The 57,135-nt window shown below is 70.3% G+C and carries 49 protein-coding genes and 2 pseudogenes (1 of these 51 running past the window's edge); 17 read left to right on the top strand and 34 right to left on the bottom strand.

Translation table 11 applies throughout. The features are described from left to right. The 10 genes from LGI35_RS31070 to LGI35_RS31025 form a co-directional block, all read right to left on the bottom strand. A protein-coding gene (locus LGI35_RS31070; protein WP_227297542.1) for a GNAT family N-acetyltransferase crosses the window boundary here: on the bottom strand, positions 1-238 show its start. The gene continues 611 nt to the left of window position 1, outside the view; 238 of the gene's 849 nt are visible here — the first part of the coding sequence; it begins with the start codon at positions 236-238; its stop codon lies off the left edge, out of view. A gap of 320 nt (positions 239-558) precedes the next feature. Next, positions 559-1,716: a flavodoxin-dependent (E)-4-hydroxy-3-methylbut-2-enyl-diphosphate synthase gene (gene ispG / locus LGI35_RS31065; protein WP_116509269.1), complete on the bottom strand. Its 1,158-nt coding sequence runs from the start codon at positions 1,714-1,716 to the stop codon at positions 559-561. 245 nt (positions 1,717-1,961) lie between these two features. Next, positions 1,962-3,254, bottom strand: coding sequence for a M50 family metallopeptidase (locus tag LGI35_RS31060; protein WP_227300602.1), 1,293 nt, complete (start codon positions 3,252-3,254; stop codon positions 1,962-1,964). An 8-nt stretch (positions 3,255-3,262) separates the two neighbouring features. Next, positions 3,263-4,537 carry a 1-deoxy-D-xylulose-5-phosphate reductoisomerase gene (dxr, locus tag LGI35_RS31055; protein ID WP_227297540.1) on the bottom strand — a complete coding sequence of 425 codons (1,275 nt, stop codon included), beginning with the start codon at positions 4,535-4,537 and terminating at the stop codon, positions 3,263-3,265. A gap of 58 nt (positions 4,538-4,595) precedes the next feature. Beyond that, a complete protein-coding gene (secA, locus tag LGI35_RS31050; protein WP_227300601.1) occupies positions 4,596-7,301 on the bottom strand; it encodes a preprotein translocase subunit SecA in 2,706 nt (901 codons plus the stop codon). 104 nt (positions 7,302-7,405) lie between these two features. Next, complete coding sequence (locus LGI35_RS31045; RefSeq protein ID WP_227297538.1) at positions 7,406-7,792, bottom strand: hypothetical protein; 387 nt, start codon at positions 7,790-7,792, stop codon at positions 7,406-7,408. 66 nt (positions 7,793-7,858) lie between these two features. Continuing rightward, positions 7,859-9,799: an acyl-CoA dehydrogenase family protein gene (locus LGI35_RS31040; protein ID WP_227297536.1), complete on the bottom strand. Its 1,941-nt coding sequence runs from the start codon at positions 9,797-9,799 to the stop codon at positions 7,859-7,861. Between the two features lie 265 nt (positions 9,800-10,064). Further along, positions 10,065-11,510 carry an aldehyde dehydrogenase family protein gene (locus LGI35_RS31035; protein WP_100595112.1) on the bottom strand — a complete coding sequence of 482 codons (1,446 nt, stop codon included), beginning with the start codon at positions 11,508-11,510 and terminating at the stop codon, positions 10,065-10,067. A 169-nt stretch (positions 11,511-11,679) separates the two neighbouring features. Then, entirely contained in the window at positions 11,680-13,377 is a 1,698-nt protein-coding gene (locus tag LGI35_RS31030) for a PucR family transcriptional regulator (RefSeq protein ID WP_227297534.1), read from the bottom strand. Between the two features lie 140 nt (positions 13,378-13,517). Further along, positions 13,518-15,734: a type IV secretory system conjugative DNA transfer family protein gene (locus tag LGI35_RS31025; RefSeq protein WP_227297532.1), complete on the bottom strand. Its 2,217-nt coding sequence runs from the start codon at positions 15,732-15,734 to the stop codon at positions 13,518-13,520. A gap of 229 nt (positions 15,735-15,963) precedes the next feature. On the opposite strand from LGI35_RS31025, the gene gabT reads away from it, so the two are divergent. Then, positions 15,964-17,298: a 4-aminobutyrate--2-oxoglutarate transaminase gene (gene gabT / locus LGI35_RS31020; protein ID WP_227297530.1), complete on the top strand. Its 1,335-nt coding sequence runs from the start codon at positions 15,964-15,966 to the stop codon at positions 17,296-17,298. Between the two features lie 271 nt (positions 17,299-17,569). Beyond that, entirely contained in the window at positions 17,570-18,250 is a 681-nt protein-coding gene (locus LGI35_RS31015) for a phosphatase PAP2 family protein (RefSeq protein WP_323182949.1), read from the top strand. Between the two features lie 17 nt (positions 18,251-18,267). Here the strand turns inward: LGI35_RS31015 and LGI35_RS31010 are convergent, their stop codons facing one another. The 7 genes from LGI35_RS31010 to LGI35_RS30980 all read right to left on the bottom strand — a co-directional run bounded on the left by LGI35_RS31010 (position 18,268) and on the right by LGI35_RS30980 (position 26,061). Further along, positions 18,268-18,735 (bottom strand): hypothetical protein, encoded by a 468-nt coding sequence (locus LGI35_RS31010; protein ID WP_227297526.1) that lies wholly within the window; start codon positions 18,733-18,735, stop codon positions 18,268-18,270. Between the two features lie 116 nt (positions 18,736-18,851). Beyond that, positions 18,852-20,279 (bottom strand): NAD(P)/FAD-dependent oxidoreductase, encoded by a 1,428-nt coding sequence (locus LGI35_RS31005; protein ID WP_227297524.1) that lies wholly within the window; start codon positions 20,277-20,279, stop codon positions 18,852-18,854. A 13-nt stretch (positions 20,280-20,292) separates the two neighbouring features. After that, positions 20,293-21,090, bottom strand: a complete 798-nt coding sequence (locus LGI35_RS31000) for an ABC transporter permease (protein ID WP_227297516.1) — start codon at positions 21,088-21,090, stop codon at positions 20,293-20,295. Then, positions 21,090-22,013: an ABC transporter permease gene (locus LGI35_RS30995; RefSeq protein WP_227297514.1), complete on the bottom strand. Its 924-nt coding sequence runs from the start codon at positions 22,011-22,013 to the stop codon at positions 21,090-21,092. The genes LGI35_RS31000 and LGI35_RS30995 overlap by 1 nt, the downstream gene beginning before the upstream one ends. Beyond that, positions 22,010-23,164, bottom strand: a complete 1,155-nt coding sequence (locus tag LGI35_RS30990) for an ABC transporter ATP-binding protein (protein WP_227297512.1) — start codon at positions 23,162-23,164, stop codon at positions 22,010-22,012. Before LGI35_RS30990 ends, LGI35_RS30995 begins: the two co-directional genes overlap by 4 nt. A 48-nt stretch (positions 23,165-23,212) precedes the next feature. Next, entirely contained in the window at positions 23,213-24,460 is a 1,248-nt protein-coding gene (locus tag LGI35_RS30985) for an ABC transporter substrate-binding protein (RefSeq protein WP_227297511.1), read from the bottom strand. A gap of 71 nt (positions 24,461-24,531) precedes the next feature. Next, the gene (locus LGI35_RS30980) at positions 24,532-26,061 is read right to left on the bottom strand and encodes a gamma-aminobutyraldehyde dehydrogenase (RefSeq protein ID WP_227297509.1); all 1,530 of its coding nucleotides are present in this window, start codon (positions 26,059-26,061) and stop codon (positions 24,532-24,534) included. Between the two features lie 206 nt (positions 26,062-26,267). Between LGI35_RS30980 and LGI35_RS30975 the strand changes: the two genes are divergently transcribed. Continuing rightward, a complete protein-coding gene (locus tag LGI35_RS30975) occupies positions 26,268-26,855 on the top strand; it encodes an NADAR family protein (protein WP_227297507.1) in 588 nt (195 codons plus the stop codon). A gap of 67 nt (positions 26,856-26,922) precedes the next feature. Here the strand turns inward: LGI35_RS30975 and LGI35_RS30970 are convergent, their stop codons facing one another. Beyond that, on the bottom strand, positions 26,923-27,660 hold the full coding sequence (locus tag LGI35_RS30970) for a DUF4190 domain-containing protein (RefSeq protein WP_227297506.1): 738 nt from the start codon (positions 27,658-27,660) through the stop codon (positions 26,923-26,925). 317 nt (positions 27,661-27,977) lie between these two features. Here LGI35_RS30970 and LGI35_RS30965 point away from each other — a divergent pair. The 3 genes and pseudogenes from LGI35_RS30965 to LGI35_RS30955 all read left to right on the top strand — a co-directional run. Further along, positions 27,978-29,086, top strand: a pseudogene (locus tag LGI35_RS30965) (adenosine deaminase); the annotation flags it as partial. Positions 29,087-29,107: 21 nt separating this feature from the next. After that, positions 29,108-29,788, top strand: coding sequence for a glycerophosphodiester phosphodiesterase (locus LGI35_RS30960; protein WP_227297503.1), 681 nt, complete (start codon positions 29,108-29,110; stop codon positions 29,786-29,788). A 246-nt stretch (positions 29,789-30,034) separates the two neighbouring features. After that, on the top strand, positions 30,035-30,424 hold the full coding sequence (locus tag LGI35_RS30955) for a hypothetical protein (protein ID WP_376219066.1): 390 nt from the start codon (positions 30,035-30,037) through the stop codon (positions 30,422-30,424). 42 nt (positions 30,425-30,466) lie between these two features. Here LGI35_RS30955 and LGI35_RS30950 read toward each other — a convergent pair whose 3' ends face one another. Both LGI35_RS30950 and LGI35_RS30945 read right to left on the bottom strand, forming a co-directional pair. Then, on the bottom strand, positions 30,467-31,660 hold the full coding sequence (locus tag LGI35_RS30950) for a polyamine ABC transporter substrate-binding protein (protein WP_227300600.1): 1,194 nt from the start codon (positions 31,658-31,660) through the stop codon (positions 30,467-30,469). 197 nt (positions 31,661-31,857) lie between these two features. Then, complete coding sequence (locus tag LGI35_RS30945) at positions 31,858-33,297, bottom strand: gamma-aminobutyraldehyde dehydrogenase (protein ID WP_227297499.1); 1,440 nt, start codon at positions 33,295-33,297, stop codon at positions 31,858-31,860. Between the two features lie 181 nt (positions 33,298-33,478). On the opposite strand from LGI35_RS30945, the gene LGI35_RS30940 reads away from it, so the two are divergent. The 6 genes from LGI35_RS30940 (at position 33,479) to LGI35_RS30915 (ending at position 39,161) form a co-directional block, all read left to right on the top strand. After that, positions 33,479-33,976, top strand: coding sequence for an Lrp/AsnC family transcriptional regulator (locus tag LGI35_RS30940; RefSeq protein WP_206302065.1), 498 nt, complete (start codon positions 33,479-33,481; stop codon positions 33,974-33,976). After that, on the top strand, positions 33,961-35,340 hold the full coding sequence (locus LGI35_RS30935) for an aspartate aminotransferase family protein (protein ID WP_116509314.1): 1,380 nt from the start codon (positions 33,961-33,963) through the stop codon (positions 35,338-35,340). The genes LGI35_RS30940 and LGI35_RS30935 overlap by 16 nt, the downstream gene beginning before the upstream one ends. 194 nt (positions 35,341-35,534) lie before the next feature. Further along, positions 35,535-36,281: an ABC transporter ATP-binding protein gene (locus tag LGI35_RS30930; RefSeq protein WP_227297498.1), complete on the top strand. Its 747-nt coding sequence runs from the start codon at positions 35,535-35,537 to the stop codon at positions 36,279-36,281. Then, positions 36,263-37,429, top strand: coding sequence for a hypothetical protein (locus LGI35_RS30925; protein ID WP_227297495.1), 1,167 nt, complete (start codon positions 36,263-36,265; stop codon positions 37,427-37,429). The genes LGI35_RS30930 and LGI35_RS30925 overlap by 19 nt, the downstream gene beginning before the upstream one ends. A 152-nt stretch (positions 37,430-37,581) precedes the next feature. Beyond that, positions 37,582-37,989, top strand: a complete 408-nt coding sequence (locus LGI35_RS30920; protein WP_227297494.1) for a VOC family protein — start codon at positions 37,582-37,584, stop codon at positions 37,987-37,989. A 32-nt stretch (positions 37,990-38,021) separates the two neighbouring features. Further along, complete coding sequence (locus LGI35_RS30915; protein WP_227297492.1) at positions 38,022-39,161, top strand: LOG family protein; 1,140 nt, start codon at positions 38,022-38,024, stop codon at positions 39,159-39,161. Between the two features lie 3 nt (positions 39,162-39,164). Here LGI35_RS30915 and LGI35_RS30910 read toward each other — a convergent pair whose 3' ends face one another. The 5 genes from LGI35_RS30910 to rlmN all read right to left on the bottom strand — a co-directional run bounded on the left by LGI35_RS30910 (position 39,165) and on the right by rlmN (position 45,198). Beyond that, on the bottom strand, positions 39,165-39,977 hold the full coding sequence (locus LGI35_RS30910; RefSeq protein WP_227297490.1) for a maleylpyruvate isomerase family mycothiol-dependent enzyme: 813 nt from the start codon (positions 39,975-39,977) through the stop codon (positions 39,165-39,167). A 10-nt stretch (positions 39,978-39,987) separates the two neighbouring features. Next, the gene (locus LGI35_RS30905) at positions 39,988-41,043 is read right to left on the bottom strand and encodes an ABC transporter ATP-binding protein (RefSeq protein WP_227297489.1); all 1,056 of its coding nucleotides are present in this window, start codon (positions 41,041-41,043) and stop codon (positions 39,988-39,990) included. Further along, positions 41,043-42,689 carry an ABC transporter permease gene (locus tag LGI35_RS30900; protein WP_227297488.1) on the bottom strand — a complete coding sequence of 549 codons (1,647 nt, stop codon included), beginning with the start codon at positions 42,687-42,689 and terminating at the stop codon, positions 41,043-41,045. The genes LGI35_RS30905 and LGI35_RS30900 overlap by 1 nt, the downstream gene beginning before the upstream one ends. 107 nt (positions 42,690-42,796) lie before the next feature. Continuing rightward, a complete protein-coding gene (locus tag LGI35_RS30895; RefSeq protein WP_376219055.1) occupies positions 42,797-43,882 on the bottom strand; it encodes a thiamine ABC transporter substrate-binding protein in 1,086 nt (361 codons plus the stop codon). Between the two features lie 209 nt (positions 43,883-44,091). Continuing rightward, positions 44,092-45,198: a dual-specificity RNA methyltransferase RlmN gene (rlmN, locus tag LGI35_RS30890; protein ID WP_116509329.1), complete on the bottom strand. Its 1,107-nt coding sequence runs from the start codon at positions 45,196-45,198 to the stop codon at positions 44,092-44,094. 275 nt (positions 45,199-45,473) lie between these two features. Here rlmN and LGI35_RS30885 point away from each other — a divergent pair, with 275 nt between their 5' ends. The 4 genes from LGI35_RS30885 to LGI35_RS30870 all read left to right on the top strand — a co-directional run bounded on the left by LGI35_RS30885 (position 45,474) and on the right by LGI35_RS30870 (position 47,446). Then, positions 45,474-45,674, top strand: coding sequence for a hypothetical protein (locus tag LGI35_RS30885; protein WP_227297487.1), 201 nt, complete (start codon positions 45,474-45,476; stop codon positions 45,672-45,674). Then, the gene (locus LGI35_RS30880; protein WP_227297486.1) at positions 45,671-45,901 is read left to right on the top strand and encodes a LexA family protein; all 231 of its coding nucleotides are present in this window, start codon (positions 45,671-45,673) and stop codon (positions 45,899-45,901) included. The genes LGI35_RS30885 and LGI35_RS30880 overlap by 4 nt, the downstream gene beginning before the upstream one ends. 672 nt (positions 45,902-46,573) lie before the next feature. Continuing rightward, positions 46,574-46,927 (top strand): hypothetical protein, encoded by a 354-nt coding sequence (locus tag LGI35_RS30875; RefSeq protein ID WP_159032387.1) that lies wholly within the window; start codon positions 46,574-46,576, stop codon positions 46,925-46,927. Positions 46,928-47,212: 285 nt separating this feature from the next. Further along, positions 47,213-47,446 (top strand): hypothetical protein, encoded by a 234-nt coding sequence (locus LGI35_RS30870; RefSeq protein ID WP_227297485.1) that lies wholly within the window; start codon positions 47,213-47,215, stop codon positions 47,444-47,446. 827 nt (positions 47,447-48,273) lie between these two features. Here LGI35_RS30870 and LGI35_RS30865 read toward each other — a convergent pair. The 7 genes from LGI35_RS30865 to rpsB all read right to left on the bottom strand — a co-directional run bounded on the left by LGI35_RS30865 (position 48,274) and on the right by rpsB (position 54,371). Further along, positions 48,274-48,420 (bottom strand): hypothetical protein, encoded by a 147-nt coding sequence (locus LGI35_RS30865; RefSeq protein WP_227297484.1) that lies wholly within the window; start codon positions 48,418-48,420, stop codon positions 48,274-48,276. Between the two features lie 358 nt (positions 48,421-48,778). After that, positions 48,779-49,105, bottom strand: coding sequence for a GNAT family N-acetyltransferase (locus tag LGI35_RS46400; protein WP_341483463.1), 327 nt, complete (start codon positions 49,103-49,105; stop codon positions 48,779-48,781). Positions 49,106-49,529: 424 nt separating this feature from the next. Beyond that, the gene (locus LGI35_RS30860) at positions 49,530-50,729 is read right to left on the bottom strand and encodes a phosphatidate cytidylyltransferase (RefSeq protein ID WP_227297483.1); all 1,200 of its coding nucleotides are present in this window, start codon (positions 50,727-50,729) and stop codon (positions 49,530-49,532) included. A 136-nt stretch (positions 50,730-50,865) separates the two neighbouring features. Beyond that, positions 50,866-51,423 (bottom strand): ribosome recycling factor, encoded by a 558-nt coding sequence (gene frr, locus LGI35_RS30855; protein ID WP_093780078.1) that lies wholly within the window; start codon positions 51,421-51,423, stop codon positions 50,866-50,868. A 124-nt stretch (positions 51,424-51,547) separates the two neighbouring features. Beyond that, entirely contained in the window at positions 51,548-52,318 is a 771-nt protein-coding gene (gene pyrH / locus LGI35_RS30850) for a UMP kinase (RefSeq protein ID WP_100595086.1), read from the bottom strand. 208 nt (positions 52,319-52,526) lie between these two features. After that, on the bottom strand, positions 52,527-53,363 hold the full coding sequence (gene tsf, locus LGI35_RS30845) for a translation elongation factor Ts (protein ID WP_100595085.1): 837 nt from the start codon (positions 53,361-53,363) through the stop codon (positions 52,527-52,529). Between the two features lie 93 nt (positions 53,364-53,456). Continuing rightward, positions 53,457-54,371 carry a 30S ribosomal protein S2 gene (gene rpsB, locus LGI35_RS30840; RefSeq protein WP_227297482.1) on the bottom strand — a complete coding sequence of 305 codons (915 nt, stop codon included), beginning with the start codon at positions 54,369-54,371 and terminating at the stop codon, positions 53,457-53,459. Between the two features lie 275 nt (positions 54,372-54,646). Between rpsB and LGI35_RS30835 the strand changes: the two are divergent. Beyond that, positions 54,647-55,144: pseudogene (locus LGI35_RS30835) on the top strand (M23 family metallopeptidase); the annotation flags it as partial. Between the two features lie 202 nt (positions 55,145-55,346). On the opposite strand, the gene LGI35_RS30830 reads toward LGI35_RS30835, so the two are convergent. Beyond that, on the bottom strand, positions 55,347-55,904 hold the full coding sequence (locus LGI35_RS30830; protein ID WP_227297480.1) for a TetR/AcrR family transcriptional regulator: 558 nt from the start codon (positions 55,902-55,904) through the stop codon (positions 55,347-55,349). A 104-nt stretch (positions 55,905-56,008) separates the two neighbouring features. Then, positions 56,009-56,845: an RNA polymerase sigma factor WhiG gene (gene whiG / locus LGI35_RS30825; protein WP_227297478.1), complete on the bottom strand. Its 837-nt coding sequence runs from the start codon at positions 56,843-56,845 to the stop codon at positions 56,009-56,011. Between the last annotated feature and the right edge of the window lie 290 nt (positions 56,846-57,135).

Genomic DNA, 57,135 nt, shown 5'->3' with positions numbered 1-57,135 from the left:
GCACGGCCCTCGGGGTGGCGCAGATCGGGACCAGGTTCGCGCCCGCGTAGCAGAGGGACTCGAGCATCCCGTCCTCGTACCAGCCCCACATCTCGCCGCCCAGACGCCACGGGTCGAGGCCCGCCACCTGGACGCGGGACGCCACGAAGGCATTGGCAACCGGCTCGCGGTCCAACACGGCGAGCGCGGCGTCGAGGTCACTCGGTTCGAGGACCCGGGTGGTGGTCTGAGTCAACACGTGCGGGGGCCTCACCAAAGGGTCTGCTGATCTCCGCACTGTACCTGCCGGAATTGTGCGGCGCCTCTGCCTCTGCGACGGCGGCTGTTTCGGGGGCCTGCCTGCGGCGGCCCCACGCCTTCTCGGCCGGCGGGGTGCTGTTGTCGTGCGTGTGCCGGTGCCGTCGTGGAGCCGGTCGCGCAGTGCCCCGCGCCCGCCCCTTCGGCATGCGGCTGCGCCGCTGCCTCATCGATGAGCAACCACACACCGCACGCACCCGCAGGCCACGACAGAGGCCCGTCGTCCCCGAGGGGGCGACGGGCCTCAGGTCAGGACACGGGTCAGCCGGCGACGGCCACCGTGGGCTCGCCGGAGGCGACGCCGTCCTTCTCCATCTGCTCGGCGATCTTCAGCGCCTCTTCGATGAGGGTCTCGACGATCTTCGACTCGGGGACGGTCTTGATGACCTCGCCCTTCACGAAGATCTGGCCCTTGCCGTTGCCGGAGGCGACGCCGAGGTCGGCCTCGCGGGCCTCGCCCGGTCCGTTCACGACGCAGCCCATGACGGCGACGCGCAGCGGGACCTCCATGCCGTCGAGGCCCGCGGTGACCTCTTCGGCGAGCTTGTAGACGTCGACCTGGGCGCGTCCGCAGGACGGGCAGGAGACGATCTCCAGACGGCGCGGCTTGAGGTTAAGCGACTCCAGGATCTGGTTGCCCACCTTGATCTCCTCGACCGGCGGGGCCGACAGGGAGACGCGGATGGTGTCGCCGATGCCCTCGGAGAGCAGCGCGCCGAACGCGACGGCGGACTTGATGGTGCCCTGGAAGGCCGGGCCCGCCTCGGTGACGCCGAGGTGCAGGGGGTAGTCGCACTGGGCGGCGAGCTGGCGGTAGGCGTTCACCATCACGACCGGGTCGTTGTGCTTGACCGAGATCTTGATGTCGCGGAAGCCGTGCTCCTCGAAGAGGGACGCCTCCCACAGGGCGGACTCGACGAGCGCCTCGGGGGTGGCCTTGCCGTACTTCTTCAGGAGCCGGGCGTCGAGCGAGCCCGCGTTCACGCCGATGCGGATCGGGGTGCCGTGGTCCTTGGCCGCCTGCGCGATCTCCTTGACCTTGTCGTCGAACTGCTTGATGTTGCCCGGGTTCACCCGGACCGCGGCGCAGCCCGCCTCGATGGCGGCGAAGACGTACTTCGGCTGGAAGTGGATGTCCGCGATCACGGGGATCTGCGACTTCTTCGCGATGACGGGCAGTGCGTCGGCGTCGTCCTGTGTGGGACAGGCCACACGGACGATCTGGCAGCCGGACGCGGTGAGCTCGGCGATCTGCTGGAGCGTGGCGCCGATGTCGGACGTACGGGTCGTCGTCATGGACTGCACCGACACCGGTGCGTCTCCGCCGACCGCCACGGTGCCGACCTGGATCTGCCGGCTCCTGCGGCGCTCGGCGAGCTTGGTCGGAACGGACGGCATGCCGAGAGAAATCGCAGTCATCTGCTGTGCAACCCCAAGGTGTGGAATCGAGACCCGAGAAGAAGACACGGATCGGGGTCCCGTGGTGAGCGGGCTCCAGGCTTCGAGATTACGGCACCGGCCTGGCAGCGAGCACATCACGTCCGGAAGTCCACCCAAAGGTAGGCGGCCGGGCACAAAGCATGCCCGGCCGCCCTCCCGTCTCCCGCCGCCGCCCTGCTCGACGCGTTGCGCGCGGCCCCTTTTTGTCTCTGAACAGGTGGTGACTACGTGATTTTGACCGGGTTGACGACGTCCGCGATCAGCACCAGGACGGTGAAGCAGACGAAGATCCCGGCCACGACGTAGGCGACGGGCATCAGCTTCGCCACGTCGAACGGGCCGGGGTCGGGCCGCTTGAAGACCTTCGCCACGTTCCGTCGCAGGGACTCCCACAGGGCGCCGGCGATGTGCCCGCCGTCCAGGGGGAGCAGCGGCAGCATGTTGAAGAGGAACAGCGACAGGTTGAAGCCCGCGACGAGCATCAGGGCCATGCCGAGCTGCTGGGTCGCCGGGATGTCCAGGTTGAAGATCTCCCCGCCGACGCGGGCGGCGCCGACCACGCCCATCGGCGAGTCCGGCTCACGCGGGCCGTCGCCGAAGGCCGCGTCCCACAGGGCCGGGATCTTGCCGGGCAGCGCGGCGAGCGAGTGGACGGCGTCGCCGACCCGGTCGCCCATCCACGTCACGGAGTCGCCGAAGTCCTGGCGCACGACACCCGTCGAGGCACTGAAGCCGAGGAATCCGGCGTTGATGTACTCGCCCTGGACGATCTGGCCGCTGCTGTCCTTCTTCGCCACCTGGTTGGTGGCGATCTTGGCGTGCAGGACCTTCTCCTGGCCGTCGCGCTGGACGACGATGTCGACGGTCCGGCCGGGGTTGGCGCGGATCTCGTCGGACAGGGTGTTCCACTGGTCGGTCTTCACACCGTTGAACGAGACGATCTTGTCCTTGGCCCGCAGTCCGGCCGCGGCGGCCGGGGACGCGGGGTCGGACTTCTTGCACGTGTCGCGGTTCTCGCTCTGCTTGACCACGCACTGCTGGACCGAGCTGACCGTGGTGGTCTGCTGCGTGATGCCGAAGCCCATCAGGACGGTGAAGAAGAGGCCGACCGCGAGGATCAGGTTCATGAAGGGGCCCGCGAACATCACGATGACCCTCTTCCACGGCTTGCGCGTGTAGAAGAGCCGCGTCTCGTCGCCCGGCTGGAGCTCCTCGAAGGCCGCCGCCCGCGCGTCCTCGACCATGCTGCGGAACGGCGAGGTGGAGCGGGACTGGATCTTCCCGTCCGGGCCGGGCGGGAACATGCCGATCATGCGGATGTAGCCGCCCAGCGGGATCGCCTTGACGCCGTACTCCGTGTCGCCCTTCGTGCGTGACCAGATGGTCGGGCCGAAACCGACCATGTACTGCGGCACGCGGATCTTGAAGAGCTTCGCGGTCGACAGATGCCCCAGCTCGTGCCAGGCGATCGAGACGAGGAGTCCGATCGCGAAGACGACTATGCCGAGGATCATCATCAGGGTCGTCATGCACGAGCCTCCGCGGTCGATGTCGCCTGTGCCGTCAGTTCGCGGGCCCGGGCGCGTGCCCAGGTCTCCGCTTCGAGGACGTCCGCGACGGTCAGGGAAGTTCCCGACGTCGTGGTCGAAGGTACGCCGTGTTCCTCGACGACCTTCGTGACGGTGTCCATGATGCCGTTGAACGGCAGCGCGCCGTTCAGGAACGCGTCGACGCACTCCTCGTTTGCGGCATTGAACACTGCCGGGGCCGTGCCCGCGAGCTCCCCGACGTGCCGGGCGAGCCCGACCGAGGGGAAGGCCTCGGTGTCGAGGGGGAAGAACTCCCAGCTCGACGCCTTCGTCCAGTCGAACGCGGGCGCCGCGTCGGGGATCCGCTCGGGCCAGCCGAGGCCGATGGCGATGGGTCCGCGCATGTCGGGCGGCGTGGCCTGGGCGAGGGTGGAGCCGTCCGTGAACTCGACCATGGAGTGCACGTACGACTGCGGGTGCACGACCACCTCGATCCGCTCGAACGGGATGTCGTAGAGGAGGTGCGCCTCGATCACCTCCAGACCCTTGTTGACGAGAGTCGCCGAGTTGACGGTGATGACCGGGCCCATCGCCCAGGTCGGGTGCGCGAGCGCGTCCTCGGGCGTGACGTGCGCGAGGTCCGCCTTGGTCCGTCCCCGGAAGGGGCCGCCGGACGCGGTGACGACGAGCTTGCGGACGTCCGAGCGCTTGCCGGCCGCGAGGGCCTGGAAGAGCGCGGCGTGCTCGGAGTCGACCGGGATGATCTGGCCCGGCTTCGCGAGCGCCTTGACCAGGGGGCCGCCCACGATGAGCGACTCCTTGTTGGCGAGGGCCAGCGTGCGTCCGGCCTCCAGGGCGGCGAGTGTCGGGGCGAGGCCGATCGATCCGGTGATGCCGTTGAGCACCGTGTGGCAGGAAGAGGCGGCGAGCTGGGTGGCCGCGTCGGGGCCCGCCAGGATCTCGGGGAGCGGCTCGCCGTCGGCGTACTGCGCCCGCAGGGCCTCGCGCAGGGCGGGCACGACGTCCTCGCGGGCGACCGCGACGGTGCGTACGCGCAGCTGCCTGGCCTGTTCGGCGAGCAGACCGACCCGGCCGCCCGCGGCGGACAGCGCCGTGACCGTGAACCGGTCGGGGTTGCGCAGCACCAGGTCGATGGCCTGCGTGCCGATCGAGCCCGTGGAGCCGAGGATGACGACGTCCCGCGGGCCGTCCGAGCCGGCGGGGTCGAAGACGAGGTGCGGGTCCGCGAGGGGGGATGCGCTGTCGCTCATACCCCCCATTGTGGCGTGGCCTCCGGTCCTCCTGCACAGCGCGTCCCCCGGCGGTTCGTCATGGCTCGCGCCGGCGGGGGTCCGTCGGCCCGGCGGGCGGCTGCGGGGCGTCCGCGGGCCGCTCCGCCTCGGGGTTGAAGTCGCCTTCCTGCAGGCCCCCGGCGGTGTCCATGGTGGGCGCGCTGAAGTGGAGACGGTCGGGGCGACGGGCCGCGTCGAGGGCGTCGGAGGGCGGTGTGTCGTCGGTGGTGTCGAGGTTGAAGACGTAGCCGACGGACTCCTCCTTGATGGCGTCCATCATGGCCGTGAACAGGTCGAACCCCTCGCGTTCGTACTCGAAGATCGGCTCGCGGCCCAGTGTGTAGCGCAGGCCGATTCCGTCGCGGAGGTAGTCCATCTCGTAGAGGTGTTCGCGCCATTTGCGGTCCAGGACGGCGAGGACCACGACGCGTTCCAGATCGCGCAGGGCCTCGGCGCCGAGCTCCCTCTCGCGTTCCTCGAAGCGCGCGTGGATGTCGTCGGTGACGGCTTCGACGAGAAGGGCGGCGGTCAGGTCGGCCCGCCCGCCCGCCTCGTCGTCGAGCTCCTCGGGGGTGATGCCGCACGGGTAGAGCTCGTGGAAGGCGGCCCAGAGCGCGTCGAGGTCCCACTCCTCCGGGTAGCCCTCAGCGGTCTCGGTGGTGATGTACGCCTTGATGGTCTCGTCCATGAAGAGGAGGATCTGGGCGCGCAGGTCCTCGCCCTCCAGGACGCGGCGCCGCTCGCGGTAGATGAGGGTGCGCTGCCGGTTGAGGACCTCGTCGAACTTGAGGACGTCCTTACGGGACTCGAAGTGCTGCTGCTCGACCTGGGACTGGGCGGAGGCGATGGCGCGGGTGACCATCTTGTTCTCGATGGGCACGGATACGGGGACGTCGGCCATCGCCATGACCCGCTCGACGAGCTGGGCGCGGAACAGGCGCATCAGCTCGTCCTCCAGGGACAGGTAGAAGCGGGACGCCCCGGGGTCGCCCTGGCGTCCCGAGCGGCCGCGCAGCTGGTTGTCGATGCGCCGGGACTCGTGCCGTTCGGTGCCGAGGACGTAGAGCCCGCCGAGCTCCTTCACCTCGTCGTGCTCGGCGGCGGCGGACGCCGCGACGCTCTCCTCGACGGCCCGGCGCCGGTCGGGGTCGTCGTCCTCGGCGGGGCCGCGTTCGTCGAGTGCGGCGGCGGTCATCGCCTCCGGGTTGCCACCGAGCATGATGTCGGTGCCGCGGCCCGCCATGTTCGTGGCGACGGTGACGGCGCCCTTGCGGCCGGCCTGCGCGACGATCTGGGCCTCGCCGCGGTGGTTCTTGGCGTTGAGGACCTCGTGCCGGATGCCGTGCCTGCTGAGCTGTTCGGACAGGAGCTCGGACTTCTCGACGGAGGTGGTGCCGACGAGGACGGGCTGGCCGGCGGCGTGCCTCCCGGCGATGTCCTCCACGATCGCGTCGAGCTTGGCGCGCTCGGTGCGGTAGATCAGGTCGCGCTCGTCGCGGCGGATCATCGGCCGGTTGGTGGGGATGGGCACCACGTGCAGCTTGTAGATCTGGTGGAACTCGGCGGCCTCGGTCATGGCGGTGCCGGTCATGCCGCCGAGTTTGGAGTAGAGGCGGAAGAAGTTCTGCAGGGTGATCGTGGCGAGCGTCTGGTTCTCCGCCATGATGTCCACCCCTTCCTTGGCCTCGATGGCCTGGTGCAGGCCCTCGTTGTAGCGGCGGCCCGGGAGGAGACGGCCGGTGTGCTCGTCGACGATGAGGACCTCGCCGTCGAGGACGACGTAGTCCTTGTCGTTCTTGAAGTGCTCCTTGGCCTTGAGCGCGTTGTTCAGGTGCCCGATGAGCGGGGTGTTGGCCGCCTCGTAGAAGTTCTCGACGCCGAGCTGGTCCTCCAGGAAGGCGACCCCGCGGTCCAGGATCGCCACGGTCCGCTTCTTCGGGTCGTACTCGTAGTCGTGCGTGGCCCGCAGCCCGGCGAGCCGGTCCTTGTCGGCCTGGCTGGTGAAGTGCTCGTCCTGGACCTGGACGCCGCTCATGTGCTGGACCAGTTCCGCGAAGACGCCGTACCAGCGGGTGGGCTGGTCGGCCGGGCCGGAGATGATCAGCGGCGTGCGGGCCTCGTCGATGAGGATCGAGTCCGCCTCGTCGACGATCGCGAAGTGGTGGCCGCGCTGCACCAGTTCGTCCTTCGACCAGGCCATGTTGTCGCGCAGGTAGTCGAAGCCGAACTCGGTGTTGGTGCCGTACGTGATGTCGCAGGCGTACGCGGCGCGCCGGTCGGCCGGGTCCATGTCGCTCCTGACGACACCGACGGTGAGGCCCAAGAACCCGTAGGCCCGGCCCATCCAGGCGGCGTCGCGCTCGGCGAGGTAGTCGTTGACGGTGACGAGGTGGACGCCCTTCCCGGCCAGCGCGTTGAGGTAGACGGGCAGGGTCGCGGCCAGGGTCTTGCCCTCGCCGGTCTGCATCTCGGCGATGTTGCCGAGGTGCAGCGCGGCGCCGCCCATGAGCTGTACGTCGAAGTGGCGCATGCCGAGCGTGCGGCGCGCGGCCTCGCGGATGGCGGCGAAGGCCTCGGGCATGAGGTCGTCCAGGCTCTCGCCGTCGGTGTGGCGCTGCCTGAACTCGTCGGTGAGGGCCTGGAGCTCGGCGTCGGTGAGCGCGCGGAACTCCTCCTCGACCGAGTTGACCTGGTCGACGACGCGCTGGAGCTTGCGCAGGATCCTGCCCTCGCCCGCGCGCATGATCTTGGTGGTGATGCGGTTGAATCCGGTACCCGCCACAGGAGCCTCCCCCCTGTACCCAATGTCCGCCTCGTGGGGCTTTGAGGCAAGGAGGCGGGACCGACTCACCTCCCGGTCATGGACCGAACGTAGTGACTGAGGTTGGCGCTGAGGACACCGCGCACGTAGAGGATCGCGCCGGCCATCCCGATGGGGAGGGAGAGCGCGAGGACGGCGAAGATCATCGGCCAGGGCTCGAGGACGCAGACGTCGGCGATGCTGTCGTCGTATCCGCTGCGGATCTCCTCGAAGAGGAGCGGGTCGTCGCAGCCGGCGCCGTGTTCACCGCCGGACGCGAGGAGGACGCCCGGCGTCAGCAGGAGCCGGGCCAGGACGTACAGCCACAGCAGCGCGGCGACGACGAGGAGCCAGAAGCCGCGGGTGCGTGTCTTCAGCGCTTGGTCGAGGAACCGTCGTTCCAGGTCGTTGCGGTACGTGCGCTCGTCTCGCATCGCCATCTCCCCCGGGGCCCATGGGCCTCGCGGTGAGCAAGATACCCGCGGGCCCCGGGGCGCGGTTCAGCGGATGGGGCGGTGGACGTTCTCCCGCTTCGAGGGGCCGGGGGTCGCGTCCGCGATCCACGCGCCCTCGCCGCTCGGGTCGATGACACCCTCCTCCAGCCAGGTGTAGGACCCACCGAGGACGCCCTTGGTGACCTTGCGGTCCAGTTCGTCGGTGTTGTGCCACAGGCGCCCGAAGAGTTCGTCGACGCGGACGCGGGACTGGCGGCAGAACACGTCGGCGAGCTGGTAGGCCTCGCGGCCGTGTTCGCCGGTGCCGCGCAGGTGCTCGGCCCGTACGCAGGCCGCGCTCATCGCGAAGAGTTCGGCGCCGATGTCGACGATCCGGCCGAGGAAGCCCTGCTTGGTCTCCATCTTTCCCTGCCAGCGGGACATGGCGTAGAAGGTGGAGCGGGCCAGCTTGCGCGCCGAGCGCTCCACGTAGCGCAGATGGCCGGAGAGGTCGACGTGGCCGTCGGGGTGGAACTCGCTGTAGGAGTTGGGGAGCTGACCGGGTCCGGCGACGAGCTTCGGCAGCCAGCGGGCGTAGAAGCCGCCGGCCTTCGCGCCCGCCTTCGCCTTGTCGGACAGGGACTTGTCGGGGTCGATCAGGTCGCCGGCGACGGACAGGTGCGCGTCCACGGCCTCGCGGGCGATGAGCAGGTGCATGATCTCCGTCGAGCCCTCGAAGATGCGGTTGATCCGCAGGTCGCGCAGGAGCTGCTCGGCGGGGACGGCGCGTTCACCGCGCGCGGCGAGGGACTCGGCGGTCTCGAAGCCGCGGCCGCCGCGGATCTGGACCAGCTCGTCGGCCATCAGACAGCCCATCTCGGAGCCGAAGAGCTTGGCGAGGGCGGCCTCGATGCGGATGTCGTTGCGGTTCTCGTCGGCCATCTGCGAGGACAGGTCGACGACGGCTTCGAGCGCGAAGGTCGTGGCGGCGATGAACGAGATCTTCTGGCCGACCGCCTCGTGGAACGCGACCGGCTTGCCCCACTGCTCGCGGGCACCCGACCACTCGCGGGCGATCTTCAGGCACCACTTGCCCGCGCCCACGCACATCGCGGGCAGCGAGAGCCGGCCCGTGTTGAGGGTGGTGAGGGCGATCTTGAGACCGGCGCCCTCGGGGCCGATGCGGTTCGCGGCCGGGACCCTGACCTGGTGGAAGCGGGTCACGCCGTTCTCCAGGCCGCGCAGGCCCATGAAGGCGTTGCGGTTCTCGACCGTGATCCCTTCGGAGTCGGCCTCGACGACGAAGGCGGTGATGCCGCCCTTGCGCCCCTCCGCCTTCGGCACCCGCGCCATGACGACGAGCAGGTCGGCGACGACGCCGTTCGTCGTCCACAGCTTCACGCCGTCGAGGACGTACGAGTCCCCGTCGGGCACCGCGGTCGTGGCGAGGCGCGCCGGGTCCGAGCCGACGTCGGGCTCGGTCAGCAGGAACGCGGTGATGTCGGTGCGGGCACAGCGCGGCAGGAAGGCGTCCTTCTGCTCCTGCGTCCCGAAGATCTTCAGCGGCTGCGGTACACCGATGGACTGGTGGGCCGACAGGAGGGCGCCGATCGCGGGATTGGCGGAGCCGACCAGGGCGAGGGCCTTGTTGTAGTAGACCTGCGTGAGGCCGAGGCCGCCGTACTTGATGTCGATCTTCATGCCGAGGGCGCCGAGCTCCTTGAGCCCGTTGATCACCTCGTCGGGGATCCGCGCCTCGCGCTCGATACGGGCCGAGTCGATGCGCGTCTCGCAGAAGTCGCGCAGCTTGGCGAGGAACTCCTCGCCGCGCCGGACGTCCTCGCCCGCCGGCTGTGGATGGGGGTGGATCAGGTCCAGCCTGAAGCGCCCGAGGAAGAGCTCCTTGGCGAAGCTCGGCTTGCGCCAGCCCTGTTCGCGCGCGGCCTCGGCTACCTGCCGGGCCTCGCGTTCCGTCACGGATGGCTGCTGGGAAGTTGGGGCCGCCATGGGGCTCACCTCGCCGCGAGTAGGGGCCGTTCGGCATCGACTACCGACGGGTGCTACTCGGTCGTATGTACCCGAAAACCGGCAACCCGACCACCCCTCGCGCACCGATCGGGTCATCGGCTGTGGCATCCGGGGGACATGGGTCCGTCGGGCCCGCCGTCAAACGCAGGCCCGGGAACGCGGACGGCCGGAGCCCCCGCACAGTGGGCTCCGGCCGTCCATGGCCGGCGTACGGATCAGGCGTACGCCGGGGTCTTGCCGCGTCCTACAGGGCGAGGCCCGTCAGGACGAGCACGCGCTCGTACGTGTAGTCGTCCATCGCGTAGCGCACGCCCTCGCGGCCCACGCCGGACTGCTTGGCGCCGCCGTACGGCATCTGGTCCGCGCGGTAGGACGGGACGTCGCCGATGACCACACCGCCGACCTCGAGGGCGCGGTGGGCGCGGAACGCGGTCTGCAGGTCGTGCGTGAAGACGCCCGCCTGGAGGCCGTACTTGGAGTCGTTGACCGCGGCGAAGGCCTCGGCCTCGCCGTCGACCTTCTTGACCGTGAGGACCGGTCCGAAGACCTCCTCGCAGGAGATCGTCACGTCGGCCGGCACGTCGGCGAGGACGGTCGGGGCGTACGTGGCGCCCTCGCGCTTGCCGCCCGCGAGCAGCGAGGCGCCCGCGGCGACGGCCTCGTCGACCCAGGACTCCACGCGCTTGGCGGCGTCCTCGCTGACCAGCGGGCCGACGTCCGTGGCGTCGTCCGCGGGGTCACCGGTGACCTGCGCCTCGACGGCCGCGACGATCTTCGGCAGGAGCCGCTCGTACAGGGAGGCGTCGGCGATGACGCGCTGCACGGAGATGCAGGACTGGCCGCCCTGGTAGTTGGAGAAGGTGGCGATGCGGGTCGCCGCCCAGTCCAGGTCCTCGTCGGAGGCCCAGTCGCCGAGGACGACGGCCGCACCGTTGCCGCCGAGCTCCAGCGTGCAGTGCTTGCGCGGCACGCTGTCCATGATCGCGTAGCCGACCGGGCCCGAGCCGGTGAAGGAGATGACCGGCAGGCGCTCGTCCTGGACCAGGGCGGGCATGCGGTCGTTCGGGACCGTGAGGACGGACCAGGAGCCGGCCGGGAGGTCCGTCTCGGCGAGCAGCTCGCCGAGGATCAGCGAGGAGATCGGCGTGGCCGGGGCCGGCTTGAGGATGATCGGGGCGCCGACGGCGATGGCCGGGGCGACCTTGTGGGCGCTGAGGTTCAGCGGGAAGTTGAACGGCGCGATGCCGAGGACCACGCCGTGCGGAATGCGGCGGGTCAGGGCGAGCCGGCCGGTGCCGCCCGCGTCGGTGTCGAGGCGCTGGGCCTCGCCGCCGTTGAAGCGGCGGGCCTCCTCGGCGGAGAAGCGGAAGACGGAGACGGCACGGCCGACCTCGCCGCGCGCCCACTTGATGGGCTTGCCGTTCTCGGCGGAGATCAGCTGGGCGATCTCCTCGGTGCGCTCGGTCAGCCGGTCGGCCACGTGGTTGAGGGCCTTGGCCCGTACGTGGGCGGGGGTGGCGGCGAACTCGTCGCGGACGGCGTACGCGGCGGCGACGGCTTCCTCGACCTGCGCGTCCGTGGGCACGCTGACCTTGCCGACCAGCCGACCGTCGTAGGAGTTGGTGACGTCGAAGGTGGCGTCACCGGTGGCCTCGCGGCCCGCGAGCCAGAAGGCGTGAGTGGCGGTCATAGTCGGTCCCGGCCCTTCCGCAGTGGGTGTGTACTGGGGTCTTTCCGGACCAACGGTAGGCGGGCCCGGCCGGAGCCGTGTTTGTCCGACCTGTCGGAGTCCACGAGTGCGGCGCGCCGCTTTGGCAGAGGCGGGTGCGGGTTCTGTCCGGAAGGTCGGCCCGGCGGGCCTATTCGCCGCCCGCGCTCGTCGCCTTGAGGGCCAGCCACAGCTCCATGCGCACGTCCGGGTCGTCCAGCGAGCGGCCGAGGATCTCCTCGACGCGCCGCATCCGGTAGCGCAGGGTGTGGCGGTGCACGCCGAGGTCGGCGGCGGCCGCGTCCCACTGGCCGTGCCGCGACAGCCAGGCGCGCAGCGACGCCACGAGGTCGCCGCGGCCGGTCGCGTCGTGGTCCTTCAGGGCTCGCAGGAGACCGTCGGCGAAGGCGCGTACGGCGTCGTCGGCGAGCAGCGGCACGACGGAGCCCGCCGCGACCTCCTCGTGCTCGACGAGGGCGCGCCCGCGCCGCCGGGCGACCGACAGGGCCTGCTCCGCCTGCTTGTACGCGGTCGCGGCGGCGATCGGCCCGGCCGGTGCGGACAGGCCCACCACGAGTTCGTCGTCCTCGCCCGCGCCGCCCTGCTCGCGCTGGGTCAGGCGGGCGGTCTCCAGGGCCTCGGCGTACTGGGTGCAGGCGCTCGTGGACGCGCCGCCGTCGGCGGCGAGCAGGACGAGCCGGTCCCCGTCGGGCACCACGAGGACGGCCTCGCCGGAGCGGGCCGCGGCGGCCTCCACGACGTCGGCGAGTCCGGTGAGCGGGTCACCGGAGGCGGCGACGGCCGCGGCCCCCGTGCCCGGCGCGGGCCGCTCCGGCTTGTCGAGGGCCACGCGCGCGTGCCCGTCGGCGTGCGCACGGCCCGCCGACGCGGACGCGACCTCGGCGACGATCATCCGGAAGGGCGCGTCGAGCAGCCCTCCGTACAGGTCCCCCGCGACGGTCCTGGCGTGCTCGGGCTCCCCGGCGAGCAGCATCCGCAGGACCGCGGCGCCGATGCGCTGCTCGGCGGAGTGCAGCGAGCGGGAGCGCTCGGTGGTGAGGGTGAGCAGGGCGATGGCGGAGTGCAGCGCGTAGCGCTCGGCGGTGCCGAGGGCCGCGGCGGTGCCGACGGCGAGCGCGGCGCGGGGCCTGCGTCCGGTACCGAGCGAGTGCAGTTCCACGCGGTCCTCGTCGCCGCCGCCGTGCTGTTCGCTGCCGCCGACCACGGAGCTGGCCGGGGCGGGCCGCTCGCGCAGCCGCTCGACGTCGGCGACGAGCCGGGCCGCCCGGCGCCCGGCCCACTCCGGCGCGGCGGCGACCACGGCGCCCGAGGCGTCGTACAGCGCGGCCCAGCCGTCGACCTGGCCCGCGAGCGCGCCGAGCAGCCCCTCGGGGCCGCCGCTCAGCGCCTGCTTGGTCAGCTCGCGCTGGGCGGCGAACCCCGCGGTGACGGCGCGGTACTGGTCGGCGGCGATGGCGGCGGAGACGGCCTTGCTGATGGCGATGAAGGGGGTGCGGCGCGGCACTTCGAGGAGCGGGAACTCCTCCTCGCGCGCCGCGTCCACGAGTGCCTGCGGCACCGCGTCGTAGTTGACGCCGACGGCGAAGCCGAGCCCGACGACCCCGGCGCCCGCGAGCCGCTTCACGTAGCGACGCATCGCGTCCGGGTCCTCCGCGTCCAGCTTGAGCGCGGTGAACAGGAGCAGTTCGCCGCCCTCCATGTACGGCACGGGGTCGGCGAGCTCACTGACGTGGGCCCAGCGCACGGCGGTGTCCAGCCGTTCCTCCCCGGCGCGCACGGTCAGCTTGAGCGCGGAGTGGTGGACGAGGGAGGCGAGCGTGGGCGGCATGAGGCCTTCAGGTGTGCGGCAGATGGTGCTCGGGTGGGGGCGGATCCTGTGGATCTTTTGGCCGGTACGTATGAACGACCAGTGTCGATTCTGCCTCACCGTACGTACGTCTGCGGCCTCCCCCGACTCAGCGGGCCGCCTCAGTCGCGCAGGTCCACCAGGAGCGGGGGCGCGTGCTCGCCCCGCACCGTCGTCAGGGACAGGACGGCGTGGCCGGGTGGCACGGCGTGCGCCAGTTCGGAGGCGGACCAGCGCTCGCGCTCGACCTGACGGACGGTGACGGCCCGTGCGGTCGGCGCGTTGCCGGTGATGACGCGGCGCAGCATGTGGACGGTCTTGCCGAGGGGGGTCTCCGCGATGATCTGCCGGTCGGTGACGTCCCGCGTCTCGGTCCACTCCTTGCCCCACACCTCGGCGAAGTCCTGGCCGTCCCACGGGGTGAGGCCGGACAGCGCCATGCGGCAGCCGACGGCGCCGAGGAGCGGTCCGCGCAGGGGCCGGGGCACGTCGTCGAGGGTGCGCAGGGTCAGGACGGCGCCCGCGTTCGCGGACCGCAGCCGCTGGATGCCGCGCACCGCCTGCGGGGTCACGGCTCCGGTCGCGTCGTCCAGGATCAGGCAGGCGAAGAGCGAACGGTCGTCGCGCACCGACGCGCTGGCGACGAACTGGGCGAGCACGAGGCGCGCGAGGATCCGTGACGCGTCGGCGTGCCCGCGTTCGGGCAGGTCGATGCGGACGCGTACGGGGTGGTCGAGGGCGCGCAGCGAGAACGGCCTGCCCCGGCCCGTCGTGTCGAAGAACGAGGCGAACGCGGGCCGGTCGAGGAGCGCCACCCGGTCGGCGAGCACCGCGCCCACGTCCCCCGGGTGCCCCAGCTGCCGCTCGCGCGCGTCGAGTTCGCGGATCATCGCCTCGTGACCCGCGTCGGTGAGCGCCTGCCGCAGCGCGGCGAGCGGCTCCGGGGCGCCGTCGAGGAGCCGGCGCAGCTCGGGCACGGACGGGAAACGGCCGTGGACGGCGTGGTACGGACCGATGAGCTGGGCGATGACGGTGGTGGAGCGGCGACTGTCGCCGCCGGGGTGCGGGTCGGCGAGGTCCCCGACGAGGGCCTCGGCGAGCACCGCCGCGGCCTCGTCGGGGTCGCTCGTGCCGCCGTACAGGTCCAGGTCGTGGACGGACTCGGGGTGGCCGATGCGGATGACGACGTCGTAGCCGTCGGCGGCGCCGAGGCCGGACCCCGCGGGGCCGACGACCACGACGGCGGCGCGGCCGGCCAGGGCGCCCAGGCACAGGGACTCGGCGAGCGGCCAGACGACGCTGCCGGTCTTGCCGGCGCCCGCGGGGCCGACGGCGAGCAGCGAGGTGCCGAGCAGATCGGGCCCGAAGGCGAGGCCCGTGCCGCGGTAGGCGTAGGGGTTGCGCGGGTCGTCGGCGGTCGTGCCGATCCTGACCTGGGCGGTGGCGAGGTCGTGGCGGGCGGCGCGGGCGGGCAGGTCGCGCGCGCCGGAGGGGTGCAGGCAGGCGGCGGCGCCGTCCTTGACGACGGCCGCGCTGAACGAGGCGAGGGGGTGGCTGCCGCGGCGGACGCCCTGCCAGGCGCGGGCGATCCGGGCCTGGTCCACGTCGCGCATCAGCCCGGCGCGGGCGTCGGCGGCGAGCCGGTCGGCGGCGTCGGCGGCGCCCGCGGCCCGGAGCTGGGGCCAGCGTGCCGGGTCCTCCTCGGGCGTGGGCGGCCGCTCCTGGGCGACGGGGACGGCCTTGCGCCAGGCCGGCAGGCCGTAGCGGCGCCAGACCTCACCCCAGCGGCCGAGCCGGCCGACGGCGATCATGATGCCGACGGCGAACACGGCGTAGTACAGGTAGACCACGACGACCGAGCCGACGGAGTGCGGCTGGGCCCAGGAGTCGGGGACCATCGCGTACAGCGGGAGCAGCCACCAGCCGCCGAGGTAGCCGTTCCACAGCAGCGACCAGACGAGCCACCCCACGAGGAACGCGATCACCGCTCCGCCGAGGAGCTGCCGGGCCGGGATCACCTCGGGCTCCTGCGCGGGCCTCGGCCGGTGCGCGAACCGCCAGATGCCCGGTTCGGCGGCGGGCCGCGGGGCTCTCAGCCACCCGAGGAAGGCGGCCCCGACGGCTCCGTCGGACGCTCCGGCGGCGCCGGGAGCGTGCGTGGGGCGGGGCGGCGGGGCGCTGGGGCGCGCGGACGAACCGATGCCCGTTCCCCCGCCGGTTCCCCCAATGGCCGACACCGCCGGCGGCGTCGGCGGCCCCGCGGGGCGCGGCACCGGTGTGGCGTGTGTGCCACGAGCGTCGTGCGTGCCGCCAGCGCCCTGCGTGCCGTCGGTGTCCATTGCCCTTGCCCCCTGACCTGCCGGTCTGTGTGTCCGCGGGTCAATCTAGTGCCCCCGCATGGGGAGTTCACCGGTTACGCGCCCGGACCTGGGGCGATCCCGGCGGCGCGGCCCTATGTCCACGACGGACAACGCAATCCGCGAACCGCGCCCGGATGGAGCATGCCCCACCCCGCCCCTCGCCCCTAACCTGCGAAGAAAGCACCCGAAACACCCCCAGGAGCCCCGCATGAGCGCAGTCCCGCAGGAGCGCCGCGTCGTCACCGCCATCCCCGGTCCGAAGTCGCAGGAGCTGCAGGCCCGACGTACCGCCGTGGTCGCGGCCGGCGTGGGCTCCACGCTGCCGGTCTTCACCGCCCGCGCCGGCGGCGGAATCATCGAGGACGTCGACGGCAACCGCCTGATCGACTTCGGTTCCGGCATCGCCGTGACCTCGGTCGGCGCCTCCGCCGAGGCCGTCGTGCGCCGCGCCTCCGCCCAGCTGCAGGACTTCACCCACACCTGTTTCATGGTCACGCCGTACGAGGGCTACGTGGCCGTCGCCGAGGCGCTGGCCGAGCTCACGCCGGGTGACCACGCCAAGAAGTCCGCGCTGTTCAACTCGGGCGCCGAGGCCGTCGAGAACGCCGTCAAGATCGCCCGTGCGTACACCAAGCGCCAGGCCGTCGTCGTCTTCGACCACGGCTACCACGGCCGTACGAACCTGACGATGGCGCTGACCAGCAAGAACATGCCGTACAAGAACGGCTTCGGCCCGTTCGCGCCCGAGGTCTACCGCGTGCCGGTGGCCTACGGCTACCGCTGGCTGACCGGCGCGGAGAACGCGGGCGCCGAGGCCTCCGCCCAGGCGATCGACCAGATCACCAAGCAGATCGGCGCCGACAACGTCGCCGCGATCATCATCGAGCCGGTCCTCGGCGAGGGCGGCTTCATCGAGCCGGCGAAGGGCTTCCTGCCCGCGATCCGCCAGTTCGCCGCGGACAACGGCATCGTCTTCGTCGCGGACGAGATCCAGTCCGGCTTCTGCCGGACCGGCCAGTGGTTCGCGTGCGAGGACGAGGGCATCGTCCCCGACCTGATCACGACCGCCAAGGGCATCGCGGGCGGTCTGCCGCTCGCCGCCGTGACGGGCCGCGCCGAGATCATGGACGCCGCGCACGCGGGCGGCCTCGGCGGCACCTACGGCGGCAACCCGGTGGCCTGCGCCGGTGCGCTCGGCGCCATCGAGACCATGAAGGAGCTCGACCTCAACGCCAAGGCGAAGAACATCGAGGCCATCATGAAGGCCCGCCTCGCCACCATGGCCGAGAAGTTCGACATCATCGGCGACATCCGGGGCCGTGGCGCGATGATCGCCATCGAGCTCGTCAAGGACAAGGACACCAAGGAGCCGCACCCGGCGGCCGCCGCCGCGCTCGCCAAGGCCTGCCACGCCGAGGGTCTGCTGGTCCTCACCTGCGGCACCTACGGCAACGTGCTGCGCTTCCTTCCCCCGCTCGTCATCGGTGACGACCTCCTCAACGAGGGCCTGGACATCATCGAGACCGCGTTCGCGGGCGTCTGAGCCGCTCCGGCGACTTCAGACAACGGTCAGGGCGTGTGAAGAACGTGTGCGGGGCCGATGACGGGTTGCCGTTCCGGCTGTCGGACACCCACGCCCTGCCGTACGGTTTCTGCAGATGAGAGAAACACCCCGCCCACAGGGGACTGTGGGCGAAACCGGGACGGAGCCTCCCCAGCCCCGCCCTGGTCGTGCCCTCGCGCACACACCCGGAGCTTCCGGCTCCGGAACTCCTCACCGATCGGATGGCCGCCCGCCCCAAACCCCCCGGGGCGTGCGGCAGCCCGGTCAGATCGGCCGCCTCGGAACTACCCCCCCTGTTCCGGGGCGGCCGACCGTTTTCCGCTGGGCCGCCGTTCTGAGCGCCCTGCTCTTCCTCTTCCTCACCTGGCAGATCGTCGCCGACGGTGCGCTGCGCCGCGCGGACGAACGCCTCGGGGACGCGATCGGGTCCAGCCGCCTGCCGAAGCGGGCCGCCGAGCTCCTCGCCGACCTCGGCAACATCACCGTCGCGCTCCCGGTCCTCGCCGCCGTCCTCGGCTACGCCGCCTGGCGCGCCCGCCGCGACGGCGTGCCCCGCTGGTGGACGCGCCCCGCCACCGCCGCGCTCACGATGGCCGCCGTCCCGCTCCTGGTCGTCCCGGTCAAGGAGACCGTCGCCCGGACGGGCCCGGCCGTGATGGGCCCCGGCACCGGCTTCTACCCGTCGGGACACGCGACGACGGCGGCGGTCGCGTACGGCGCCTGCCTGCTCCTCCTGCTGCCGTACGTGCGCGGCGCCTACGTGCGCCGCGAACTCGTCATCGGCTACACCGTCCTGAACGCGGCCGTGGGTTTCGGTCTGGTGCGGCGCGGCTACCACTGGCCGCTGGACGTCGTCGGCGGCTGGTGCCTCTCGGTGGTCCTGCTGTACGTGATGTGCGCCGTGTGGGCGGGCCGGGCGCCACGCGGCTGACCCGGCCGGCCCATCGGCTACTCGTGCGGGTTGTCCCGCGCGAGCTGCGCCGCCGCCTCGTGCATCGCCAGTTCCAGGACGGTCGGGTCGGTGAGGGTGCCCGAGCCGTCGGGCGGGATCAGCCAGCGGACCCCGCCGGCCGCGCGGCCCGGATGGGGATGCGGCACGACGATCCAGGTGCCGAGGCCGGCGCCCCGCACCCCCGTCCCGAGCCAGCGGGTGGCCGTGCCGGAGGGCACGAAGAAGCCCATGCGGGCGTCACCGAAGTCGGCGAGCACGGGGCCCGGCCGGTCGATGACGCGGGTGAGGACGTCGAGCGTCGGATACCCCAGCTCGCCGGGGAGGATCAGTACGTCCCAGAGCCTGCCCGCGGGAAGGAGCGCGACCCCGAGGGGGTTGCGCTCCCATTCCCAGCGGCAGGCGTCCGGATCAGGCGCCACGGACGCCAGCCACTCGACCGCCGACTTCGCCCCCGAGCCAGTCATGGCGGGACCTCCTCTTCCTGGTACGCAGCTGCCGAAAGCTGTGCGTGTCACCAGGGAGAGGAGGCCGGGGCGCGAGCATTACGCGGGTTCTGCCCACGAGTTGTCGCGGATTCGGATCAGCTGTCGAAGCCGAGGCCCGCCTTGTCCATCGCCTTCAGCCACAGGTTGCGCCGGCCGCCGTTGTCGTCGGCGCGCGCCAGGGACCACTTGGTGAGCGCGATCCCGGTGTAGGCGAACGGCTCGGGCGGGAAGGGCAGCGGCTTCGTGCGGACCATCTCCAGTTCCGTACGCTCCGTGCGCTCGCCGGAGAGCAGGTCGAGCATCACGTCCGCGCCGAAGCGGGTAGCGCCCACGCCGAGGCCGGTGTACCCGGCGGCGTACGCGACGCGGCCCTTGTGGGCCGTGCCGAAGAACGCCGAGAAGCGGGAGCACGTGTCGATCGCGCCGCCCCACGCGTGGCTGAAGCGGACCCCCTCCAGCTGCGGGAAGCAGGTGAAGAACTGGCCGGCGAGCTTCGCGTACGTCTCGGGCCTGTGGTCGTACTCGGCGCGCACCCGGCCGCCGTACGGATAGATCGCGTCGTAGCCGCCCCACAGGATCCGGTTGTCCGCGGACAGCCGGAAGTAGTGGAACTGGTTGGCCGAGTCGCCGAGGCCCTGGCGGTTCTTCCAGCCGATGGAGGCCAGCTGGTCGTCGGTCAGGGGCTCGGTCATCAGCGCGTAGTCGTAGACCGGGACGGTGTACGAGCGCACGCGCTTGACCAGGGACGGGAAGACGTTCGTGCCGAGCGCGACGTGCTGGGAGAAGACGCGCCCGTAGGGGGTGCGGACCGCGGTCCCGGCGCCGGACGAGGAGAGCTCGAGCGCCGGGGTGTGCTCGTAGAAGCGCACGCCGAGGTCGAGGCAGGCCTGCTTGAGGCCCCAGGCGAGCTTGGCGGGGTGCAGCATCGCGACGCCGCGCCGGTCGTACAGGGCGCCGAGGAAGGTCGGCGAGTCGACCTGTTCGCGGGTCGCGTCGGCGTCGAGCAACTCGGTGCCGCCGGCGAGCCCGGCCTCGGTCAGTTCCTGGTGGAACTCCCGGAGTTCGGTGACCTGGTGCGGCTCGGTGGCCACGTCCAGTTCGCCGGTGCGCTCGAAGTCGCAGTCGATGGAGTAGCGGGCGACCGCGTCCTCGATCGCGTCGAGGTTGCGGTTGCCGAGCTCCTCCAGCTTCCCGATCTCGCCCGGCCAGCGGGCCAGGCCGTTCGCGACGCCGTGCGTGAGGGAGGCGGCACAGAAGCCACCGTTGCGGCCGGACGCCGCCCAGCCCACCTCCTGCCCTTCGAGCAGGACCACATCGCGCCCGGGGTCGCGCTCCTTGGCGAGGAGCGCGGTCCACAGTCCGCTGTAGCCGCCGCCGACGACCAGCAGGTCGCAGCGTTCGTCACCGGTGAGCGCCGGCCGGGCCCCGGGCCTGCCGGGGTCGTCCAGCCAGTAGGACAGCGGCTTGGCGTCCGCCAGTGACTTGATCCAGTCGGTACCACGGTTCATGGCACGTGCGGCCATGATTTCAACTCCCTCAAACTGCCTTGTTCTTACGCTTGCCGACCAGCATCGCGGCAAGGACGAGCAGCACGGCGACGATGAACATCGCCGTACCGATGACATTGATCTGAACGGGCGTACCGCGCTGCGCCGATCCCCAGACGAACATGGGGAAGGTCACGGTCGAGCCCGCGTTGAAGTTGGTGATGATGAAGTCGTCGAAGGAGAGCGCGAAGGCGAGCAGCGCGCCCGCGGCGATGCCCGGCGCGGCGATCGGCAGGGTGACCCGTACGAAGGTCTGGACGGGACCGGCGTAGAGGTCCTGGGCGGCCTGTTCGAGGCGCGGGTCCATCGACATGACGCGCGCCTTGACGGCCGTCACGACGAAGCTGAGGCAGAACATGATGTGGGCGATGAGGATCGTCCAGAAGCCGAGCTGCGCGCCCATGTTGAGGAAGAGCGTGAGCAGCGAGGCGGCCATGACGACCTCGGGCATCGCCATCGGCAGGAAGATCAGCGAGTTCACGGCGCCGCGGGCGCGGAAGCGGTAGCGGACCAGGGCGAAGGCGATCATCGTGCCGAGGACGGTGGCGCCGATGGTCGCCCACAGGGCGATCTGGAGGCTCAGCGACAGGGAGCCGCACATGTCGGCGACGCCGCAGGGGTTCGTCCACGCGTCGAGCGAGAACTGCTGCCACTCGTAGTTGAAGCGCCCCTTCGGCTTGTTGAAGGAGAACACCGTCACGATGACGTTGGGCAGGAGCAGATAGCCGAGGGTGACCAGACCCGCGATGACGACGAGATTGCGGCGCAGCCAGCGTACGAAGGGCATCAGACCAAGTCCTCCGTTCCGGACCGGCGGATATAGACGGTGACCATGATCAGGATCGCGGCCATCAGGATGAAGGAGAGCGCCGCCGCCGTCGGGTAGTCCAGGATCCGCAGGAACTGCGTCTGGATGACGTTGCCGACCATGCGGGTGTCGGTGGAGCCGAGCAGGTCCGCGTTGACGTAGTCACCGGCGGCGGGGATGAAGGTGAGCAGCGTGCCGGAGACGACGCCCGGCATGGAGAGCGGGAACGTCACCTTGCGGAAGGTGGTGGCGGGCGTGGCGTACAGGTCGCCCGCGGCCTCGTGCAGCCGGCCGTCGATGCGCTCCAGCGAGGTGTAGAGCGGCAGGATCATGAACGGCAGGAAGTTGTACGTGAGTCCGCAGATCACGGCGAGCGGGGTCGCGAGGACGCGGTTGCCGTCCGTCATGCCGATCCAGCTCGTGACGTCCAGGATGTGCAGGGTGTTCAGCGTGCTGACGACCGGGCCGCTGTCGGAAAGGATCGTCTTCCAGGCCAGCGTGCGGATCAGGAAGCTGGTGAAGAACGGCGCGATGACGAGGATGAGGACGACGTTGCGCCAGCGTCCCGCGCGAAAGGCGATGAGGTAGGCCAGCGGGTAGCCGAGCGCCAGGCACAGGATCGTGGCGGCGCCCGCGTACAGCACCGAGCGCAGGAACTGCGGCCAGTAGTCGCCGAGCGCGTCCCAGTAGGTGGCGAAGTGCCAGGTGACCTTGAAGCCGTCCTCCAGGGAGCCCGTCTGGATCGACGTGGACGCCTGGTAGACCATCGGCAGGGCGAAGAAGACGACCAGCCACAGGAGGCCGGGCAGCAGCAGCCAGTACGGGACGAGGCGGCCGCGCTTGCGCGGCGGGCGCGCGGTCTCGGCGGCCGGCGCCGCGGGGGTGTCGGTGACGGTCGTCATGCGGCGGCGTCCTCCTCGACCTTCGCGGCGCCCGCCTCGATGTCCTGGGCGGCGTCGAGGCCGAAGGTGTGCGCGGGGTTCCAGTGCAGGACGACCTCGGCGCCGGGGGCGAGCCGGCTGTCGCGCTCGATGTTCTGGGAGTAGACCTCGAAGGCGTCGCAGAGCGGGCTGTCGATGACGTACTGCGTGGAGACGCCGATGAAGCTGCTGTCGGCGACGCGGCCGGTGATGCGGTTGCGGCCGTCGGGTATGGAGCCCGCGTCGTCGGCGTGGGTGAGCGAGATCTTCTCGGGGCGCACGCCGACGAGGACCTTCCCGCCGGTGGTGGTGGCGGCCGTACAGCGGGCGGCGGGCAGGACGAGCTTGCCGTCGCCGGCCTTGAGGGTGAGGTCCTCGCCGCTGCGGCCGGCCACCTCGGCCTCGATGAAGTTCGACGTGCCGAGGAAGTTGGCGACGAACGTGGAACCCGGGTTCTCGTACAGGTCGGCCGGGGCGCCCAGCTGTTCGACGCGGCCCGCGTTCATCACGGCGACGGTGTCGGCCATGGTCATGGCCTCCTCCTGGTCGTGCGTGACATGGACGAACGTGATGCCCACCTCGGTCTGGATGCGCTTGAGTTCGAGCTGCATCTGACGGCGCAGCTTGAGGTCGAGGGCGCCCAGCGGCTCGTCGAGGAGCAGCACCTTGGGGTGGTTGATCAGGGCGCGCGCCACGGCGACGCGCTGCTGCTGGCCACCGGAGAGCTGGTGCGGCTTCTTGCGGGCCTGCTCGCCGAGCTGGACCAGGTCGAGCATCTCCCCGACCTGCTTCTTCACGGACTTGATGCCGCGTCGGCGCAGGCCGAAGGCGACGTTCTCGAAGATGTCGAGGTGCGGGAAGAGCGCGTACGACTGGAAGACGGTGTTCACCGGGCGCTTGTAAGGAGGCAGCGCGGTGACGTCCTGGTCGCCGAGCATGACCGTGCCGGAGCTGGGCTCCTCGAGCCCCGCGATCATCCGCAGGGTCGTGGTCTTGCCGCAGCCCGAGGCGCCGAGGAGGGCGAAGAACGAGCCTTGCGGCACGGTCAGGTCCAGCGGCTTGACGGCGGTGAAAGAGCCATAGGTCTTGCTGATCCCGGCAAGGCGGACGTCGCCGCCGTTTTCTGTCGTCATGGTGCAGTCCAGGGAGTCGTGGGGTCAGGGGGCTCGGTGCTGCGGTTCTCACGCGCCCGTGAGCTGGGCGAACTTCTCCTCGAACGCCTTGTCTTCCTTGGAAGTCAGCGAGCGGAATGCGTGCGCCTTGGCACTCATGGCTTTGTCGGGCACGATCAGCGGGTCGTTCGCGATCTTCTTGTCGATCTTGGCGAGTTCGGGCTTCACGCCGTCGACGGGAGTGACGTAGTTGATCCAGGCGGCCAGTTCGGCGGCGACCGGAAGCTCGTAGTAGTAGTCCATGAGCTTCTCTGCGTTCGTCTTGTGGCGGGCCCTGTTGGGGATCAGCATGTTGTCCGTGCCGGCCATGTAACCGGTGTCGGGGATGTGGAACTTGACGTCCGGGTTGTCCGTCTGGAGCTGCACGACGTCGCCCGACCAGGCGAGACAGGCCGCGAGGTCGCCCTTGCTCAGGTCGGAGATGTAGTCGTTGCCGGTGAAGCGGCGGACCTGCTTGCTGTCGACGGCCTTCTGCATCCGGGCTATCGCCGCGTCGAAGTCGTCGGCCGTGAAGGTGGCCGGGTCCTTGCCCATGTCGAGCATCATCATCCCGACGGTGTCGCGCATCTCGGACAGCAGCCCGACCCTGCCCTTGAGCTTGGGGTCGTCGAGCAGCTGCGAGACGGAGGTGACCTCCTTGCCCTTCGTGGCCTTGGTGTTGTACGCGATGACGACGGCGATGCCCTGCCACGGGTACGAGTAGGCACGGCCCGGGTCCCAGTCGGGGCTGCGGAACTGCGGGGACAGATTCGCGTACGCGTGGGGCAGGTTGGCCGGGTCGAGCTTCTGGACCCAGCCGAAGCGGATCAGCCGGGCGGCCAGCCAGTCGGTGAGGACCATGATGTCGCGGCCGGTGTCCTGGCCCGCCGCGAGCTGCGGCTTGATCTTGCCGAAGAACTCGACGTTGTCGTTGATGTCCTCGGTGTAATTGACCTTGATCCCGGTGCGCTTGGTGAACGCGTCCAGGGTGGGCCGGTGCTTCTCGTCGTCGCTGAGGTCGATGTACTCGGTCCAGTTGGAGAAGTTGACCACCTTCTCCTTGGCCGAGTGGTCCTCGGACGAGACGCCGCCCTTGCTCGTGCTCGCCGCGGGGATGCCGCAGGCGCTCAGCGACCCGATCCCGCCGACGGCGAGCGCGCCGCCCGCGGAGGCGCGCAGCAGGGAACGGCGGGTCATGGCCGCCCTGCCGTTGCGGTAACTGCGCCGCATGGCGGCGAGTTGTACCGGGGACAGGCTGTCGGGCTCGTACTGCTCCATGCGCTTGGATGCCCTTTCGGGAGGGTCCCTTGCGGGAGGGTGTGCGGCCGCCCCGAAGGGCGGCCCGATGACTATCGGTCCCCGAAGATCGTGCGGTGCCAGTCCTTCCGGGCGACCGCGGTGTTGTCGAACATGACGTGCTTGATCTGCGTGTACTCCTCGAAGGAGTAGGCAGACATGTCCTTGCCGAAGCCGGACGCCTTGTAGCCGCCGTGCGGCATCTCGCTGAGGATCGGGATGTGGTCGTTGACCCAGACGCAGCCCGCCTTGATGTCGCGGGTGGCGCGGCCCGCCCGGAACACGTCCCTGGTCCAGGCCGAGGCGGCCAGGCCGTAGGGGGTGTCGTTGGCGAGGCGGATGCCCTCGTCGTCGCTGTCGAAGGGCAGCACGACGAGCACCGGGCCGAAGATCTCGGCCTGGACGATCTCACTGTCCTGGGCGGCGCCCGCGACGAGGGTCGGCCGGTAGTACGCGCCCTGCTCGAGGTCGCCCTGGGGGATGACACCACCGGCGACCACGCGCGCGTAGGAGCGGGCCCGGTCGACGAACCCGGCGACGCGGTCGCGCTGGGCGTGCGAGATCAGCGGGCCGAGGTCGGTGTCCGGGGCGAACGGGTCGCCGACCCGGATGCCCTCCATGAGGTCCGCGACGCCCTGCACGAAGGCGTCGTAGAGGGGGCGCTGCACGTACGCGCGCGTGGCGGCGGTGCAGTCCTGGCCCGTGTTGATGAGGGCACCGGCGACCGCGCCGTGCACGGCGGCCTCCAGGTCGGCGTCGTCGAACACGACGAACGGCGCCTTGCCGCCGAGCTCCAGATGCAGCCGCTTCACGGTGGAGGTGGCGATCTCGGCGACGCGCTTGCCGACGCCCGTGGACCCGGTGAAGGAGGTCATGGCGACGTCGGGGTGTCCGACGAGGTGCTCGCCGGCGTCCCGGCCCGCGCCCGTGACGATGTTGACGACACCGTCGGGGATGCCCGCCTCGGTCGCGGCCTGCGCGAACAGGAGGGAGGTGAGCGGGGTCAGCTCGGCGGGCTTGAGCACGATGGTGTTCCCGGCCGCGATCGCCGGGAGGACTTTCCAGGCGGCCATCTGGAGCGGGTAGTTCCAGGGAGCGATGGACCCGACGACACCGATGGGCTCGCGCCGCACGTACGAGGTGTGGTCGCCGCTGTACTCGCCGGCGGACTGCCCCTGGAGGTGCCGGGCGGCGCCCGCGAAGAACGCGGTGTTGTCGACGGTCCCGGGGACGTCGAACTCGCGGCTCAGCTTGAGGGGTTTGCCGCACTGCAGGGACTCGGCCTGCGCGAGGTCCTCGGCGCGCTCGGCCAGGACTCCCGCGAAGCGGTGCATCGCGTCGGAACGCTCGCCCGGCGTGGCGCCGGCCCAGCCGGGGAAGGCCTCGCGGGCCGCGGCCACGGCGGCGTCGACGTCCTCGGTGCCGGCCAGCTCGTACGTGTAGACGTCCTGGCCCGTGGCCGGGTCGACGACTGCGTGGGTGCGACCGGAGGTGCCCTTGGTGAGACGGCCCGCGATGTACTGGGCGCCTTCGGCGAACCGGTCCTGGGCCTGGAAGCGGGTGCTGTTGCCAGGGTTGTGCATTATCGCTCTCCTCCGCCGGAGCCCCGTCCCGCGGGGCCGGCGTAGCTCCAGCTCGATTTGAGTGCCGATCCTGACAGAGGCGATGTACTGCAACAAGTGATTCCGTTGTTGCCTTTTGGTTACGCGACGGAATCTGTCGACCAGGTGTCGAGTCCCCCTGAAAAACCCAGGACGGAGTGTCCGTGGTGCGTGCCAGACTCGCGTGCATGGGGAAGATCGACAAGCTCGAGGGGAACGCGTCCATCCACGACCGGGACTCGCTGGTCAGAGCGGTGGAAGCGGGTGTGCGGGTCAAGTACCTGCACTTCTGGGGGCACACACCGCGGGCGGACGGCACGGTCGGGGCGAGCTGCCTCAGCCAGTGGTGGGTCGCGCCGTTCACCGTGGACGGGGTCGAGTACGCGACGGCCGAGCACTGGATGATGGCCGCGAAGGCCCGGCTGTTCGGGGACGCGGAGGCCGAGCGCAGAGCCGTCGGGGCGGCACATCCCTCGCAGGCCAAGAAGGCGGGGCGCCTCGTGCGCGGCTTCGACGAGGACACCTGGGCGCGCGAGCGGTTCGGGATCGTCGTCGAGGGCAGCGTGCACAAGTTCGCGGCGCACGCGGATCTGCGGGACTTCCTGCTCGGGACGGGCGAGCGCGTCCTGGTCGAGGCCAGCCCGCTCGACCGCGTGTGGGGCATCGGACTCGCGGCCGACGCGGAGGCCGCCGGCGACCCGAGACGGTGGCGTGGGCCCAATCTGCTCGGGTTCGCGCTGATGGCGGCGCGCGAGCGGCTGGCGGACCGGGCCTGACGGCCCGGCCCGGTCCTGTCCCCGTCGCCGGTGTCCTACAGGGCGGTGCGCCCTGTAGGACGGTGTTCTACAGGGCGGCGGAGTAACCGCTGTCGTCGCTGCTGTCGCTGCCGCTCGACGAGCCGCTGTCGGCGATGACGAAGAACATCATGACCAGCGCGAGCACCAGTCCGCAGATGCCGCAGATCAGTCCGGCCAGGGCCTGGCCACGGTTGGTGGCCTCGCCCCGGCCCGCCTTCGCGCGGCCGATCGCGCCGAAGATGATGGCGAGGATGCCGACGATGATCGAGATCGGCCACAGGATGAAGACGACGGCCGAGATGATCCCGAGCGTCAGGGCGGCGACGCCCATGCCGTTCGAGGGACTCGGCTGCATCCCGGGCCAGCCGTAGCCGGGACCGCCGTAGGGCATCGGGGCCGGGCCGGTCGCCGCGTGGCGGCCGTAGCCGTACGGGGCGGCCGGGTAGCCGTAGTGCATCTGCCCGGGCCCGTCGGGCGAGACGGGCGGCGGGGGCACGGGTTCCCCGGGCGGCGCGAAGGGGTTGGCCCCCGGCGCCCAGGGGGCCCCGGCCTGCGGCGCCGGGTAGCCGGGGGGCATCGCGTAGGGGGCACCCGGCGGCTGGGCGTGTGAGTGCGGGGGGTGCGGTTGCTGTGACCAGCGGCCGGGGGCCGGCGCGGCGCCCGGGGAGGGCGGGGCGAACGGGTTGTACGGCTCGGCGGGCGGGGTGGGCGAGGACGGGGAGGAGGGCGCCGCGAAGGGGTCCACCTGCGTCTCGGCGTGGGACGGCGGCGTGAAGGGGTTCACGGGCGCCGGACCAGCCGGCCGCCCCGCCTCCTCCTGTGCCACATCCCCTGCCACGGCGTCCCGCGGGCCCGTCTCCGCCGGAGCAGCCCACGGGTCCGGTTCCCGCTTCCCCAGGGACACTCTGCCCCCGGGCTGATCCCCACCAGACCCGGACCCCGACCCCGACCCCCACTCCGGCGAAGCCGCCGGACCGTAGCCGTCCTCGGCGCCCTCCGAGCCGTCAGCGCTCTCTCTGCCCTCTGTGTCCTCGGACATAGCTCGCTCGTCCCCCTTCTTCTCCCACCCAGACGTCCCGCCATGCTACGGCCGCCGCCGAGGCGCGGCCGGGGCACGCCTACGATGACTGCGACCCACCGATCAGCCGATCAACCAAGTTCCTGGGGAGGAATCCGTGACCGATCTGCATGCCTTTATCGCCGGACTGCCAAAGGCAGAGCTGCATGTGCACCACGTCGGCTCGGCGTCCCCCCGGATCGTCTCCACGCTCGCGGCCCGCCACCCGGACTCCAAGGTCCCCACGGACCCCGAGGCCCTGGCCGACTACTTCACGTTCACGGACTTCGCGCACTTCATCGACGTATACCTCTCGGTCGTCGACCTCGTGCGCACCCCGGAGGACGTCCGCCTCCTCACGTTCGAGGTCGCGCGGGACATGGCCCGGCAGAACGTGCGCTACGCCGAGCTGACCATCACCCCGTACTCCTCCGTCCGCCGCGGCATCGACGAGTACGGCTTCATGGAGGCGATCGAGGACGCGCGCAAGGCGGCCGAGGCCGAGTTCGGCACCGTGCTGCGCTGGTGCTTCGACATCCCCGGCGAGGCGGGGCTCGAGTCCGCCGAGGAGACCGTGCGGCTCGCGACGACCGACACGATCCGCCCGGAGGGCCTGGTCTCCTTCGGGCTCGGCGGGCCCGAGATCGGCGTGCCGCGGCCCCAGTTCAAGCCGTACTTCGACCGCGCGATCGCCGCGGGCCTGCACTCCGTGCCACACGCCGGCGAGACGACGGGCCCCGGGACGGTCTGGGACGCGCTGGTGCACCTCGGCGCCGAACGCATCGGCCACGGCACGACGTCCGTCCAGGACCCGAAGCTCCTCGCGCATCTCGCCGAGCACCACATCCCGCTCGAGGTCTGCCCGACGTCGAACATCGCGACGCGCGCCGTGAAGACCCTCGAGGAGCACCCCATCAAGCAGTTCGTCGACGCCGGGGTCGTCGTCACCGTCAACTCCGACGACCCGCCCATGTTCGGCACGGACCTCAACAACGAGTACGCCGTCGCCGCCCGTCTCCTCGACCTCGACGAGCGGGGCGTGGCCGCGCTCGCCAGGAACGCGGTGGACGCGTCGTTCCTCGACGAGCCGGGCAAGGCCCGTATCACCGCGGAGATCGACACCTACACGGACACGTGGCTCGCCCGGGCATGACCGGCTGACCACAATGGGGCCATGCGTACCGTGACTGCCGTGGCCCACCGGGGCGACCCCTACCGCGTCCGCGAGAACACCCTCGCCTCCCTGCGCTCCGCGCTGGAGCGGGGGGCGGACGCGGTCGAGGTCGACGTCCGTCTGACCCGCGACGGCGTGCCCGTACTGCTGCACGACTCCACGCTCAAGCGGCTGTGGGACCACGACCGCCCGCTCTCCGCGCTCTCGTACGACGAGGTGCGCGGCGTCACCGCGGGCGGCGTGCCCACCCTCGAACAGGCCCTTGAGGTACTGGCCGAGCGGCGGGTGATGGTGGACCTGCCGGGCGCGGACGTGCGCACGGTCCGTACGGTCGTCGGCGTCATCCGTGACTGCGGCGCCGACGAGCGTGCCTATTACTGTGCGGGCGCGGAGACGATGCTGACGGTGCGGCGCGCGGACCCGGCCGCCGAGATCGCGCTGACCTGGACGACGCTGGCCCCGCCGCGGCCCGGCGTGCTCGAAGCGATCAGGCCGACCTGGCTCAACTACCGGTTCCCGCTGGTCAGTCGGGAGCTGACGGCCCATGTGCACCGCCAGGGCCTGCTGGTGTCCGCGTGGACCCCGGACACGAAGTCGGCGATGCGACGTCTCCTCGACCTCGGCGTCGACTCGATCACGACGAACCGCATCGACGTCCTGTACGGGCTGCGCGGCGACTGATCGCCCGGCTCCCCGCAGCCTGTCGCAGGGGGCGTCAGCATGGCGGCGATCAAGCGCTGACCTGCCCGCCTGCACCCGTCCGCGCGACCTTAGCCCGTTCGAGTGGCGCATCTCACTCGGCGGCCTTAGCGTCGGAACGAGCACCACGGGGCCCAGGGCCCCCCGATCGGCCGGGAGCATACTTTGCGGAGCAACACACTGAAGGCATCGCTCGCACTCTGTGCAGTCGCGTCCCTCGCAGCAGCCATGGCTCCGGCCTCCGCCTCCGCCGCGGCGCCGAAGCCGCAGCACGGGACCGGCGTCCCCGTGATCGTCAGCTGCACCTGGCAGCCGCAGGTGCGACCCACGGACTTCCTGCTCGCGTGCGGGGACGGCAACAGCCGCCTCACCTCGCTTCACTGGTCGCAGTGGGGCCCGAGCAAGGCGGTGGCCACGGGCACGAGCTGGGTCAACGACTGCAAGCCGTACTGCGCCGCGGGCAAGTTCCGCTCGTACCGCGTCACGGTCCGCCTCGACCACCCGCAGTCCTGGACCAAGCACCACGACACGCAGCACTACTCCCGCATCACGCTCACCTACCCGAACGGCCACCCGGACGCGTTCCAGCAGGTCACGACCACTCCCCTGTGGAACTGACCGGGCCGGAACGGGGGCGCGCCCTCACGCCACCCCGCGATCTCACAACCCCGCGATCGCGTTCCACCGCTTGGCGAGTTCCGGGCGCTCCTTGGACGTGATGTCGCGCGCGATCGCGAGCCGCCGGCGCATCGTGTCGTCGGGGAAGATCAGCGGGTCCTCGGCGAGTGCCGCGGTGTCCTTGTCCTTCGCGTCGGCGAGGATCTCGCGGGCGGCCGGCACGGGACTCACGTAGTTGACCCAGGTGGCCAGCTTCGCGGCGACCTCCGGCCGGTAGTAGTAGTCGATGAGGGTCTCGGCGTTGCGCTTGTGATCGGCGAGGTTGGGGATCATCAGCGACTCGGCCCACAGCTCGCCACCCTCCTCGGGCACGACGAACTCGATGTCCGGGTCGTCGGCCTGGAGCTGGATGACGTCACCGCTGTAGGCCTGGCAGGCGAGGACGTCGCCGCTGGAGAGGTCCTTGATGTAGTCGTTGCCGGTGAAGCGGCGGATGTGGTGGTTCTTGACGAGCTTCTCGACCTGGTCGCACACGCGGTGGAAGTCGTCCGGGGTCCACCGGGTGATGTCGACGCCGTTGCCCTGCATGAGCAGCGCGAACGACTCGTCGAGCCCGGACAGCAGCGTGACCTTGCCCTTGAGGTCGGCCGCCCACAGGTCGGACACGTGCTTGATCTCGCGCCCGACCCGGCGCTTGTTGTACGCGATGCCGGTGATGCCCGACTGCCACGGCACGGTGTACTTGCGGCCGGGGTCGAAGTGCGGTGAACGCAGCAGCGGGTCGAGGTACTTGGCGACGTGCGGCTGCCGGGCACGGTCCATCTCCTGGACCCAGCCGAGCGTCACGAACTTGGCGCACATCCAGTCGCTGATGACGATGAGGTCCCGGCCGGTCTTCTGATGGTTCATCAGAGACGGGCTGATCTTGCCGAAGAACTCGTCGTTGTCGTTGATCTCTTCGATGTACTTGACGTCGATCCCGGTCTGCTTCCGGAAGGTGTCGAGCGTGGGCCGCTTCGACGGATCGTCGTCGTCGACGTCGACGTAGAGCGGCCAGTTGGCGAAGACGAGCCGCTTGTCGCTGCCGGAGCGGTCGGTCGCGGCGCGGTCCCCCGGCGCGACGTAGGCGGCGGGCACACCGCATCCCGAGGCGAGCGCGCCGACCGCCGCGGCCGTGGCACCTCCGCCCAGGGCGCGCATCAGGGAACGGCGGGACAGGGACGGCTTGGGGTTCATCGGGGTCGCTCGCACCTGTGCAGGATGCCCGCGACCAGCGAGGCCGGACAATGGACGCTGCGTCAAGCCGACGGGGTGAGAGCCGACACACTGTCGATCACCCGGCACCCCGCCGCGCACCCACCCGCCCCGGACACGCGAGCGCCCCCGCGCGGCCGGAGCCACGCGGGGGCGGGTGAAGCGGATCGTGCCGCTGATCAGCCCTCGATCGACGTCATGACGTGCTTGATGCGCGTGTAGTCGTCGAAGCCGTACGCCGACAGGTCCTTGCCGTAGCCGGACTTCTTGAAGCCGCCGTGCGGCATCTCGGCGACCAGCGGGATGTGGGTGTTGATCCACACACAGCCGAAGTCGAGGATCTTGGACATGCGCATCGCGCGCGCGTGGTCCTTCGTCCAGACCGAGGAGGCCAGCGCGTACTCCACGCCGTTCGCCCACTCGACGGCCTGCGCCTCGTCCGCGAAGGACTGGACGGTGATGACCGGGCCGAAGACCTCGTTCTGGATGATCTCGTCGTCCTGCTTGACGCCCGAGACGACGGTCGGGGCGTAGAAGTAGCCCTTGTCGCCGACGCGGTGGCCACCGGCCTCGACCTTGGCGTGCGCGGGCAGGCGCTCGATGAAGCCGGTGACCTGGGCGAGCTGGTTCGGGTTGTTGAGGGGCCCGTAGAGGACGTCCTCGTCGTCCGGCTGGCCGGTCTTCGTGTCGGCCGCCGCCTTGGCGAGGGCCTGGACGAACTCGTCGTGGATGGACTCGTGGACGAGGACGCGGGTGGCGGCCGTGCAGTCCTGGCCCGCGTTGAAGAAGCCCGCCGTCGAGATGTCCTCGACGGCCTTGGCGATGTCGGTGTCCTCGAAGACGACGACCGGGGCCTTGCCGCCGAGCTCCAGGTGGACGCGCTTGACGTCCTTGGCTGCGGACTCGGCGACCGAGATGCCGGCGCGTACGGAGCCGGTGATGGAGGCCATCGCCGGGGTCTTGTGCTCGACCATCGCGCGGCCGGTCTCGCGGTCACCGCAGATGACGTTGAAGACACCCTTGGGGACGATGGAGCCGATGATCTCGGCGATCAGGACCGTGGAGGCCGGAGTGGTGTCCGACGGCTTCAGGACGACCGTGTTGCCCGCGGCGAGCGCCGGGGCGAACTTCCAAACGGCCATCATCATCGGGTAGTTCCACGGCGCGACCTGGGCGCAGACGCCGATGGGCTCGCGGCGGATGATCGAGGTCAGGCCCTCCATGTACTCGCCGGCCGAGCGGCCCTCGAGCATGCGCGCCGCACCCGCGAAGAAGCGGATCTGGTCGACCATGGGCGGGATTTCCTCGGACCGGGTCAGGCCGGTCGGCTTGCCGGTGTTCTCGACCTCGGCGGCGATGAGCTCCTCGGCCCGCTCCTCGAACGCGTCCGCGATCTTGAGGAGGGCCTTCTGGCGCTCACTGGGGGTGAGGTCGCGCCAGGCCGGGAACGCGGCCGCGGCGGCGGCCATGGCGGCGTCCACGTCGGCGTCGCCGGACAGGGGGGCGGTCGCGTACGCCTCACCGTTGGCCGGGTTGACCACCTCGGTGGTCCGTCCGTCGGCGGCGTCCCGGAACTCACCGTCGATGTAATTGCGCAGACGACGCAGCTCGCTGGTCACTGAGGCGGCCCTCCTGGTCGGATATCCATTGGCTGAGATACCACCCTAATCCGTAGCTCCACGCTTTCAACACCCCCCGACCTGCCAGATCTGCGAAATCCGTGAACATCGAGCCCTCAAACAACGAATTTCATCGATCTGGGCTTGCGGAACGGTCGACTCCTCGTGCATGGTGGGGCACGTGGCCAGTCGCAGCGCAGACCCAAAGGGATCGAGGAACGGCACCGGCACCCCGCCGCTCGACGCCGTTTCCCTCGCCATCATCGAACAGCTCCAGGAAGACGGTCGTAGGCCGTACGCCGCCATCGGCAAGGCCGTAGGCCTCTCCGAAGCGGCCGTGCGACAGCGCGTCCAGAAGCTGCTCGACCAGGGCGTGATGCAGATCGTCGCCGTCACGGACCCACTCACCGTGGGTTTCCGCCGGCAGGCGATGGTCGGCATCAACGCGGAGGGCGACCTCGATCCCGTCGCCGAAGCGCTGACGGCCATGCCGGAAGTCGAGTACGTGGTCATGACCGCGGGCTCGTTCGACCTCCTCGCGGAGGTCGTGTGTGAGGACGACGACCAGCTCCTGGACGTCATCAACAAACGCATCCGGGCCCTTCCCGGCGTGCGCTCCACCGAGAGCTTCGTCTACCTCAAGCTCAAGAAGCAGACCTATATGTGGGGAACCCGATAGCCGTGAGCAAGGACCTCAGCCGAACCGCGTACGACCACCTGTGGATGCACTTCACCCGCATGTCGTCGTACGAGAACGCGCCCGTTCCCACCATCGTGCGTGGCGAGGGCACCTACATCTACGACGACAAGGGCAAGAAGTACCTCGACGGGCTCGCGGGCCTGTTCGTCGTGCAGGCCGGCCACGGACGCAGGGAGCTCGCCGAGGTCGCCGCCAAGCAGGCGTCCGAGCTGGCCTTCTTCCCCGTGTGGTCGTACGCCCACCCGAAGGCTGTGGAGCTGGCCGAGCGCCTCGCCCACTACGCCCCGGGTGACCTCAACAAGGTCTTCTTCTCCACCGGTGGTGGCGAGGCCGTCGAGACCGCCTGGAAGCTTGCGAAGCAGTACCACAAGCTGAACGGCAACCACACCAAGTACAAGGTGATCTCCCGCGCGGTGGCCTACCACGGCACCCCGCAGGGCGCGCTGTCCATCACCGGCCTGCCGGGCCTGAAGGCCCCGTTCGAGCCGCTGGTGCCGGGCGCGCACAAGGTCCCGAACACCAACATCTACCGCGCCCCGATCCACGGCGACGACCCGGAGGCCTTCGGCCGCTGGGCCGCCGACCAGATCGAGCAGGAGATCCTCTTCGAGGGCCCCGAGACCGTCGCCGCGGTCTTCCTCGAGCCCGTGCAGAACGCCGGTGGCTGCTTCCCGCCGCCGCCCGGCTACTTCCAGCGCGTGCGCGAGATCTGCGACCAGTACGACGTACTGCTCGTCTCGGACGAGGTCATCTGCGCCTTCGGCCGCCTCGGCACGATGTTCGCCTGTGACAAGTTCGGCTACATCCCGGACATCATCACCTGCGCCAAGGGCATGACCTCGGGCTACTCCCCGATCGGTGCGACCATCGTCTCCGACCGGATCGCGGCGCCGTTCTACAAGGGTGACAACACCTTCCTGCACGGCTACACCTTCGGTGGCCACCCGGTGTCCTCGGCCGTGGCGCTCGCCAACCTCGACCTGTTCGAGCGCGAGGGTCTCAACCAGCACGTGCTCGACAACGAGGCCAACTTCCTCAAGACGCTGCAGAAGCTGCACGACCTGCCGATCGTCGGCGACGTCCGCGGCAACGGCTTCTTCTACGGCATCGAGCTCGTCAAGGACAAGGACACCAAGGAGTCCTTCACGGACGAGGAGTCGGAGCGCGTGCTCTACGGCTTCGTGTCCAAGAAGCTCTACGAGTACGGCCTGTACTGCCGCGCCGACGACCGTGGTGACCCGGTCATCCAGCTGTCCCCGCCGCTGATCTCGGACCAGTCCACCTTCGACGAGATCGAGGGCATCATCCGCCAGGTCCTCACGGAGGCCTGGAGCAAGATCTGAGCCTGACGGCTCCCGTGGCCCGGCTGCGCCCATCCGAGTGAGATGGGGGCGGCCGGGCCGCGTCATTTCCCGACCCGCGCCGGCGAATACCTAGCGTGCCCAGTGACCGATCGGCCCTGCCTTCGTTCCCCCGTAAGGGGGACGGCTCGTCTTACGGCAATTCTGATCTGCAGTCTCTGAACGAGGTGTTCGCCATGGTGGCCCCACCGGACAACGACGTGCTCTGGGCACGCGCCCTGCACTTCTCCCACAACGGTTCGCCCGCGCTCACCGGCGTCTCGCTCGGTGTCCGCGAGGGCGAGATCCTCGCCGTCACAGGGCCGCGCGGCAGCGGCAAGACGACGCTCCTGCAGTGCCTCTCCGGCCAGCTCCTGCCGCAGCAGGGCGAGGTCTGGTTCAACAGCACCCCCGTCCACACCATGGGCGCGCTCGTCAGGGAACGGCTGCGCCGCGACCGCTTCGCCTGGATCGACCCCGAGCCCCACCTCGTGCCCGAGCTGAACGCCTGGGAGAACACGGCGCTCGCCCTGATGATGCGCGGCGGCAGCCGCCGCGCCGCCAAGGCCGGTGCCCTGGAGTGGCTGGAGCGCCTCGACATCGGCATGTGTGCCCGCAAGCGCCCGCACGCCCTCATCCAGTCGGAGCGCCAGCGCGTCGCCATCGCCCGCGCCCTGGTCACCGCCCCCTCGGTGCTCTTCGCCGACGAGCCCACCGCGCCCCTGCACCGCGCCGACCGCGCCCACGTCCTGCGCACCCTGATGGCCGCGGCCCGCTCGCACGGCATCACCGTCGTCCTCGCCACGCACGACACCGAGGTGGCCGCCCTGGCCGACCGCACGGTGTCGCTCCTCGACGGACGCCGCGTGAACACGGTCCATCTGCCCGGGGTGCCCGGCGGCTCCGACGCGGAAGGCCGGGCCGCGTGCTCGCTCTCCGTCTAGCCCGCGGGGGCCAGCCCGTCGTCCAGTTGCGCAGGCTCCTGGTCGCGGCCGCCTCCGCCGGCACCGGATTCCTCCTGCTGTGCACGCTCGGCTACGCGCTGGGCCACCCCGACGCCTCCACCGGATCCGTACTGCGCCTGGCCTGGTGCGTGGTGCCGATCGCCGCGACCGTCCACCTCGCCGTCGCCGTCGCGCGCACCGACCCGGGCACCAAGCCGCGTCCCGGCCTGTCCGCGGTCGGCCTCGGCCCGGCACGCCTGACGCTCATCTCGGCGATCTCCACCGCGGCCGCCTGCACGCTCGGCTCGATGCTGGCACTGCTGGTCTTCCTGCACCTGCGCGGCGACCTCTCCGGGCTGCCCTTCGACGGGGCGGCACGCGGTCTCCTCGCCGCGGACCAGCCTCTGCCCCTGGCCGCCACCCTGACCCTGCTCGCCCTGGTCCCGCTCACCGCGTCCGGCGCCTCGGCCCTCGCGCTGCGTCCGCGCGCCGCCAAGGCCGGCGAGCCCCAGCCGGACCCGCGCGACCCCGCCGCCCCGGTGCCCGCGCCGATCGGCCTGCCCTGGGGCGTGGCGCTGCTGGCCATGGGCCTCGCCGTGGAGACGTACGCCTCCCGCGCGCACAGCCCCGCGGGGTTCCCCATGCCTGGCGGTCTCGGCGGCAGCCCGGCGGGCGTGCTGGCCGGCTGGACGCTGACGGCCCTCGGCCTCGCCCTCGCGGGTCCCGGACTCACGTACCAGTGCGGGCGGGCGCTCCAGTCGGTGCGGCCGGGGGCCGCGCGGCTCCTCGCTGGCCGGGTGCTCCAGGAGGAGGCCCGTCGTATCGGTCGCCCCCTGGGCGTGGTCTGCGCGGTGGCCTCCGGCGCGTACGCGGGACTCACTCTCTGGTCGGGACGTCAGCCCGACCTCGGCCCGCTGTCCGCGCTCGGCGCCGTCCTCGTCATGGGCTGTACGGTCGCCACGCTCCTGACGGCCGCGATCGAGGCCAAGCACGCCCGCTCCGACACCAAGGCCGCCCTGCTCCGGCTCGGCGCCCCCGCGAGTCTCCTCCGGGGCGCGGCCGGGCTGCGCGCGGCGGCACTGCTCGCCGTGTTCGGGCTGCTGACATGGACCGTCGCGGAACTGGCGGCGCTCCCGCTCGCGCCCTGAGCGGGGTGCGCACCCTCTCGTCGCGGGCCACCGAAAAAGATCGAAAGAAAGTTCGCGGCGGGCGATGAGTTACGGCCGGACCTCACGTCTAACCCTGCGTACGGCACAGCGACGCGACACCGAGACCAGCGAGCGAAAGCGAAGGACCCGCCATGTACCAGCAGATGATCTTCCCCAACCTCGCCGTGAACGACCTCGACGCGTCGAAGAAGTTCTTCACCGAGCTCGGGTACTCGATCAACCCGCAGTTCTCCGACGAGACCTGCGCCTCCGTGGTGGTCAGCGAGCACATCGTGGTCATGCTGCTCACCAAGGAGAAGTACGCCGGCTTCACGAAGAAGACGATCGTCGACTCGACCAAGAACACCGAGGTGCTCCTGTGTCTGAGCGCCGAGAGCCGCGAGAAGGTCGACGAGCTCGTCGACAAGGCCATCGCCGCGGGCGGCACCGAGACCGGCGAGAAGCAGGACCACGGTTTCATGTACGGCCGCGCCTTCGACGACCCGGACGGGCACACCTGGGAGATCATGTGGATGGACCCGGCGGCCGTCCAGGGCTGATCTTCCGGGGTACGGCGCCCTAGCATGGGCGGGTGCAGATCTCTGAACCCGCCCCGCGCAGGCCCGCGATCCCTCACACGGACGCCGGCCGTGAGATCGAGACGCTCGACGAGTTCGACGAGGTCGTGGCCGCGCACGGCTCGCTCGCCGGACGCCGCGTGCAGGCCGTCGACCTGACGGAGCGTACGGACGAACTGCTCGCCCTGGACGCCGAGGGCGCCGTCTTCCTCGGCTGTCCGATGGGGCCCGACGCCGCGGCCCGGATCCGCGCCATCGGCGCCCTGGTCTTCCCGCCGGTCCCCGGCCTCCCCTTCGACCCGTACCGGGGCCTTCTCTACTCCCCCGACGAGCTGTTCGCGGGCCTCGCGGAGGGCGGATACGAGTCGACGCCGGACGCCCGCGCGTACGACTGGTTCCAGCAGACCAAGGCCGACCACGACGTCTTCGCGTCGATGCTGCGGGCCGTGCACGACGACTCCGTCTCCGACGCCCTCGACGAACTCCTCGTCGGCACCAGGGTGGTGGGGGTCATGGGAGGTCACGCGATGGCGCGCGGCACGGACGGGTACGCGGGCGCGGCGCGGCTCGGCAGGACGCTCGCGCGGTCCGGGGTCACCGTCGCCACGGGCGGCGGTCCGGGCGCGATGGAGGCGGCGAACCTGGGCGCGTACGCGGCACGGTTCGACGACGGGATGCTGACCGAGGCGCTCCGACTCCTGTCCACGGCGCCCTCGTTCACCCCGTCCGTCACGGCGTGGGCGTCGGCCGCCTTCGAGGTGCGCTCCCGCTGGCCGGACGGCGGCGACTCGGTCGGCATCCCCACCTGGTTCTACGGCCACGAGCCGCCGAACGCCTTCGCCGGGCACATCGCGAAGTACTTCGCGAACGCCACCCGCGAGGACGGCCTCCTGGCCCGCTCGAACGCGGGGGTGGTCTTCCTGCCGGGCGCGGCCGGCACCGTCCAGGAGATATTCGACAACGCGACGCCGAACTACTACGAGTCCCGGGGCGCGCCCACCCCCATGGTCCTCGTCGGCCGCGCCCACTGGACGGAGCGCCTGCCGGCCTGGCCGCTGCTCACCGCACTGGCCCGCGAGCGCTCGATGGACGCGCGGATCGCGCTGGTGGACACCGTGGAGGAAGCGGCGGACGCGCTCGCGAAGCTGGGCTGAGCTCTATCCGAACGTCGCCCGTTCCAGCCAGAAGTCCAGCAACTCCCGCTCCCCCAGGACCTCCACGCGTCCGCCGTCGAGGGGCGCGCGCCGATAGAACGCGAGCAGCACATCCGTCAGCGGCCCCCGCAGGGCGACCGTCGCCTTCTCGTGGCCACGGCGCCAGGCGAACCCGTCCTCGCCCAGCTCGACCAGCCATTCGGCGTTCAGCTCCGCCGGTGCGTCGGTGGCGTGGAGGTGCAGGCTGCGGCCGCCGCCGCGCAGCTCCGCCGCGGTGTCGGACGGGTCCGACCGCTGGACGTGAGCGACGATCTGGAGCCACTCGTCGATCGCGTCGGCGGCGAGGTCGGGCGCCACCTCGTACGCGGCCTTCGCCGTGAGCGCCGCGTCCGCCCGGTGGATCACGGTCTCGTGCGTCATGCGGCGCGCCCAGAATCCCGTGGTGTGCTGCCAGGACCAGGTCCAGACGCGGGTGTCGGGGCCGGCGGCGCGCAGCGTCCGCGCGGTCAGCTCGGCGCCTTCCATGAGCCAGGCCGCGAGCTCGGCCGGGTCGTCGCTCCCGGGCCCTTCGAAGCCCGGCACCTTCTCGTCGGGGATCTCCTCGGTGGCCCCGGTCCGTGCGATCGCCTCGGCCCAGCGGTGCGCGCCGCCGAGGTGCACGACGAGGTCGCGCAGGGTCCAGTCGGGGCAGGTCGGCACGGTCGCCGTCAGGTCGGCGCCGGCGAGATGCCCGGCCAACAGGGCGGTCTGCGCGACGACTTCGTCGCAGTAGTGGCCATGGACGAGCTGTCCGGATGCCGCGGTCTCCGTCGTCATACGGCGGACCCTATGCGGCGGACGGGCCGTCCAGCACCACGATTTCGCCCGCGTCGAACGCCACCCCGACCTCGTCCCCCGGCTCCGGCGCGTCCCGCAGCGCGCAGGCCGCTTCGAGGCGGGGCGCTTCCGTGGCCTGGAGGTGTACGGCGACATGCGTGCCGCGGAAGGTGCGCGCGGCGACCGTACACGTCAACTGGGCCTCGGCGGCAGGCGCGAGGCGTACGCCCGCGGGCCTGACTAGGATCTTGGCGCGGCCCTGCGGGGACCCCGCGGGCACGGGAACCTTGCCCCAGGGCGTGTCGGCCGCCTCCCCGACGATCGTGGCGTCGACCACGTTGTCGAAGCCGAGGAAGCGCGCCACGAACTCGTCGGCCGGGTGCTGCCAGACCTCAAGTGGCGTACCGGACTGGGCGATCCGTCCGTCGCGCATCACCACGACGCGGTCGGCCAGCGCGAAGGCCTCGCCCTGGTCGTGCGTCACGGCGAGCACGGTCGTACCCAACTCGCCGAAGAGTTCCCTGAGTTCGACGACCAGACGTTCCCGCAGCGAGCGGTCGAGCTGGCCGAGCGGTTCGTCGAGCATGAGCAGGCGGGGTCGCGGGGCGAGCGCCCGGGCGAGGGCGACGCGCTGCTGCTCGCCGCCGGACAGCGAGGCCACGGCGCGCCCCTCGGCCCCGGGCAGCCCGACCAGCGCCAGCAACTCCCGTACGCGAGCCTGCTGTTCGGAGCGCGCGGCGCCGTGCATCCGCAGCCCGAAGGCGACGTTGCCGCCCACGTCGCGCTGCGGGAACAGCTGGTGGTCCTGGAACATGAGGCCGACGCCCCGTCGGTGCGCGGGCACGCCCGACTGGTCACGGCCGTCGAGGAACACGCGCCCCCCGTCGAGTCCCTGGAGCCCGGCCACGACCCGCAGCAGCGTCGACTTGCCGCTGCCGCTGGGGCCGAGCACACACACGATCTCGTGCGCGGCGACCTCCAGATCGACCCGGTCGAGCGCGGCATGCGCCGCTCCGGACGGACCGCCGAACCGCACCGTCGTGTCGTCCAGGGTCAGCAGGGCCATCAGAACTCCCCCGTCGTACGGTCCGTGCGGATGCGTTCGAGCAGCAGCAGCGACACCGCGCACACCACCATGAGAATCGTCGAAAGGGCCATCGCCTGGCCGTAGTTGAGGTCGCCGGCGCGACCGAGGAGCCGCGCCACGGCGACCGGCAGGGTCGGGCGGTCCGGGCGGGCGATGAACACGGTCGCCCCGAACTCGCCGAGCGACACGGCGAACGCGAATCCGGCCGCGATCAGCAGGGCCCTGCGCACCATCGGCAGATCGACCTCGCGCCAGGCCCGCAGCGGCGAGGCGCCGAGGACGGCGGCCGCCTCGCGCAGCCGCCCGTCGACCGCGCGCAGGACCGGCAGCATGGTGCGGACGACGAAGGGCACCCCGACGAGGGCCTGGGCCAGCGGCACCAGGATCCAGGTGCCGCGCAGGTCGAGGGGCGGCTTGTCCAGGGTGATCAGGAAGCCGAAGCCGACGGTGACGGCGGAGACGCCGAGCGGCAGCATCAGGAGCGCGTCGAAACCCCGTACGAGACGGCCGGCCAAGGGGGTCCCCCCGCTCGAGCGGAGCCGAGAGTGGGGGAGCGTCAGGGCCGCGGCGGCGAGTCCGCCGATCACGACCGCGATGGCGGTGGCGGCGAGCGCGTACGTGAGGGAGTTCCCGATCGCCTCGATCGGCGGCACCAGGAACACACCGCTGTCGGACGAGGCGAGCGCCTTGTAGTAGGTGAACCCGAAGCCGTCCGGCCCCTCGAAGGACCTCTGGATCAGCACGCCGAGCGGCAGAAGGATCAGCACCGCGACCGTGGCGACCACTCCGGCGAGCAGCGCCCACTGGCCCGCGCCGCGCGGGCGCCGGGCGGTGTGCGCCGCGTCGACGAGGCGCAGCGCGCTCTCCCGCCGGCGCACGCTCCAGGCGTGCACCGCGAGGATGATCCCCACGGCGGCGAACTGCACGATCGTGAGGACGGCCGCCGTGGAGAGGTCGAAGATCTGCGCGGTCTGCCGGTAGATCTCCACCTCGAGCGTGGAGAACGTCGGCCCGCCGAGGATCTGGACCACGCCGAACGACGTGAACGTGAAGAGGAAGACCATCAGCGCGGCGGCCGCGACGGCGGGCCCGAGCGCGGGCAGCGTCACCTTCCGCCAGGCCGTCCAGCGGGAGGCGCCCAGCATCCGGGCGGCCTCCTCCTGCCGGGGGTCGAGCTGCGACCACAGTCCGCCGACGGTGCGCACGACGACGGCGTAGTTGAAGAAGACGTGGGCGAGCAGGATCGCCCACACCGTGGTGTCGAGGCGGACGCCCCACAGACCGTCGAGCAGCCCGCCACGGCCGACCAGCGCCAGGAACGCCGTGCCGACGACGACGGTCGGCAGCACGAACGGCACGGTGACGGCGGCCCTCAGAACCTGCTTGCCCCTGAACTCGAAGCGCGCGAAGACGTACGCGCCGGGGAGCGCGATCAGCAGCGTGAGCACGGTCGAGGCGAACGCCTGCCAGGTCGTGAACCACAGGACGTGGCGGATGTCGGACTGCCCGAGCACGTCGGCTGTCCGCCCGAACTGCCAGTGGCCGCCCGCCTTCAGGCCGCGGGCGACGATCGCCGCGACCGGATAGGCGAAGAAGACCGCGAAGAACGCGACGGGCACGGCCATCAGGCCGAGCCGCGCCGCGCTCCCGCGCCGACGACCCTTACGGGGCTCCGCCGGAGGCTTTGCCGGGTGCTTGACCGGGTGCCTGACCGGAGGTTCCCCGGGGGGCGTCACTTCAGTACGAGCGAGGTCCACGTCTTGACCCAGGCGTCACGGTTGTCGGCGATCTTCTGCGGTGCCATGGTCTGCGGGGAGTCGACCTTGACGTCGTACTTGGCGTAGTCGGCGGGCAGGGCCGCGTCCTTCGTCACCGGGTCCACGAACATGTTCAGCGGCATGTCCTGCTGGAACTGCTTCGCGATCAGGAAGTCGAGGAGCGCCTTGCCGCCCTTCTCGTTCTTCGCGTTGCTCAGCAGGCCGGCGAACTCGGTCTGGCGGAAGCAGGTGCCGGTCGCGACCCCGGTCGGGGCGGTCTTCGGCTGCGGATCCGAGTAGATCGCCTCGGCCGGCGGCGACGACGCGTACGACACGACGAGCGGCCGGTCACCGCCCGCCTTCCTGCCACCGGCGGAGCCCGAGAACTCCTCGTTGTAGGCCTGCTCCCAGCCGTCGACGACCTTCACGCCGTTGGCCTTGAGCCGCTTCCAGTAGCCCTGCCAGCCGTTGTCGCCGTACTGCGCGGCGCTGCCGAGCAGGAAGCCGAGGCCGGGCGACGACGTCGACACGTTCTCCGTGACGAGCAGGTTCTTGTACGCGGGCTTGGCGAGGTCGTCGAACGAGGCGGGCGGGGTCAGCTTGTGATCGGCGAAGTACTTCTTGTCGTAGTTGACGCAGATGTTGCCGGTGTCGATCGGGGTGACCCGGTGCTTGCCCTTGTCGAGCTGGTACTCGGTCCCCACCTGGTCCAGGCCCTTGGCCTCGTACGGCTGGAAGAGCCCGTTGTCGAGGGCGCGCGACAGGAGCGTGTTGTCGACGCCGAAGAGGACGTCGCCCTGCGGGTTGTCCTTGGACAGGATGGCCTTGTTCACGGCCTCGCCCGCGTCACCGTCCTTGAGGACCGTGACCTTGTAACCGGAGCTCTTCTCGAAGTCCTTGAGCACGTTCTTGGAGACGGCCCACGAGTCGTGGCTGACCAGGGTGACGGTCTTGGAGTCCGCCGAGTCCTTGCCGGAGTCGGATCCCCCGCACGCGGAGAGCGTGACGAGTCCGAGACCGGCCGCCACGGCGACGGCCGTGGCCTTGATGATGGTGCTCACTGAGTTCCCTCCTGGGTGACCAGGAAGAGACGCGGCCCTGCCCGGGGATCGCGGACGATTCCCGGGCAGGGCGCAACAGCTTGAGTGGCGACCGAACTTCCTACCCAGAATGACCTGGGCAAGGTTCAGAGGGTCTGCGGCCGATGCCGCACTCTCAGCGCTGTGGCGCTCCCCTGTCGGAATATGAAGATGTACGTACGCCAGTCAGGTTACCGCTCGGTGGCGGCGAGCTGACCGCACGCCCCGTCGATCTCCTGGCCACGGGTGTCGCGGACGGTGACCGGCACGCCGTGGGCCGCGATGGCCTCGACGAACGCCTTCTCGTCCTCGGGGCGCGAGGCCGTCCACTTCGAGCCCGGCGTCGGGTTCAGCGGGATCAGGTTGACGTGGACGCGCTTTCCCTTGAGCAGGCGGCCGAGCCGGTCACCCCGCCAGGCCTGGTCGTTGATGTCCCGGATGAGCGCGTACTCGATCGAGATGCGGCGGCCCGACTTCTCGGAGTACTCCCACGCCGCGTCGAGGACCTCGCGGACCTTCCAGCGCGTGTTGACCGGGACGAGGGTGTCGCGCAGCTCGTCGTCGGGGGCGTGCAGCGAGACGGCGAGACGGCACTTGAGGCCCTCGTCGGCGAACCGGTGCATGGCGGGGACCAGACCGACGGTCGAGACGGTGATCCCGCGCTGCGAGAGGCCGACGCCGTCCGGCTCGGGGTCGGTGAGCGCGCGGATGGCGCCGACGACCCGCTTGTAGTTGGCCAGGGGCTCGCCCATGCCCATGAAGACGATGTTGCTCAGACGCGCCGGGCCGCCCGGGATCTCGCCGTCGCGCAGCGCGCGCATGCCGTCGACGATCTGGTGCACGATCTCGCCCGTCGACAGGTTCCGGTCGAGGCCGGCCTGTCCCGTGGCGCAGAACGGGCAGTTCATTCCGCAGCCGGCCTGCGAGCTGATGCACATGGTGACCCGGTCCGGGTAGCGCATCAGGACGGACTCGACGAGCGTGCCGTCGAAGAGCCGCCACAGGGTCTTGCGGGTGGTGTCCTGGTCGGTCGACAGATGCCGGACGACCGTCATCAGCTCCGGAAGCAGCGCCTCCTGCAGCTTGCTGCGCGAGCCGGCGGGGATGTCGGTCCACTCCGCGGGGTCGTGCGCGAACCGCGAGAAGTAGTGCTGCGACAGCTGCTTGGCGCGGAACGGCTTCTCACCGATCGCGGCGACGGCCTCCTTCCGCTCGGCGGGCGAGAGGTCGGCGAGGTGCCGCGGCGGCTTCTTGGCTCCGCGCGGGGCAACGAAAGTGAGTTCTCCGGGCTTAGGCATAACTCATCCAGTGTCGCAGATCGAATCATGTGACCTGGAGCTCAAGAGAGGGAGGGGGGTCGTCCAGGGTCGTCCCCGGTGGTCGTAGGCCCTCCCCGGACGGCCCACAGACGGCCCAGCCTCCTTCCTCTCAGGACGACATCTGCGCAGGTCGGCGCACGACTGATCCTCATTGCTGGCGCGCGCAGGCTGTCTTGGCCTCGGGACGCTCCAGTCCTTCATGTGGGGCGCGCTTCGGCGTGCACAGAAAATCGAACACATGCTCTACTTGTTTCATGGTGCACAACGAGCATTCCCGCGACATCGTGCAGGCCCAGCGCGACTGGATCCGCACCTACAACGCCCTCGCCGAGGCCCCGACCGGCAGCAATACGCGCCTTCGGCGGCGTCTGATCGACCTCTCCCGGCGTCTCGTCCAAGACGTCCCGCGGGAGCAGCTCGCGGACCTGCGCCAACAGGCTGAGGAAAAGTCGTGACCCGCGTCCGACGATCGTGGGACGTCACGGAACGCCAGCGCTCGGTGCTCGCCGCGATACGGGCCCACATCGCCGAACACGGCGAGGCCCCCACCGTGCGGGAGATCGCTGCGGCCGTCGGGCTGGCTAGCCCGTCGTCGGTGCTGTACCAACTGCGCCGCCTTGAGGAGGCCGGGATCGTTCGGCGCTCTCGGGGCGCCGGCTCGCGGGACTACCGCCTCAGCTGACGTCCGACGACGCCCGCCCCTCGTCGAGCATCAGCTGCTCTGCCAACGCTGTGCCGGATGGCAGCTGCCGGTGAGCTACGCATTACAAGCTGTCCGGGCTTGCTCCACAGCGGCCCGGAGGTGCCCAAGAAGGGGCTCGCTTCGCAGGTCAAGTGACGTGCCGGACGTTCGTGGACGGGTGCAGACCACGTCGAATCAGGCAGCAATCGAGACTAGGAGTGAGACTGGCCCAGTCGTGCTGCCACCCCTGCTTCAGCGCACCCGCCAGGGCAATCTTCTGATCCGTAGGCGGTGCGCACACGGATCGACTGAACTCCCCTGACCATCAGTGCCTGTTGGTCAGGGTTCACCTGTGCATCGGCATATGTATGTGTGCGCCGACGTTGATGTCAGGCGCTGATGTCAGACAGCGGCGCTTCCGAAGGGTCGGGCACTTGAGGCTGAGCCACGCCTCACCCCTCAACAGGCTGAACTGGGGCATCCCTTGACTCGGACCACCGCTTTAGGAGTTCGATCCGATCCTGCTCCCGCTGCTATCGGTGACTGGCACGACGTCCGGACAGGGATGCTGATTTACGCCGCCGTCCGGTGCCGTTGATGTCAGGCGTGGACGTCAGAGGCCTCGTCGACAGGGCAGGAGACGCGTCAGACCTGCGGTGAATGATCCCGGGTATGGGGTACGAACTGCACATGACGCGCGCCTCGGACTGGTTGGACAGCGAGGAACGCCCCATCTCGCTGCGCGACTGGCTTGAGTTTGCACACAACAGCGCGGCACTTCGGCAAGAAGGCCACCTCGACCTGCACAGCGTAGGCCGGCAACCGGTGTTCACATGGGGCAGCCTGGACAGCGTCGCGGTCGGGCTCCATTGGTGCGAGGGACGAGTGATTCTGTCCGGGGCCCACGCACCTGGTGTGGACCTGGTCGGCTTGGCTGACCTCGCAGCCGAACTGTCCGCGAAGCTGATCGGCGACGAGGGGGAGCAGTACCCGAGATCTGTCCGCCGCGGCAACGAAGAGCCCTGAGCTTGGGAATCACCGGGCCGTCACGGAGAGGGTTGACGCTGACCAGCGCAAACGGCCTCTGGTGATTCATCGCGAGGCGTCGCGCTTGACTGCTCTTGACCGCTGGGATCCGCTCTTTCTGGCACGAATGTGGCACGGGCTTCCATCCGCTCTGACGGGTCGCGTCACCGACCCCGCACCCGACAGCAATGTCAACCGAACGGCCCAACATGACGTGTCACCCACATGGATGAACAATTGGCTGAGTAGTCTCCCAACCGAGGCAATCTGTGAAAGGCGAACCAAATGCGCATTCGACGAATCCTCGCCGCAGTCTTCGCCACGGCAGCCCTCGCCGGACTCGGCCTCACAGGCGCCGCCACCGCCACCGCCACCGCCGGCAGCGTCACCCCGGCCAGCGTCACCCCGGCCAGCGTCACCCCGGGTGAGTGCACGGACGGCGGCGGAACGATCGATCGGTCGACGCCCATGCTCCCGACCTGCAGAGGCGGTATGAACGACGGGCAGACGGTCGACTAAACCCCACTAGGGCCCGTTGTGAAAGTGGATCGGCGCCCCGCAGCCACGCGTTGCGGGGCGCTCCCTCGCGAGCGTTCCCCTCGGCTGACGGCTCAACGTACCTGGGAGGCGTGACGAGCGCACACGGGCCCGATGAGGTCGGCGGGAGCGGCCTTGGGCTGGAGCTGCCATGGGGCGAGAGATCGGGGCCCGTACGCTGACCGCGAATCGGGCAGTCTCTGGACCTGCCCGCAATAGCCCGATGTGGGCCCCGATCTTCGAGGCTCGCCCCATGGTGGCTGTCTCAAGCCGTGGAGCCGACCGGGCCCAGCCACCGCGGGCTACCGTCCACCGCTCGAGTGTGCTCGCTACAGCCGCGCGGCCGGCGTAGCCAGGCCCGGAGCGGGGCGGAGACAAGAGCGTCGGGCCCGGCGGCGAGCCGGGGCCGCGCGCGGCGAGCGGAGCGAGCCGCCTTGATGAAGTAGGGAAAGTTCTATCGCGCAAGTACCGGGACGCATTACAAGCTGTCCGGGCTTGTTCCACGGAGGTCCGGGCGTGTCCGAGAAAGGGCTCGCCTCGCAGGTCAAGTGAAGGTGCCGGGCGTTCGTGGACGAGTGCAGACCACGTCGGATCAGGCAGCAATCGAGACTAGAACTGAGACTGCCCCAGCCGTACAGCCGCATCCTGCTTCAGCGCACCCGCCAGGATTCAGGCATGCAACCTTCTGATCCGTAGGCGGGTGCACCGTACGAGTGGGTCATGAAGCCCCAGGGATCAGCCCATGGAAGAGGACTGATCTAGTAGCCAACGGATGCGCTGCGGTGCGTCGTTGTACGCCTGTGTTGATGTCAGCGGTTGATGTCAGACGAACCGCATGACAGCACTCGTGTACGTCCCACAGCAACGAGCCCAGCGAGGCCAACGGCGTTGACGTAGATGCCGACGGCATCGGCGAAACGGGGCCAGACGACCATGACGATGACGATGGCGATCACGCACGCAAAGCCGGAACGCATTGACAGATCCCTGCCTACAGGGGGCAGACTCAAGGCTGAACCTCCAGGTTCGTGGCCCGCTTCCCGAAGCTCTTTGGCCGGAGGGGGAGGCGGGCCCTTGGATTTGGTGGAGACATCGTGCCCGTCCACCGAGACCTTGTGCTTCGGGTAAGAACGCCTCTAGGCCAGAGCTCCGCAGCGATAACTCATTACGCCGCCATGAGTTATGAGCCAACCAATTTCGGGAGTTCTACCATCGATTTATGCTGCGTAACGGCTCGCCAAGCCTCCCCGCCCTACCCCCTCACCTGCTGACACCTGCCCAACTACGACTAAATAGAAGTTAGGTCGCGGGAACTCAAGGGCAGTCAAAGGCAAGCCATCCGGATCGACGGTGCGACGGCGCCTCTGTCCGGACATGCTTGAACCCCAAGCGCTCGTAGTAGGCGTGCAGTCCCGTGTTCGTGCGCCAGGTGTCGATACGAACCCAGTCGCGCCCCTCCAGCGCAGCAACACGGCTAGCCCAGTCAACGATTCGGGCACCAAGCTGCCGGCCGGCCGCAGACCTCGCCACGATCAGCTTGTAGAGATAGAACGCGGACTCCGGCTTGACGTCGTCGTTCCGGAAGTCTCGATCAATGGGCCCACGGCTGACAGTGGCAAGCGCTGCCCCACTGTCGTCCACGACAATTCAGGCCCGGCCATCATCGAGGGGCGGCCCCTCTCGCCAAAGAACCGAGCCTCCCTGCCAACCAGCCCACTACAGGCCTGTTGGAGGTCTCCCGGGATGACGTCACCCACCGACATCCGGCGAGAGCGCGACTTACGGCCGACGGGCGCAAACCGGATGACCCGAAGGCGACGGCACGCGTCCGCTCTCCTGGACGCCGGGGAGAGCCTCAAGGCCGTCAGCCAATACCTCGGGCACACCGCCCCGCACTGGCGCTACGGGTGTACGCATCGGGGGCCGGATTCCGCCGGTCACTGCGAGCTGTCCGGCGTAGGCAAATCCCTCCGAGCGTCGCGGACATACGACAACGGGCCCGTCGCCCTGTGGACAACGAGCCCGTCACCTGAATCCGCGCAGGTCAGCCGGGACTTCGGGTCGGTCAGCCGGCCCCGACGAAGATCACCAGGAGCAGCCAGACCACCGGCGCCGTCGGGAGCAGCGAGTCGAGGCGGTCCATGATCCCGCCGTGCCCGGGGAGGAGCGTGCCCATGTCCTTGATCCCCAGGTCGCGCTTGATCATCGACTCGCCGAGGTCGCCGAGCGTGGCGCTGGCCGCGACCGCGAGCCCGAGCAGCAGGCCCTGCCACCAGGCACCGTCGTCGATCAGGAACTGCATGCACAGCGCGCCGGCGGCCATCGCGAACGTCACCGCGCCGACCAGGCCCTCGCGGGTCTTGCCGGGGCTGATGCGCGGGGCGAGCTTGTGCTTGCCGAAGCGCCAGCCGATCGCGTACGCGCCGGTGTCGCTGACGACCGTGAGCAGCAGGAACGTCAGGACGCGCTGCGGCCCGTCGTCCGCGGTGAGCATCAGCGCCACGAAGGTGGCGAGGAACGGCACGTAGAACGCGGCGAAGACACCGGCCGTGACGTCCCTCAGGTAGCCCTCGGGGGGCTCCGTCATGCGCCAGACCAGGACCGCGAGCGCGGTGAGCGCCATCGCCACCCAGGCGCCCTCGGTGCCGCGGACGTATCCGGCGACGACCATCGCCGCGCCGCCGATCGCGAGCGGCACGAGGGGCGCCTTGATGCCCTTGCGCTCCTCGAGCCGCGAAGTGAGCTCCCAGAGGCCGACGACGACGGCCACCGCTATCACGCCGATGAACACGGCTTTGACGATGAAGAGCGACGCGACGATCACCGCGCCGAGCCCCACCCCGACTCCTATGGCTGCCCCGAGGTCACGGCCCGCGCTCTTCTTCGGCGGTGCGGGGGCGGGCTGTGCGGCGCTTGGCATGGGCTCCTGCCGGCTCTCGTGCTGCGCCTCGTGCGGCGTCACATACGGCGTCTGGTGCTGCGTCGGGCGATGCGTCTGATGCTGTGTCGGATGCTGCGGTTCGTGCTGTGCCCCGCTCGGCTGCTCGTACGGAGAGTTCCCGCGCGGCTGCTCGTGCTGGGTCCCCTGAGGCGGCTCGTGCTGAGGCCCGTGAGGGTGCTCGTGCTGAGGCCCGTGGGGGTGCTCGTGCTGCGTCCCCGGCGACTCGTCGCGGAACAGGGGACCGCTCGGCCGAGCAGCCCCCCGATCGTCGTCCTGGTCACGACCACCGGCGGGTCCGTCGGGCATTTCGGGCACGATGGGCATGGGCCGAGTCTCCTCAACCGCATGCTGTTCGTACGCGGGACCCGCCGGGGAAGCCCCCTGGGAAGGCCCCTGGTCGGGCGGCCCCCAGTACCCGGCTCCGGTCGGCGCTCCCCAGGAAGAGTCGTTCACGGATTCCTCAGACCTCGAGCAGCTCGGCTTCCTTGTGCTTGAGCAGCTCGTCCACCTGAGCGACGTACTTCGCGGTGGTGTCGTCGAGCTCCTTCTCGGCGCGGCGGCCCTCGTCCTCGCCGACCTCGCCGTCCTTGACGAGCTTGTCGATCGTCTCCTTGGCCTTGCGGCGGATGGAGCGGATCGAGATCTTGGAGTCCTCGGCCTTGGTCTTGGCGACCTTGATGTACTCCTTGCGGCGGTCCTGGGTCAGCTCCGGGAACGTCACACGGATGATGTTGCCGTCGTTGCTCGGGTTGACGCCGAGGTCGGAGTCGCGGATCGCCTGCTCGATGTTGCGCAGCGCGCTCTTGTCGAACGGGGTCACCACGGCCATCCGCGGCTCGGGCACGGAGAACGAGGCCAGCTGGTTGATCGGGGTCAGCGCGCCGTAGTAGTCCGCCACGATCTTGTTGAACATCGCCGGGTGCGCACGGCCGGTGCGGATCGCGGCGAAGTCCTCCTTGGCGACCACGACGGCCTTCTCCATCTTCTCCTCGGCCTCGAGGAGGGTCTCTTCGATCACCACTTGCTCCTGCGTGTCTTGAGTGAGGCCCGGCATGCGCCCAGGGCGGCCGGCTGCGTCGTGTGTCTTTCCTGCACGGTGTCCGACCGGCAGGACATTGTCCATCCCCTGGCGGGGGGTGGTGTCAGGCCCGCGTTCCGTGGTCGCCCACGAGCGTGCCGATCTTCTCACCCTTGACCGCTCGCGCGATATTGCCCTCGGCGAGCAGTTCGAAGACGAGGATGGGCAGCTTGTTGTCGCGGCACAGGGTGATCGCGGTCATGTCGGCGACCTTGAGGTCGCGGGTGATGACCTCGCCGTAGCTGAGCGCGTCGAACTTCACGGCCTCGGGGTTGGTCTTCGGGTCGGAGTCGTAGACCCCGTCCACCCCGTTCTTGCCCATGAGCAGCGCCTCGGCGTCGATCTCCAGGGCGCGCTGGGCGGCGGTCGTGTCGGTGGAGAAGTACGGCATGCCCATACCGGCGCCGAAGATGACGACGCGGCCCTTCTCCAGGTGGCGCACGGCGCGCAGCGGGATGTACGGCTCGGCGACCTGCCCCATGGTGATGGCGGTCTGCACGCGGCTGTCGATGCCCTCCTTCTCCAGGAAGTCCTGGAGCGCGAGGCAGTTCATGACGGTGCCGAGCATGCCCATGTAGTCGGAGCGGGCACGGTCCATGCCGCGCTGCTGGAGCTCGGCGCCGCGGAAGAAGTTGCCGCCGCCGATGACGACGGCGATCTGCGCGCCGTCGCGCACGACGGCCGCGATCTCACGGGCGATCTTGTGCACCACGTCGGGGTCGACGCCCAGACCCCCGCCACCGGCGAACGCCTCGCCGGACAGCTTCAGCAAAAAGCGCCCCGCGCCTTTGCCGTCGTCGCTCTTGTCGCCCTTGTCGGCCTTGGTGGTGGTCATGGTGATCTCGCCTCTTTACTTGGCACACATACAAAGAAGGCCATTGCCGGTGGGGTGTTGTTCGCATCCCATACTCGGCAATGGCCTCCTCGTCACATCTGCGGTCGCCCGACGCGCACGCGCGTGGCGGCGTACGCGGGAGACTGCTGTCGACCCTACTGGGATCTCGTCGACCCTAGCGGTGTCTTCCGGCTGTCGCGGTACGGACTCAGATGCCGACCTTGATGCGCGAGAAGCGCTTCAGGGTGACACCGGCCTCGTCCAGGACCTTCTGCACGGACTTCTTGTTGTCCAGCGCGTACGGCTGGCCGAGGAGGGTGGCCTCCTTGAAGAAGCCGTTGACGCGACCCTCGACGATCTTCGGGAGCGCGGCCTCGGGCTTGCCCTCGGCGCGCGTGGTCTCCTCGGCGACGCGACGCTCGGACTCGACGACCTCGGCCGGGACGTCCTCGCGGGAGAGGTACTTCGGCGCGAAGGCGGCAATGTGCTGCGCGATGCCCTTGGCGAGGTCGGCGTCGGCCTTGTCCAGCTCGACCAGAACACCGATCTGCGGGGGCAGGTCGGGCATGGTGCGGTGCATGTACGCGGTGACGTAGGCGCCGGAGAACTGCGCGAAGCGGTCGAGGACGATCTTCTCGCCGAGGTTGGCGTTGGCCTCGTCGACGTACGCCTGGACGGTCTTGCCGGGCTCGATCTCGGACGCGAGGAGCGCCGCGATGTCGGCCGGGTTCGTCTTGGCGGCGTGGGCGGCGAGGGAGTTCGCGACGGCCTGGAACTTCTCACCCTTGGCGACGAAGTCCGTCTCGCACTTCAGCTCGAGGATGACACCGGAGGTGTTGTCGTCGGCGATGAGGGAGACGACAGCGCCGTTCTCGGCGGAGCGGCCCTCGCGCTTGGCGACGCCCTTCTGGCCCTTGATGCGCAGGGCCTCGACGGCCTTGTCGACGCTGCCGTCGGCCTCGTCGAGCGCCTTCTTGCAGTCCATCATGCCGGCGCCCGTGAGCTCGCGGAGCTTCTTGACGTCAGCGGCGGTGTAGTTCGCCATGATCCTGAAATTCTCTCTCGAAGTCTGAAAGATCTACGGGTGAACGGCGGGGGCCGACTCGGCCCCCGCCGTCAACTACCGAACCGGTGAGGTTCAGGCCTGCTCGGCGTCCGCGGCCGGAGCCTCGGTGACAACCTCGGTGGCGACCTCGGCCTCGGCGTCGGCGACCTTCTCCGTCTCGGCGGAGGTCTGGACCTCAGCCTCGGCGGCCGGCTTCTCGTCGGCCTTCTTCTCACCCTCGAGCAGGTCGCGCTCCCACTCGGCGAGCGGCTCGCCGGCGGCCTTCTCGCCCGGCTTCTGGTCGCCAGTGGCGGCACCGGAGCGGGCGATGAGGCCCTCGGCGACGGCGTCGGCGATCACGCGGGTGAGCAGGGTGACGGAGCGGATCGCGTCGTCGTTGCCCGGGATCTTGTAGTCGACCTCGTCGGGGTCGCAGTTGGTGTCGAGGATGGCGACGACCGGGATGTTGAGCTTCCGGGCCTCACCGACCGCGATGTGCTCCTTCTTGGTGTCCACGATCCAGACGGCGCTGGGCACCTTGGACATCTCGCGGATACCGCCGAGGGTCTTCTCCAGCTTGGCCTTCTCGCGGGAGAGGACGAGCAGCTCCTTCTTGGTGAGGCCGGACGCGGCCACATCCTCGAAGTCGATCTGCTCAAGCTCCTTGAGGCGCTGCAGACGCTTGTAGACGGTCGAGAAGTTGGTGAGCATGCCGCCCAGCCAGCGCTGGTTGACGTAGGGCATGCCGACGCGGGTCGCCTGCTCGGCGATCGCCTCCTGCGCCTGCTTCTTCGTGCCGACGAACATGACCGTGCCGCCGTGGGCGACGGTCTCCTTGACGAACTCGTAGGCGCGGTCGATGTACGACAGCGACTGGAGCAGGTCGATGATGTAGATGCCGTTGCGCTCGGTGAAGATGAAGCGCTTCATCTTCGGGTTCCAGCGACGGGTCTGGTGACCGAAGTGGACGCCGCTTTCCAGCAGCTCCCGCATCGTGACGACGGCCATGGCCGTACTCCTTGGGTTCTCGGTTGCCGCGACCGCAGGATTGCTGTCGCGCCTGACGCCCCGCGCGCTGTGCCACGAGGGACCGAGGAGCGCGGACACCGTCACGAGTGAACTGGTGTTGGGGCGTGCGAAGTCGATCCGGTGACCCGGATCGCCATCAGAAGTGTACGGGACCCGCGGGGTGCCGGGTGACGCCGCTGTCCACAACCGGTCGGTAGTCCACCGTTCCGGTCCATGATCCCCGCGGATCGCGTCGGGACGGGACCGTTCGGTGCATGCGACTGATGCTGATGCTGACCGCGGCGCTGGCGAGCCTCGTGCCGCCCCCGCCGGTGCCCGCCGTGGGCACCGCCTGGCCGGTGGGGACGAGGCCCCCGATCGTACGAGGCTGGGCCCCGCCGGCGACGGAGTACGGGGCGGGCCACCGCGGCGTGGACCTGGCCGCGCCCGTCGGCGCCCCGGTCGGAGCGGTGGCGGGCGGCCGGGTGTCCTTCGCGGGGCGCGTGGCGGGCAGAGGCGTGGTGGCGGTGGAGCTGTCCGGAACGGGCGACCCGCCTCTGCGAACCACGTACGAACCGGTGACGCCATCGGTGAAGAAGGGCGCCCGGGTAGCGCCTGGCGAGGTGCTGGGTGCGCTGGAACCCCCGACAAACCACTGCGGCCCCACGCCTTGCCTGCACTGGGGCTTGCTGCGGGGCGACACCTACCTGGACCCGCTGTCCCTACTGCCCCCGCGGCTGCTGCGACGGGGTCCGTCGCGACTGCTGCCGGTGCCCCCGACGGCTGCGGCACCGGGGCTGGTGCCGCCCGGGGCTGACCCATCACTACTGGTGCCGCCCAGGGCTGACCCACCGCTGCTGATCCCGCTGCTGCCGGTCCGGTCGGCCGTTGGCGTCGGTACGGCGGTGGGCGCCGCACCAGGGCCGGTTCCGCCCCTGCTGGTCCCGCCGCCTCCTCCAGGGCTCGCGCCCCGGATCAGCCGCTGACGCCCCGCAGCGCCATACTCACGGCCGCTTCGGTAATGGCCGAGGGGTCTTCCGCCGCGCCCAGTTCGATCCGGCGGACCGCCGCGTCCACGACCCCCTGAAGGAGCATCGCCGCGAGGCGCGGTTCCGTGTGGCCCATGTCGGCGAGGGCCTCGACGATCATCGCGACCAGCCCGCCGTGCGCGGCGCGGATCTTCTCGCGCGCCCCTGAGTCGAGTTCGCTCGCCGAGATGGCCACGACGGCGCGGTGCCGGCGGTCGCCCACCAGCGCGAGCTGCTCCCGCACATACGCCTCGACCTTGCCCTCGGGCGTACCCGCGCGCTCCATCGCCGTGGAGACCTCCGCCGCCCAGACGGGGAAGTCGACCTCGCAGAGCTCTTCGACGACCGCGGCCCGCGACCGGAAGTACTCGTACACGGAGGACCGGGCGAGCCCGGTGCGCTCGGCGAGCGCGGGGAAGGTCAGCGCCTCCGTCCCGCCCTCGGACAGCAGGGAGCGCGCCGCGTCCAGAAGGGCGCCGCGCTGCATCGACCGGTGCTCGGCCACTGAGGCCGCTCGAATCCTTGGCACGCCACCACTTTACGGACGGGACGCGCGCCGCGGGAGTCGTCCCGCCCCACGCACGGCCCGGCAGGCACGATTCCGCACCGTCAGCGCCGGAAGGCGGCCAGTTTCGCGCGGAGCTGGAGGACGGACTTGGTGTGGATCTGGCTGACGCGGCTCTCGGTCACCCCGAGCACATTGCCGATCTCCGCGAGGGTCAGCCCCTCGTAGTAGTAGAGCGTCACCACGGTCTTCTCACGCTCCGGCAGTGTGTTGATCGCGCGCGCCAGATACCGCCGCAGCTCGCGGCCCTCGGCGACCTCGACCGGGTCGTCGGCAGCCTGGTCCTCGAGCGTGTCCATCAAGCTGAGCCGGTCGCCGCTCTCGCCGCCGGCGTGCAGCAGCTCTTCGAGGGCCACCACGTTCGCGAGGGACAACTGACTGAAGACCGCGTGCAGTTCCTCGACCTTGATGCCGAGCTCGGCGGCGACCTCGCTCTCCGACGGAGTCCGGCGCAGCTGCGCCTCGAGCGTGGCGTACGCCCGCTCGACGTTGCGCGCCTTCTGCCGTACGGAGCGCGGGATCCAGTCGAGCGCCCGGAGTTCGTCGATCATGGCGCCGCGGATCCGGGTGATCGCGTACGTCTCGAACTTGATCTCGCGCTCGATGTCGAACTTCTCGATCGCGTCGATCAGTCCGAAGACGCCTGAGGACACGAAGTCGGCCTGTTCGACATTGGGCGGCAGCCCGACGCTGACGCGGCCCGCCACGTACTTGACCAGCGGCGAGTAGTGCAGGATGAGCTGCTCGCGCAATCGCCCGTCACCCGTCGCCTTGTACGACCTCCACAGCTCCTCGAGCGAAGAGGGAGCAGGAGGCCGCACGCTGCCACGAGCAGCGGGGGGAACCGCAGCCCGGTCAGACCCGGAGGTGTGCTGGGGCATTCGTCGCCTTGTGCCGTTCTGCCGTGAACTGGGGATTTGTGCGCCTGGCGCCGGACTGATGGTAAAGATCCCGAGTTACCTGTCTGATGCTCGGCTGCCCCTCTGTTCGTGGTTGCTCTTCATTGCCGGGCTGGTTCGGGATTGAACCGAACGAGCCGGAATCCTGGTGAGCGTAGCGTGACTGGAGTGTCGCAGTGTGCGAAGGCTATGGGATCGCGCGTGCGCAGATACGTTCCGTTGGGCGACTTGCGGGATCACATCCGTCGCTGTAAGTGACCGGGTCGAAAGGC

Origin of the sequence: Streptomyces longhuiensis (genome assembly GCF_020616555.1) — a bacterium.
GTDB classification, from domain to species: domain Bacteria; phylum Actinomycetota; class Actinomycetes; order Streptomycetales; family Streptomycetaceae; genus Streptomyces; species Streptomyces longhuiensis.
This window is presented reverse-complemented; position numbering and strand designations above follow the sequence as displayed.

What these genes read in the sequence shown, in the direction of transcription:
- ispG (WP_116509269.1), bottom strand. Translation starts at nt 1,716, where the DNA reads ATGACTGCGATTTCTCTCGGCATGCCGTCCGTTCCGACCAAGCTCGCC.
- LGI35_RS31060 (WP_227300602.1), bottom strand. Translation starts at nt 3,254, where the DNA reads ATGATGATCCTCGGCATAGTCGTCTTCGCGATCGGACTCCTCGTCTCG.
- dxr (WP_227297540.1), bottom strand. Translation starts at nt 4,537, where the DNA reads ATGAGCGACAGCGCATCCCCCCTCGCGGACCCGCACCTCGTCTTCGAC.
- secA (WP_227300601.1), bottom strand. Translation starts at nt 7,301, where the DNA reads ATGCGCGCGGGCGAGGGCAGGATCCTGCGCAAGCTCCAGCGCGTCGTC.
- LGI35_RS31045 (WP_227297538.1), bottom strand. Translation starts at nt 7,792, where the DNA reads ATGCGAGACGAGCGCACGTACCGCAACGACCTGGAACGACGGTTCCTC.
- LGI35_RS31040 (WP_227297536.1), bottom strand. Translation starts at nt 9,799, where the DNA reads ATGGCGGCCCCAACTTCCCAGCAGCCATCCGTGACGGAACGCGAGGCC.
- LGI35_RS31035 (WP_100595112.1), bottom strand. Translation starts at nt 11,510, where the DNA reads ATGACCGCCACTCACGCCTTCTGGCTCGCGGGCCGCGAGGCCACCGGT.
- LGI35_RS31030 (WP_227297534.1), bottom strand. Translation starts at nt 13,377, where the DNA reads ATGCCGCCCACGCTCGCCTCCCTCGTCCACCACTCCGCGCTCAAGCTG.
- LGI35_RS31025 (WP_227297532.1), bottom strand. Translation starts at nt 15,734, where the DNA reads ATGGACACCGACGGCACGCAGGGCGCTGGCGGCACGCACGACGCTCGT.
- gabT (WP_227297530.1), top strand. Translation starts at nt 15,964, where the DNA reads ATGAGCGCAGTCCCGCAGGAGCGCCGCGTCGTCACCGCCATCCCCGGT.
- LGI35_RS31010 (WP_227297526.1), bottom strand. Translation starts at nt 18,735, where the DNA reads ATGACTGGCTCGGGGGCGAAGTCGGCGGTCGAGTGGCTGGCGTCCGTG.
- LGI35_RS31005 (WP_227297524.1), bottom strand. Translation starts at nt 20,279, where the DNA reads ATGGCCGCACGTGCCATGAACCGTGGTACCGACTGGATCAAGTCACTG.
- LGI35_RS31000 (WP_227297516.1), bottom strand. Translation starts at nt 21,090, where the DNA reads ATGCCCTTCGTACGCTGGCTGCGCCGCAATCTCGTCGTCATCGCGGGT.
- LGI35_RS30995 (WP_227297514.1), bottom strand. Translation starts at nt 22,013, where the DNA reads ATGACGACCGTCACCGACACCCCCGCGGCGCCGGCCGCCGAGACCGCG.
- LGI35_RS30990 (WP_227297512.1), bottom strand. Translation starts at nt 23,164, where the DNA reads ATGACGACAGAAAACGGCGGCGACGTCCGCCTTGCCGGGATCAGCAAG.
- LGI35_RS30985 (WP_227297511.1), bottom strand. Translation starts at nt 24,460, where the DNA reads ATGGAGCAGTACGAGCCCGACAGCCTGTCCCCGGTACAACTCGCCGCC.
- LGI35_RS30980 (WP_227297509.1), bottom strand. Translation starts at nt 26,061, where the DNA reads ATGCACAACCCTGGCAACAGCACCCGCTTCCAGGCCCAGGACCGGTTC.
- LGI35_RS30975 (WP_227297507.1), top strand. Translation starts at nt 26,268, where the DNA reads ATGGGGAAGATCGACAAGCTCGAGGGGAACGCGTCCATCCACGACCGG.
- LGI35_RS30960 (WP_227297503.1), top strand. Translation starts at nt 29,108, where the DNA reads ATGCGTACCGTGACTGCCGTGGCCCACCGGGGCGACCCCTACCGCGTC.
- LGI35_RS30955 (WP_376219066.1), top strand. Translation starts at nt 30,035, where the DNA reads ATGGCTCCGGCCTCCGCCTCCGCCGCGGCGCCGAAGCCGCAGCACGGG.
- LGI35_RS30950 (WP_227300600.1), bottom strand. Translation starts at nt 31,660, where the DNA reads ATGAACCCCAAGCCGTCCCTGTCCCGCCGTTCCCTGATGCGCGCCCTG.
- LGI35_RS30930 (WP_227297498.1), top strand. Translation starts at nt 35,535, where the DNA reads ATGGTGGCCCCACCGGACAACGACGTGCTCTGGGCACGCGCCCTGCAC.
- LGI35_RS30920 (WP_227297494.1), top strand. Translation starts at nt 37,582, where the DNA reads ATGTACCAGCAGATGATCTTCCCCAACCTCGCCGTGAACGACCTCGAC.
- LGI35_RS30910 (WP_227297490.1), bottom strand. Translation starts at nt 39,977, where the DNA reads ATGACGACGGAGACCGCGGCATCCGGACAGCTCGTCCATGGCCACTAC.
- LGI35_RS30905 (WP_227297489.1), bottom strand. Translation starts at nt 41,043, where the DNA reads ATGGCCCTGCTGACCCTGGACGACACGACGGTGCGGTTCGGCGGTCCG.
- LGI35_RS30900 (WP_227297488.1), bottom strand. Translation starts at nt 42,689, where the DNA reads ATGGCCGTGCCCGTCGCGTTCTTCGCGGTCTTCTTCGCCTATCCGGTC.
- rlmN (WP_116509329.1), bottom strand. Translation starts at nt 45,198, where the DNA reads ATGCCTAAGCCCGGAGAACTCACTTTCGTTGCCCCGCGCGGAGCCAAG.
- LGI35_RS30885 (WP_227297487.1), top strand. Translation starts at nt 45,474, where the DNA reads ATGGTGCACAACGAGCATTCCCGCGACATCGTGCAGGCCCAGCGCGAC.
- LGI35_RS30875 (WP_159032387.1), top strand. Translation starts at nt 46,574, where the DNA reads ATGGGGTACGAACTGCACATGACGCGCGCCTCGGACTGGTTGGACAGC.
- LGI35_RS30870 (WP_227297485.1), top strand. Translation starts at nt 47,213, where the DNA reads ATGCGCATTCGACGAATCCTCGCCGCAGTCTTCGCCACGGCAGCCCTC.
- LGI35_RS30860 (WP_227297483.1), bottom strand. Translation starts at nt 50,729, where the DNA reads ATGCCCATCGTGCCCGAAATGCCCGACGGACCCGCCGGTGGTCGTGAC.
- pyrH (WP_100595086.1), bottom strand. Translation starts at nt 52,318, where the DNA reads ATGACCACCACCAAGGCCGACAAGGGCGACAAGAGCGACGACGGCAAA.
- tsf (WP_100595085.1), bottom strand. Translation starts at nt 53,363, where the DNA reads ATGGCGAACTACACCGCCGCTGACGTCAAGAAGCTCCGCGAGCTCACG.
- rpsB (WP_227297482.1), bottom strand. Translation starts at nt 54,371, where the DNA reads ATGGCCGTCGTCACGATGCGGGAGCTGCTGGAAAGCGGCGTCCACTTC.
- whiG (WP_227297478.1), bottom strand. Translation starts at nt 56,845, where the DNA reads ATGCCCCAGCACACCTCCGGGTCTGACCGGGCTGCGGTTCCCCCCGCT.